This is a genomic window from Haladaptatus rarus (genome assembly GCF_054177585.1).
The window spans coordinates 1-56,449 of sequence record NZ_JBPEHG010000023.1; the positions used below are offsets into that span (position 1 = coordinate 1).

The 56,449-nt window shown below is 57.3% G+C and carries 56 protein-coding genes and 2 pseudogenes (1 of these 58 cut by a window edge); 24 read left to right on the forward strand and 34 right to left on the reverse strand.

Annotated features, from left to right (window positions below):
* Positions 1-226 precede the first annotated feature (226 nt).
* Both ACR3FE_RS25230 and ACR3FE_RS25235 read right to left on the reverse strand, forming a co-directional pair.
* A complete protein-coding gene (locus ACR3FE_RS25230; protein ID WP_458210606.1) occupies positions 227-538 on the reverse strand; it encodes a YdhR family protein in 312 nt (103 codons plus the stop codon).
* 188 nt (positions 539-726) lie between these two features.
* Positions 727-1,545 carry a helix-turn-helix transcriptional regulator gene (locus ACR3FE_RS25235; RefSeq protein WP_458210607.1) on the reverse strand — a complete coding sequence of 273 codons (819 nt, stop codon included), beginning with the start codon at positions 1,543-1,545 and terminating at the stop codon, positions 727-729.
* A gap of 204 nt (positions 1,546-1,749) precedes the next feature.
* On the opposite strand from ACR3FE_RS25235, the gene ACR3FE_RS25240 reads away from it, so the two are divergent.
* From ACR3FE_RS25240 to ACR3FE_RS25265, 6 genes are all read left to right on the forward strand, one after another.
* Complete coding sequence (locus tag ACR3FE_RS25240) at positions 1,750-1,971, forward strand: hypothetical protein (protein WP_458210608.1); 222 nt, start codon at positions 1,750-1,752, stop codon at positions 1,969-1,971.
* 67 nt (positions 1,972-2,038) lie between these two features.
* Positions 2,039-3,445, forward strand: a complete 1,407-nt coding sequence (locus tag ACR3FE_RS25245) for an FAD-binding oxidoreductase (protein WP_458210609.1) — start codon at positions 2,039-2,041, stop codon at positions 3,443-3,445.
* 177 nt (positions 3,446-3,622) lie between these two features.
* The gene (locus ACR3FE_RS25250) at positions 3,623-3,820 is read left to right on the forward strand and encodes a VOC family protein (RefSeq protein ID WP_458210610.1); all 198 of its coding nucleotides are present in this window, start codon (positions 3,623-3,625) and stop codon (positions 3,818-3,820) included.
* A 245-nt stretch (positions 3,821-4,065) separates the two neighbouring features.
* Positions 4,066-4,473, forward strand: a complete 408-nt coding sequence (locus ACR3FE_RS25255; RefSeq protein ID WP_458208535.1) for a nuclear transport factor 2 family protein — start codon at positions 4,066-4,068, stop codon at positions 4,471-4,473.
* Between the two features lie 544 nt (positions 4,474-5,017).
* Positions 5,018-5,677 carry a TMEM175 family protein gene (locus ACR3FE_RS25260; protein WP_458210611.1) on the forward strand — a complete coding sequence of 220 codons (660 nt, stop codon included), beginning with the start codon at positions 5,018-5,020 and terminating at the stop codon, positions 5,675-5,677.
* A gap of 575 nt (positions 5,678-6,252) precedes the next feature.
* Positions 6,253-7,593, forward strand: a complete 1,341-nt coding sequence (locus ACR3FE_RS25265; RefSeq protein ID WP_458210612.1) for an RNA-guided endonuclease InsQ/TnpB family protein — start codon at positions 6,253-6,255, stop codon at positions 7,591-7,593.
* Positions 7,594-7,643: 50 nt separating this feature from the next.
* On the opposite strand, the gene ACR3FE_RS25270 is transcribed toward ACR3FE_RS25265, so the two are convergent.
* Entirely contained in the window at positions 7,644-8,228 is a 585-nt protein-coding gene (locus ACR3FE_RS25270; RefSeq protein WP_458210613.1) for an HdeD family acid-resistance protein, read from the reverse strand.
* Positions 8,229-8,593: 365 nt separating this feature from the next.
* Positions 8,594-9,877: a M48 family metallopeptidase gene (locus tag ACR3FE_RS25275; protein WP_458210614.1), complete on the reverse strand. Its 1,284-nt coding sequence runs from the start codon at positions 9,875-9,877 to the stop codon at positions 8,594-8,596.
* 122 nt (positions 9,878-9,999) lie between these two features.
* Between ACR3FE_RS25275 and ACR3FE_RS25280 the strand changes: the two genes are divergently transcribed.
* Positions 10,000-10,989: a hypothetical protein gene (locus ACR3FE_RS25280; protein WP_458210615.1), complete on the forward strand. Its 990-nt coding sequence runs from the start codon at positions 10,000-10,002 to the stop codon at positions 10,987-10,989.
* 28 nt (positions 10,990-11,017) lie between these two features.
* On the opposite strand, the gene ACR3FE_RS25285 is transcribed toward ACR3FE_RS25280, so the two are convergent.
* Entirely contained in the window at positions 11,018-12,337 is a 1,320-nt protein-coding gene (locus ACR3FE_RS25285; RefSeq protein WP_458210616.1) for an RNA-guided endonuclease InsQ/TnpB family protein, read from the reverse strand.
* Between the two features lie 283 nt (positions 12,338-12,620).
* Here ACR3FE_RS25285 and ACR3FE_RS25290 point away from each other — a divergent pair.
* From ACR3FE_RS25290 to ACR3FE_RS25300, 3 genes and pseudogenes are all read left to right on the forward strand, one after another.
* Positions 12,621-12,891 (forward strand): annotated as a pseudogene (locus ACR3FE_RS25290) (helix-turn-helix domain-containing protein); the annotation flags it as partial.
* Between the two features lie 159 nt (positions 12,892-13,050).
* The gene (locus tag ACR3FE_RS25295) at positions 13,051-14,802 is read left to right on the forward strand and encodes an alkaline phosphatase D family protein (RefSeq protein WP_458210617.1); all 1,752 of its coding nucleotides are present in this window, start codon (positions 13,051-13,053) and stop codon (positions 14,800-14,802) included.
* 171 nt (positions 14,803-14,973) lie between these two features.
* Positions 14,974-15,624 (forward strand): HAD family hydrolase, encoded by a 651-nt coding sequence (locus tag ACR3FE_RS25300; protein ID WP_458210618.1) that lies wholly within the window; start codon positions 14,974-14,976, stop codon positions 15,622-15,624.
* 188 nt (positions 15,625-15,812) lie between these two features.
* On the opposite strand, the gene ACR3FE_RS25305 is transcribed toward ACR3FE_RS25300, so the two are convergent.
* The 5 genes and pseudogenes from ACR3FE_RS25305 to ACR3FE_RS25320 form a co-directional block, all read right to left on the reverse strand.
* Entirely contained in the window at positions 15,813-16,106 is a 294-nt protein-coding gene (locus tag ACR3FE_RS25305) for a hypothetical protein (RefSeq protein ID WP_458210619.1), read from the reverse strand.
* A gap of 234 nt (positions 16,107-16,340) precedes the next feature.
* A complete protein-coding gene (locus tag ACR3FE_RS25310) occupies positions 16,341-16,583 on the reverse strand; it encodes a hypothetical protein (protein ID WP_458210620.1) in 243 nt (80 codons plus the stop codon).
* 128 nt (positions 16,584-16,711) lie between these two features.
* Positions 16,712-17,233 (reverse strand): annotated as a pseudogene (locus ACR3FE_RS27835) (PIN domain-containing protein); the annotation flags it as partial.
* The gene (locus ACR3FE_RS25315; protein ID WP_458210621.1) at positions 17,226-17,849 is read right to left on the reverse strand and encodes a DUF7437 domain-containing protein; all 624 of its coding nucleotides are present in this window, start codon (positions 17,847-17,849) and stop codon (positions 17,226-17,228) included. The pseudogene ACR3FE_RS27835 and the gene ACR3FE_RS25315, both read right to left, overlap by 8 nt.
* A gap of 616 nt (positions 17,850-18,465) precedes the next feature.
* Complete coding sequence (locus ACR3FE_RS25320) at positions 18,466-18,813, reverse strand: helix-turn-helix domain-containing protein (protein WP_458210622.1); 348 nt, start codon at positions 18,811-18,813, stop codon at positions 18,466-18,468.
* A gap of 209 nt (positions 18,814-19,022) precedes the next feature.
* On the opposite strand from ACR3FE_RS25320, the gene ACR3FE_RS25325 reads away from it, so the two are divergent.
* Positions 19,023-19,667 carry a DUF7509 family protein gene (locus ACR3FE_RS25325; protein WP_458210623.1) on the forward strand — a complete coding sequence of 215 codons (645 nt, stop codon included), beginning with the start codon at positions 19,023-19,025 and terminating at the stop codon, positions 19,665-19,667.
* A 174-nt stretch (positions 19,668-19,841) separates the two neighbouring features.
* Here the strand turns inward: ACR3FE_RS25325 and ACR3FE_RS25330 are convergent, their stop codons facing one another.
* The 8 genes from ACR3FE_RS25330 to ACR3FE_RS25365 form a co-directional block, all read right to left on the reverse strand.
* Positions 19,842-20,360 carry a CPBP family glutamic-type intramembrane protease gene (locus ACR3FE_RS25330; RefSeq protein WP_458210624.1) on the reverse strand — a complete coding sequence of 173 codons (519 nt, stop codon included), beginning with the start codon at positions 20,358-20,360 and terminating at the stop codon, positions 19,842-19,844.
* 435 nt (positions 20,361-20,795) lie between these two features.
* Positions 20,796-21,326: a PIN domain-containing protein gene (locus ACR3FE_RS25335; RefSeq protein ID WP_458210625.1), complete on the reverse strand. Its 531-nt coding sequence runs from the start codon at positions 21,324-21,326 to the stop codon at positions 20,796-20,798.
* Positions 21,327-21,337: 11 nt separating this feature from the next.
* Positions 21,338-21,922, reverse strand: a complete 585-nt coding sequence (locus ACR3FE_RS25340) for a DUF7437 domain-containing protein (protein WP_458210626.1) — start codon at positions 21,920-21,922, stop codon at positions 21,338-21,340.
* Positions 21,923-22,770: 848 nt separating this feature from the next.
* Complete coding sequence (locus ACR3FE_RS25345) at positions 22,771-23,223, reverse strand: TRAM domain-containing protein (RefSeq protein ID WP_458210627.1); 453 nt, start codon at positions 23,221-23,223, stop codon at positions 22,771-22,773.
* A gap of 72 nt (positions 23,224-23,295) precedes the next feature.
* Entirely contained in the window at positions 23,296-24,591 is a 1,296-nt protein-coding gene (locus ACR3FE_RS25350; protein WP_458210628.1) for an RNA-guided endonuclease InsQ/TnpB family protein, read from the reverse strand.
* 189 nt (positions 24,592-24,780) lie between these two features.
* Complete coding sequence (locus ACR3FE_RS25355) at positions 24,781-24,960, reverse strand: hypothetical protein (protein WP_458210629.1); 180 nt, start codon at positions 24,958-24,960, stop codon at positions 24,781-24,783.
* Positions 24,961-25,127: 167 nt separating this feature from the next.
* Positions 25,128-26,270 carry an NAD(P)/FAD-dependent oxidoreductase gene (locus ACR3FE_RS25360; RefSeq protein WP_458210630.1) on the reverse strand — a complete coding sequence of 381 codons (1,143 nt, stop codon included), beginning with the start codon at positions 26,268-26,270 and terminating at the stop codon, positions 25,128-25,130.
* Positions 26,271-26,419: 149 nt separating this feature from the next.
* Entirely contained in the window at positions 26,420-27,409 is a 990-nt protein-coding gene (locus tag ACR3FE_RS25365) for an amidohydrolase family protein (protein WP_458210631.1), read from the reverse strand.
* A gap of 86 nt (positions 27,410-27,495) precedes the next feature.
* Here ACR3FE_RS25365 and ACR3FE_RS25370 point away from each other — a divergent pair, with 86 nt between their 5' ends.
* Positions 27,496-27,909 carry an acyl-CoA thioesterase gene (locus tag ACR3FE_RS25370; RefSeq protein ID WP_458210632.1) on the forward strand — a complete coding sequence of 138 codons (414 nt, stop codon included), beginning with the start codon at positions 27,496-27,498 and terminating at the stop codon, positions 27,907-27,909.
* Between the two features lie 555 nt (positions 27,910-28,464).
* Here the strand turns inward: ACR3FE_RS25370 and ACR3FE_RS25375 are convergent.
* The 8 genes from ACR3FE_RS25375 to ACR3FE_RS25410 all read right to left on the reverse strand — a co-directional run bounded on the left by ACR3FE_RS25375 (position 28,465) and on the right by ACR3FE_RS25410 (position 35,594).
* Entirely contained in the window at positions 28,465-29,640 is a 1,176-nt protein-coding gene (locus ACR3FE_RS25375) for an acyl-CoA dehydrogenase family protein (RefSeq protein WP_458210633.1), read from the reverse strand.
* A gap of 141 nt (positions 29,641-29,781) precedes the next feature.
* Complete coding sequence (locus tag ACR3FE_RS25380) at positions 29,782-30,948, reverse strand: acyl-CoA dehydrogenase family protein (protein WP_458210634.1); 1,167 nt, start codon at positions 30,946-30,948, stop codon at positions 29,782-29,784.
* 144 nt (positions 30,949-31,092) lie between these two features.
* A complete protein-coding gene (locus tag ACR3FE_RS25385) occupies positions 31,093-32,259 on the reverse strand; it encodes a thiolase family protein (protein WP_458210635.1) in 1,167 nt (388 codons plus the stop codon).
* Entirely contained in the window at positions 32,256-33,395 is a 1,140-nt protein-coding gene (locus ACR3FE_RS25390) for a thiolase family protein (RefSeq protein ID WP_458210636.1), read from the reverse strand. The genes ACR3FE_RS25385 and ACR3FE_RS25390 overlap by 4 nt, the downstream gene beginning before the upstream one ends.
* A gap of 111 nt (positions 33,396-33,506) precedes the next feature.
* Entirely contained in the window at positions 33,507-34,010 is a 504-nt protein-coding gene (locus ACR3FE_RS25395) for a Zn-ribbon domain-containing OB-fold protein (protein WP_458210637.1), read from the reverse strand.
* Positions 34,011-34,213: 203 nt separating this feature from the next.
* Entirely contained in the window at positions 34,214-34,624 is a 411-nt protein-coding gene (locus ACR3FE_RS25400; RefSeq protein WP_458210638.1) for a MaoC family dehydratase, read from the reverse strand.
* 1 nt (position 34,625) lies between these two features.
* A complete protein-coding gene (locus ACR3FE_RS25405) occupies positions 34,626-35,084 on the reverse strand; it encodes an FAS1-like dehydratase domain-containing protein (protein WP_458210639.1) in 459 nt (152 codons plus the stop codon).
* Between the two features lie 78 nt (positions 35,085-35,162).
* Complete coding sequence (locus ACR3FE_RS25410; protein WP_458210640.1) at positions 35,163-35,594, reverse strand: cupin domain-containing protein; 432 nt, start codon at positions 35,592-35,594, stop codon at positions 35,163-35,165.
* 207 nt (positions 35,595-35,801) lie between these two features.
* Between ACR3FE_RS25410 and ACR3FE_RS25415 the strand changes: the two genes are divergently transcribed.
* Positions 35,802-36,737, forward strand: coding sequence for a TIGR03619 family F420-dependent LLM class oxidoreductase (locus tag ACR3FE_RS25415; RefSeq protein ID WP_458210641.1), 936 nt, complete (start codon positions 35,802-35,804; stop codon positions 36,735-36,737).
* 3 nt (positions 36,738-36,740) lie between these two features.
* Here the strand turns inward: ACR3FE_RS25415 and ACR3FE_RS25420 are convergent, their stop codons facing one another.
* Positions 36,741-37,136: a cupin domain-containing protein gene (locus ACR3FE_RS25420; RefSeq protein WP_458210642.1), complete on the reverse strand. Its 396-nt coding sequence runs from the start codon at positions 37,134-37,136 to the stop codon at positions 36,741-36,743.
* A 119-nt stretch (positions 37,137-37,255) separates the two neighbouring features.
* Here ACR3FE_RS25420 and ACR3FE_RS25425 point away from each other — a divergent pair, with 119 nt between their 5' ends.
* Positions 37,256-38,116 carry an amidohydrolase family protein gene (locus ACR3FE_RS25425; RefSeq protein ID WP_458210643.1) on the forward strand — a complete coding sequence of 287 codons (861 nt, stop codon included), beginning with the start codon at positions 37,256-37,258 and terminating at the stop codon, positions 38,114-38,116.
* A gap of 28 nt (positions 38,117-38,144) precedes the next feature.
* Here ACR3FE_RS25425 and ACR3FE_RS25430 read toward each other — a convergent pair whose 3' ends face one another.
* Positions 38,145-38,900: an IclR family transcriptional regulator gene (locus ACR3FE_RS25430; RefSeq protein ID WP_458210644.1), complete on the reverse strand. Its 756-nt coding sequence runs from the start codon at positions 38,898-38,900 to the stop codon at positions 38,145-38,147.
* A gap of 996 nt (positions 38,901-39,896) precedes the next feature.
* Between ACR3FE_RS25430 and ACR3FE_RS25435 the strand changes: the two genes are divergently transcribed.
* Entirely contained in the window at positions 39,897-40,682 is a 786-nt protein-coding gene (locus ACR3FE_RS25435; protein WP_458210645.1) for an SDR family NAD(P)-dependent oxidoreductase, read from the forward strand.
* Positions 40,683-40,689: 7 nt separating this feature from the next.
* On the opposite strand, the gene ACR3FE_RS25440 is transcribed toward ACR3FE_RS25435, so the two are convergent.
* Together ACR3FE_RS25440 and ACR3FE_RS25445 are read right to left on the reverse strand one after the other, a co-directional pair.
* Positions 40,690-42,117, reverse strand: a complete 1,428-nt coding sequence (locus tag ACR3FE_RS25440; RefSeq protein WP_458210646.1) for a zinc ribbon domain-containing protein — start codon at positions 42,115-42,117, stop codon at positions 40,690-40,692.
* The gene (locus ACR3FE_RS25445; RefSeq protein WP_458210647.1) at positions 42,114-43,286 is read right to left on the reverse strand and encodes a thiolase domain-containing protein; all 1,173 of its coding nucleotides are present in this window, start codon (positions 43,284-43,286) and stop codon (positions 42,114-42,116) included. The genes ACR3FE_RS25440 and ACR3FE_RS25445 overlap by 4 nt, the downstream gene beginning before the upstream one ends.
* Before the next feature lie 85 nt (positions 43,287-43,371).
* Here ACR3FE_RS25445 and ACR3FE_RS25450 point away from each other — a divergent pair, with 85 nt between their 5' ends.
* Positions 43,372-44,499 carry an acyl-CoA dehydrogenase family protein gene (locus tag ACR3FE_RS25450; RefSeq protein ID WP_458210648.1) on the forward strand — a complete coding sequence of 376 codons (1,128 nt, stop codon included), beginning with the start codon at positions 43,372-43,374 and terminating at the stop codon, positions 44,497-44,499.
* 115 nt (positions 44,500-44,614) lie between these two features.
* On the opposite strand, the gene ACR3FE_RS25455 is transcribed toward ACR3FE_RS25450, so the two are convergent.
* Complete coding sequence (locus ACR3FE_RS25455; RefSeq protein ID WP_458210649.1) at positions 44,615-45,424, reverse strand: enoyl-CoA hydratase/isomerase family protein; 810 nt, start codon at positions 45,422-45,424, stop codon at positions 44,615-44,617.
* 244 nt (positions 45,425-45,668) lie between these two features.
* Between ACR3FE_RS25455 and ACR3FE_RS25460 the strand changes: the two genes are divergently transcribed.
* The 6 genes from ACR3FE_RS25460 to ACR3FE_RS25485 all read left to right on the forward strand — a co-directional run bounded on the left by ACR3FE_RS25460 (position 45,669) and on the right by ACR3FE_RS25485 (position 51,918).
* Positions 45,669-46,121, forward strand: a complete 453-nt coding sequence (locus ACR3FE_RS25460; protein ID WP_458210650.1) for a nuclear transport factor 2 family protein — start codon at positions 45,669-45,671, stop codon at positions 46,119-46,121.
* Between the two features lie 201 nt (positions 46,122-46,322).
* Positions 46,323-47,954 carry a class I adenylate-forming enzyme family protein gene (locus ACR3FE_RS25465; protein WP_458210651.1) on the forward strand — a complete coding sequence of 544 codons (1,632 nt, stop codon included), beginning with the start codon at positions 46,323-46,325 and terminating at the stop codon, positions 47,952-47,954.
* A 251-nt stretch (positions 47,955-48,205) separates the two neighbouring features.
* Positions 48,206-48,967 (forward strand): SDR family NAD(P)-dependent oxidoreductase, encoded by a 762-nt coding sequence (locus ACR3FE_RS25470; RefSeq protein WP_458210652.1) that lies wholly within the window; start codon positions 48,206-48,208, stop codon positions 48,965-48,967.
* Between the two features lie 230 nt (positions 48,968-49,197).
* Positions 49,198-50,856 carry an AMP-binding protein gene (locus tag ACR3FE_RS25475; protein WP_458210653.1) on the forward strand — a complete coding sequence of 553 codons (1,659 nt, stop codon included), beginning with the start codon at positions 49,198-49,200 and terminating at the stop codon, positions 50,854-50,856.
* 40 nt (positions 50,857-50,896) lie between these two features.
* Complete coding sequence (locus ACR3FE_RS25480; protein ID WP_458210654.1) at positions 50,897-51,163, forward strand: hypothetical protein; 267 nt, start codon at positions 50,897-50,899, stop codon at positions 51,161-51,163.
* A 293-nt stretch (positions 51,164-51,456) separates the two neighbouring features.
* Positions 51,457-51,918: a nuclear transport factor 2 family protein gene (locus tag ACR3FE_RS25485; RefSeq protein WP_458210655.1), complete on the forward strand. Its 462-nt coding sequence runs from the start codon at positions 51,457-51,459 to the stop codon at positions 51,916-51,918.
* A 51-nt stretch (positions 51,919-51,969) separates the two neighbouring features.
* On the opposite strand, the gene ACR3FE_RS25490 is transcribed toward ACR3FE_RS25485, so the two are convergent.
* The gene (locus tag ACR3FE_RS25490; protein ID WP_458210656.1) at positions 51,970-52,824 is read right to left on the reverse strand and encodes a 3-hydroxyacyl-CoA dehydrogenase family protein; all 855 of its coding nucleotides are present in this window, start codon (positions 52,822-52,824) and stop codon (positions 51,970-51,972) included.
* Between the two features lie 207 nt (positions 52,825-53,031).
* Positions 53,032-53,808 carry an enoyl-CoA hydratase/isomerase family protein gene (locus ACR3FE_RS25495; RefSeq protein ID WP_458210657.1) on the reverse strand — a complete coding sequence of 259 codons (777 nt, stop codon included), beginning with the start codon at positions 53,806-53,808 and terminating at the stop codon, positions 53,032-53,034.
* Positions 53,809-53,956: 148 nt separating this feature from the next.
* Here ACR3FE_RS25495 and ACR3FE_RS25500 point away from each other — a divergent pair, with 148 nt between their 5' ends.
* Together ACR3FE_RS25500 and ACR3FE_RS25505 are read left to right on the forward strand one after the other, a co-directional pair.
* On the forward strand, positions 53,957-54,205 hold the full coding sequence (locus ACR3FE_RS25500) for an SWIM zinc finger family protein (RefSeq protein ID WP_458210658.1): 249 nt from the start codon (positions 53,957-53,959) through the stop codon (positions 54,203-54,205).
* 63 nt (positions 54,206-54,268) lie between these two features.
* A complete protein-coding gene (locus tag ACR3FE_RS25505) occupies positions 54,269-54,715 on the forward strand; it encodes a SprT-like domain-containing protein (protein WP_458210659.1) in 447 nt (148 codons plus the stop codon).
* A gap of 826 nt (positions 54,716-55,541) precedes the next feature.
* On the opposite strand, the gene ACR3FE_RS25510 is transcribed toward ACR3FE_RS25505, so the two are convergent.
* A protein-coding gene (locus ACR3FE_RS25510) for an RNA-guided endonuclease InsQ/TnpB family protein (RefSeq protein WP_458210660.1) crosses the window boundary here: on the reverse strand, positions 55,542-56,449 show its 3' portion. Its footprint extends 265 nt past the window's final position; 908 of the gene's 1,173 nt are visible here — the last part of the coding sequence; the start codon falls outside the window, past its right edge — the gene reads right to left on this strand; it ends in the stop codon at positions 55,542-55,544.

The window sequence follows — 56,449 nt, forward strand, 5'->3', positions numbered from 1 at the left end:
CATAATTGGACGGGAACCGTTGAGGGAGGACGCGAAAGCGTACTTCGCTCCCGAGGAAACGTGCAACCTTGAACTCCCCTTCGGGGAATCCCCGCCCTTTAGGGCAGGGAGGATGTCAAGCGTGCATACAGCTCGACTTGCTGCAGCTTCCGCTGCAACCGATCACACTGATTGAATCACAAATTTTCACCGCTCAGGATTCCTCCGGCTTTAGCTGAGGAGGATGTCAAGCGGGTGCCGGCAGCCCCTCTGCCTCGCGCAAGGGAAAGAGTAGTCGGGCCATTGTGACATCGGCTTCGCCCACCACAGCGTAGGCGTCACCGACACTCGCACTAAGCTCCGACTCGAAGTATGCATCGCGTGCCTCCTCGGAATCGAAGATGAAACACGCACCATACCGATCGTTCGCGTGGTCGTGGACGAAGTACTTCTGTACAAGTCCGTCTACCGCCCGGAATTTTTCGGCGCGCTGGCGCATCGTCTGCTCGACCTCCTCGGAACTGAGTGCTGATTCGAACATGGCGAAGACGACTTCCATTCACTCTCACCGATAACAGATTCGCCGCCGGTCGTCGTCATGATTCCTAGTGAGCAATGCTCACAGCGTGAAATCGCTCCGTTCGAACTCCACCGTCCGGCTCGGGATACCCAACGATATTGCCGAACTCATCGATGTCATGCGTATTTCCCAGCATAATCCTCTCATTCTTTCATCTGGACGCTTCCTCAGACCTCCGCAAGGATGTCCTCCAGTGACTCTGTGAGATCGCCAGATGTGAGCAGTGTTGCTTCGCGCCGGTAGGCGTCGAATACGTCCGTTACCCAGTCGACCACTGTCTCGTCGTCAGTTTCGATCATCCCAATCGAGACGTTCGCTTCGTCGCGCACAACGAGGCAGGCTACCCCGTCGTGGAACATCACAGGATGCGAAATCTCCCCGTCGTAGACGTGAATCTCCGTGCGGTCGGCTGCGACGATGGCCTCGAACTTGCTGGCAGAGTCCGACGCCATCGCGGCCTCGATGACGATTGGTGCGAACACCGCTTCGAACGTCTGCGTGCCGTTCACGATCGCTTCGTACCGCCCGTCAATACATGGCTCGGGAAAGAAGTCAGTGAGACTTCGCGCTGCCGCAGAGTCGAGTTCAAGTTCCCTGACACGCGAGACGACTGCGAATGGGTTGGTTTGCGTCCGTCGAGTGACGAACGCGTCGCTTATGTGGGCAACGTCGATGCCGATCTCATCCATCGGCACATGGGGAAGCAGGTCGTCCAACTCACGTGCCAGTGCCATGTCGTGGCGGAACTCCGCGAACGACGTCGCAACGAACTCACCCAGCGCTGTCAGCGAGTAGTGAGTCCCGTCCCGTTCGAGCCATCCATGTTCTTCGAACGCCTGTACGATTCGGCCAACAGTGGCCGAGGAGGCGCCGGTCACGTCTCGGAGCTCGGCTCTGGAGCATGGCCCGCTGGCGAGCGAATCCATCACCACCGCCCGATGCTGCGAGTCGGCGAGAAACCGAATATCGTCGAGTACCCCAGCCATGGCATACGTTAGCATTCAAACAGCATATCTGTTCGTGTTGCCACGGAAGAAGCAGCGACGTCCGGGACATCATTCATGATGGGGAATTCGAACCACGGTTCGGAGACGCAGGAATTCCGTGCTCACCAGGTGAAATCTCTGCACCTGGTGCGGTAATTGCACGAAAAATCATCATGTGGGTACGCATCCTCCTGTAGAATGCACATGGGATACAGAAATCATCTGCACGTTTGCCAGCACTGTGGACTCGTTCATGCAACCGCGTCCTCGACGGGGCCGAAGCAGTGCGTCGGCTGTGACGCGTTCACGTTCAGCGAGTACGAACTGAACGAACTCCTCCACGAGGAACGAGACTCCAATCCCCAATCGAGCAGTGGAGACGTTGGGCGGTCGAAGCGGGTCTCGTCGCCAGTCGGGCAGCCCTGACACCGGTCAAGAACCATCCAAGAAACGTATATTTCGTCCGACACCGTTATTCACAGCAGTTCATGGTATGAGCGACCACCCACATCGACTCACCGATACCGCCATCAGCGAATTGGAATCGAGCTTCAACGGCGAGGTGCTCCGCCCAGATGACAATGGCTACTGCGCGGCCCGCACGGTCTGGAACGCGATGATCGACCGTCAACCCGCACTCATCGTCCAGCCTGAAGACGCAGACGACGTAATCCACGCGGTCGATTTCGCTCGGGAGCACGGCCTCCCGATCGCCGTTCAGGGTGGGGGCCACAATGTCGCCGGAAATGGCGTTTGTGACGACGGCCTGCTGATTGACTGCTCGTCGATGACGTCAGTGCGGGTTGATCCCGAGACGAACACCGCCTGGGCCGAACCGGGCGTCACCATCGGAGAGTTCGATCGGGCAACCCAGGCCTACGGACTCGCCACGCCCGGTGGGATCGTCTCGACGACCGGACTCGCCGGGTTGACGGTAGGCGGTGGCTGGGGATGGCTCAGTCGCTCCTACGGGCTCACCATCGACAACCTCCGCTCGGTTGACGTTGTTACAGCAGCTGGTGAGATCGTCCACGCGAACGAACAGGAGAATGAGGAGCTTTTCTGGGGGATTCGCGGAGGCGGTGGGAACTTCGGAGTGGTGACCGTCTTCGAGTTCGACCTCCACGCGGTCGGGCCGACGGTGCTTGCTGGGGTGCTCGTCTACCCGTTCGAAATCGCCGGTGACCTCCTTCGGTTTCATCGAGAGTTCACGGCCACGGCACCCGAGGAACTCTGTTGTTACGCCTCGGTTCGAACCGCTCCCTCAGCGCCGTTCATCCCTGAAGACATATGGGGGGAGGAGATCGTCACGGTCTACCTGTGCTATCTCGGCAACGTAGAAGATGGTGAGCGAACGATTCAGCCACTTCGGAACGTTCACACGCCGCTCATCGATCTCGTCGAAGCACGCTCATACACGGAGTTTCAGCAGTTCTTCGACGACGTGTACCCACCCGGCTTTCGGAACTACTGGAAATCCCAGTTCGTGGATGAATCGGGATTATCTGACGACGCACTCAACACGCTTGTGAACTACGCAGCCACTCTCCCCTCACCGCACACGTCTATCGTGGTAGAGCATCTGGGTGGGGCGATCTCGAAACCCAACTCGAATTCGACTGCATTTACCCACCGTGACGCCGGGTACGCGTTCAATATCTTCTCCCGATGGGAGGATGCGGCGGAGGACGACCAGCAGATCGCGTGGACACAAGAGTTCTTCTCCGCGATGGTTCCCTTCTTGAGCGACGGTGTTTACGTGAACTTTCTTAGTCGTGAGGGGGACGAGCGAGTCCGGGCCGCCTTCGGTGACAATTACGACCGACTAGTTGAAGTGAAAACCCGGTACGATCCCGAGAACGTATTCCGTCTGAATCAAAATATTGAACCAGCTGTCTGAGGGGGCCCGTTCGGCGATCCCGAAGGGCAATCGATGGAGCGGCGGCTCGATGTGCATCCAGACGCGACCGCCTCACTTGCGATGTTGCGCTGCGGCCCGACGATGAATCTTTAACTGTTCGAGTGGGATGCGCCCGACCAAGCCGAAACGCCACCGAACCACTCCGACATCGGAGCGATGCATCTCGCACTCCAGGTCGACGATATTGATGCGGCGATGGATGGGTTGGCTGACCGGGACGACGTCACGATGCTTGAGGGCCCGCAGACGAACGTGGACGGCCCGACGGCGGGCTTGACCTATGTGTATTGTCGCGTGGCGTGGGGCCTGTATCTCGAACTCCTCGAAGCGCCCGAGACAACTGCCGTACGCTGATGACACCGACGAGCGGCTGTACGGGCCCGCACCGTCGTGGACACATCGCCCCGATCGCGCAGACTGAGCGCCACCGTCCTCGTCCCACACACCGAGAGTCTCGACGGCTGGCCCGTCGCAACGCCGACAGCGGAATACAACAGCGTTTGAGGGGATAAGAGCAGTGTCAAATTGTGGTGGTGATGTGCTAGCACATATCTAACTTTATATTTTTGGGTGACGTACACACTACTTGGTGACAAACCATGGCGAGAGCCGCTGCTAAGAGCAATGTCGAACTGGTACAGGACGTCTACAACGCATTCAATGAGGGCGACCTGGACACCCCGATGGCCACGATGGCCGAGGATATCGAGTGGATCGAACCGAAGGGTGACATCTACGGTGGAACGTACCACGGCCCTGAGGGTGTCCTAGAGAACGTTTTCGTCCCCTGTCTTGAGGACTTCGAGGATTTCACAGTCGACGCCGACGAGTTCATCGACGGTGGTGACACGATTGTTGTCCTCGGTACCTTCCATGGGATGCACAGAACGACAGGCAAGCATCTCGATGTTCCCTTTGCGCACGTCTGCGAACTGGAGGATGGTCGTATGACTCGATTCATCGATCACTTAGACACGGTTCTCTGGAATGAGACGTACGAGACGTAATCAGCCATAGAAGTTGGCTCCCCTCCGTCTTCGCTTTGAGTTCTAGCCCGGTCAGAATCCGAATCCCCACCATTATACTAAACAGTACTCCCGCTGTGAGTATCGGCAGTCCGAGCGCGGTGAGTGCCGATGCTTCAATTGCCTCTGTGGACGTGATGATAAGCGACCATCCGAACAGGCCGATAGCGAACCAGACAACACTCCTCCAGAGTTCTTCGTTGACGACTTGCCGGGTTTTGGTACTCATGTAGATGGTACTACTATTCTTAACAGCATAACCATTTTCTGTGTACTTACTGCCGTTCGAGCGCCTCGCTGACTGATACGCCCTGTGTTCAGCACTAATTGATCATATTGCTGAATGGCTGTCAAGAGTCACGTGCTGCATAGAGAGCGTGGATTCAGCACCGTAGCCCCTTTTGAGTTCTTTATTTGTTGAGTGCGGGAGAGAACGGGATGTCGGACTCGTACACACGTGCGCAGACAGGACGAACAGGAACAACCCGAACAACTGTTTTGAGGATTGGTGACGTTTTATCAATCTATGACGTTTTCATTTCGTCGAGAGTCGGACGAAACGGACCGACTGCTCGCGTTGAGCGACGGCGTCATCGCCATCGTCATCACGTTGTTAGTGCTCGAAATCACCGTACCAGAGATTCCGGTGGGAACCCCGATTTCGGTTCTCCCGGACCTCATCTTCGAACAATGGCACGAGTTCTTCGGCTTCGTCCTGAGCTTCCTCGTCATTGGTTCGTACTGGGTCAACCACCGTCGTATCTTCGTTCATATCGAGAAACATGACAGGGGAGTCGTGTGGGTCAATCTCCTGTTTCTCCTCATGGTCGCGTTCGTCCCGTTCGCGTCCAGCGTCTTCGCGACGTATCCGAACCAATTCGGAATCATGTTTCTGTCGGGAACGCTCGCACTTACTGGTCTCACTCTCGCACTCCTCTGGTCGTATGCGTCGCGGAAACAACTCGTTGAGGAAGGACTCGCGTCTCGGGCCGTGGAGATTCAAGCAGCCAGATACCTCGCATCCCCGTTCGTGTTCGTCCTCTCGATAATCGTTGCGGCGTTCGATCCCGGTTTCGGGATTTTGACGTGGCTGCTCTTGATTCCGATAAACGCCGCGCTCCAGTCGCGACTGGTGGCGAGTCTCGAAGAAGATGACCTCAAATCCGAGTATAAAACAACCAGATGAGTTCCCGGAACTACGTAGGGCCGGACCCCGTTCCGCTGCATTCGCGCCTTCTAATCAGCACCAACTGAACGTACTGCCGAACTGCTGTCAAGAGCGCCGAGCTGAATAGAGAGGCTGTATCTCGCAATACTCTCAGGGGCTCCCGAGCAGTTGTTCGTGGGAGTGTGAGCTCTTGTAAAGAACCACCCATCGGAACGATTCGCGTTCGGCGGAGAGGCGTAACGTCGAGATACTCGGTGAGAATACCGTCATCACTCACCGTTCGGCGGAGGTCACGCAGGAACGAGTCCATGTCTAGATCGGCGCGTTCGAACATCACAGCGCCACCCCACACTATGTCCCCCTGATACGCTCCGAGCGTGCCGCCGATGGCATACATTGGCTCCAGCAAGGTAGCCAGCGGGTCGCGTCCGGCGAAAAACGGTAGCTCAGTTACAGAGAGTCAAGGAGAAAGCCCACGACTTGAGTCGTGGGATGAATCCGACACTCGGCTACACTAACCACGCTCGATAGCAAGCCTGAGTCTCCCACGCTACTCCATACCTTTACAAACCAACAATTTGTAGCACGTAGTGATGAAGCGAGCCAACCAGTTCAACGTTCGCCCTCGCTCCAACAAGGAGCGTGAGGTGTTCGTTCGCTGGTTGGACGCTTCTGCGAGTCTCTGGAACGAGACGAACTACGCTCGCCGCCAAGCCTTCCTCGAAGATGACGAAAGCGTTTGGGACGCCGATACTGGCAGTCTCGAAGGCAAGTACAAGGGCGTTCTCAGCAGTTCGGTCGCCCAGCAACTCATCCGTAAGAACTCGGAGTCGTGGCGGTCGTTCTTCAAACTCAACGAGAAGTACCACGCTGGAAAACTCGATGAGCGGCCGTCGCCACCGGGGTACTGGAGCAACGAAGAGGACGGACGGGTGCTACGCACATACGTCCGCAACGACCAGTACACCATCGAGTACGGGAAGCGTTCCCGCCTCGAAGTTCCGATTGGCTCCGACCTCAAAGACGAACTCGGATTGAGCCGAAACCAACGACTCCGCGTTGAAGTTGCGGGCGACCCGAAATGGAACGGCGAGCAGAACCGACTCGAACTCGTGTACGACGAAACTGCCGAATCGTTTAGGGCTTTCCAACCAGTCACCATCGACGATTCTCGACTGAATTCACCACTGGCTTCGCATGAAGCCGCTCTGGACGTTGGCGCGAACAACCTCGTCGCCTGCACGACAACGACCGGCACGCAACTCCTGTACGAAGGACGCAACCTCTTCGACAAATTCCGTGAAACCACGGAGCGAATCGCGTACTACCAATCACGCCTCGACGATCAGCGTGAGTCCAGCACACGCATCGACCGCTTGTACCGGAACCGCACGAACCGGCGCAACCACGCCCAAGACAGTCTCATCCGCAACCTCGTGGAACGTCTGTACGAAGAGGGCGTTTCAACACTATACGTTGGCGACATCAAGGGCGTTCTCTCAACGCACTGGTCGCCGCGTGTGAACGAGAAGACGCACATCTTCTGGGCGTACCGCCGATTTATCGACCGCATCGAAGACGTGTGCGAAGAGTACGGTATCACGGTCGAAGAAGAATCTGAGGCGTGGACAAGTCAGGAGTGTCCCGAGTGCGGTAAGCGTGGAGGAACTATTCGCCACGAGGATTCGCTGGCGTGCCCGTGCGGATTCGAGGGACACGCTGACCTCGTCGCATCGGAATCGTTCCTGAGAAAGCAAAACAACGCAGTTGGGTCGATGGCACGACCCGTGTACCTCAAGTGGAACAAACACGACTGGCGGGAACACCATAACCCGCCTTCCATCGCAGTGGAGACAATGGCCAACGAGGAATACACAAACCAGAGTACCACTAACAATGGGAATATCGCTCTTGGGGAAACTCAGGACGGCTGAGACTCCCACGAGAGGAATCCCACGACTTCAGTCGTGGGTGGATGTCAATTTCAGGCTTCCGGGCCTCCTTCCACCGGCGTCGCTTCTCGTGCGGCTCGCCGAGTTGCCATTCCGAGCATGAGCATCGAGAGACCTGTGGCGAGCAAGTTCACGCCGAACAAGACACCCACCGCCCACAGTGCGGTGGCCGGAAACCCGATCCAGAGTAGGCCAGCAACGAGCAGCGACAGAGTTCCACTGCCGAGAAGCCACACCCATCCCTTGTTCCCATGGCCGGTAATCGCCCACCCAATCTCGACGATCCCGTCTACAATGAAAAACGCGATTACGAGGATTGTCAGCGTCGTCAACCCGAATACGGGATTTGCCATGAAAAAGATCCCCGCGAATCCATAGAGGATGCCGAGTACGACCTGCCAAAATGCCCCCCAAAAACTGCCTGCCGAGAACGCATGTGCGATGTGGACAATTGCACCGACAACTAAAAGCGCACCAAGAAGAAGCGAGAGCGAAATCCCAGTAACAAACGGGAATATTATCGCGAGGATTCCGAGCATCGCGATGATAGCTCCTGCAAACACGCCACCCTGTTCCGACTCCATTTCGCTGGCCGGAATTGCTGCAATGTGATTCATGGTTCTTTCCCAACCTATATCTCAGTGTGTGTGTAGAAAAAAGAGCCCAATCGTTCACGTCATGCTCTGATAACCCGAATACTACAACCACTCACCAACGCCCGTGCAACACTCGTATACTACTCGTTGAAATTTACGCCCCCGTCTCTAACATCCATTACCGACCAATCCAACTGGTATCAGAGTCCCACGCTCCGCCATGCTCAAAGACCAGATGCGACCGTGGCGTGAACTCTCCCGAGGTGAGCGCTTTGCCGACTTCTTCAATCGTACCGCCCTTGGGCTGGCGAGTTTCAGGAGCCCCCTTGTCGGGGTCAAGCTGTTAGTTCACGCTCGCGTCGTGACTGGTCGACGACGCGTCGCGGTCAGGCAGACCCCGGAGCACCGCCGGTGACGTCGGCCGATCCCTCCTCACTGGGTTGATCACGAATCGCTCGAATCCGTGCGGGCATCGGCGGGTGGTCATAATAGAACGCTGCATACAGCGGGTGGGGAAATGGATTCGAGAGATTCTCACCCGTGAGCCGCTCCAGCGCGCTCGCCATCGGTTCGACACCGACGACATTGGCAGCATACGCGTCGGCGGCGTACTCGTGGTGGAGAAACACCCGGTTCGTCAGCGGAGAAACCCACTTGAGGAGCGTATTGGCCAACAGCACGCCGACGAACAGCGCGAGATACGTCGTGTCGGGGATTGCGAACGCGTCGGTCAGCCACGGTTGTTGGAGGAGCCACCAGAGGCCCCCGGTGACGACACCGAACTGGATCGCTCCCAACGCGAGGTGCTTCCAGATGTGGTGTTCTCGCCAGTGGCAGAGTTCGTGTGCGAGGACGCTCTGGAGTTCGGGGATGGACATTTGCTCAACCAGCGTGTCGAACAGGACGACACGCTTCGTCCGACCGAACCCGCTAAAGAACGCGTTCGACTTCCCTGAGCGACTGCTCGCGTTCATCGTGTAGATGTTCGACGTCTCGAAGCCGACGCGCTCGAACACATCGTCGATGGCCGTTCGCAACTCGCCCGCTTCAACCGGCTCGAAGTCGTAAAATAGCGGCATGATGATCCGTGGAAAAATAACCTGCATAAGCAGCTGGAAGACGACATAGCCAGCGACGACGATGAGCCACCACGTCTCCGGAAACGCATCGATGACAGCGAGACCGAAGCCAGCGACGACGGCGAGGATGACGCTGATAACGACCATCTCAACTGCCTTGTCGCGCAGCCATAGTCCGACTGACTGATTGTTGAACCCGAAGCGTTCCTCGACGACGAACGTCGAGTATGCGTTGAAGGGGAGGAAAAAGACCGTCTGCACGACGTTGAGGCCAATGAAGAAGACGATACCCTCGGCAACCGAGCTAAATCCGAGCGTCCCCAATGCATTGACGACTGACGTGAGGATTCCCGAAAACAGGACCACGAGCACTGCGATGAGCGCCACCCACGACCGAACGAACGACAGTTGGGTTTGTGCCCGTTGATAGGTGAGCAATTCCGTCGTATTTACGTCGAGCGTTTCTTCGACCCACTCTCGTTCGGCGCGAACCTGCTTTTCACCGTATCTGAGGTTGAGCCACGAGAGAAAGCTGAAGAACGCGCGAGTTCCGACGAGCAAGGCGAGGAACCACACGACAACATTGTCCATGGTGAGACAAGACAATATAGAACGTAATATTTGCGTTCATTCTTCGACGCGGCCAAAAAGCGGTGGGAACGCAATCTCGTCAGCTCCGATATTCGAATAACCTAGTTGCTCAAAATCGATAGATGGAAACCGATTATGAAAATTTAGACGAGATGATTCACCATTCGGTATCGTCCGAGAGCCACCCGCATTCTTCTTTCATCCACCGCCTGACGGCGTTTCCAGCCGTTTTGACCGATTTCCGGATTCTTCTCTCCACTTTCCTAGTTCCCATTCCAGTCATGTTTCACAGTCTAGTACCGGCCGATTCGGCCGATTATGAACCCCGTTTGGCGTCTCGAGATGCAATGGACACCTCTTTAATCGGTTCTCGCACTCCGGTTTCGATTATGATTTTGCGCACCTGCCATTTGGTGGTGGTCGGCGGACGTGTCTCGGACGAGACGTCACTTGCCTCGAAGCGACACTCGAAGACCAGAGTAATATTTACGATTTTTCGGCATAGACAGGAGTATATGAGTGAGGTTGGCGGCGAACAAGAGTCCTCGCACTGTTCACAGTGTGCTTTTGAGCAGTTAAAGGCGTTGTACCAACTCAACGTCGAAGCGAAGCGATACGCCGATGCTGCAAAAGACGCATACACCAACGGACTCGGGGCAAATGCGCGCCTACACAGTCTGCGGAAAAAAGCACTGTACGGTCTGAAACGAGCGATTCTTGGGGCTCTCGTTGCAGAAGACTGTGTTGATACAGTTCGTTGTCACGATATTGACGGGGAAGTGTATTACTGTCTCTACGTTGGCGAATTTTCGTTTCATACACCCGCTGAGGAGTGGGATGAACCACCAGTAGATGCTCCGACAGCTTCCTCAAAAACCCTTGATTCGTTCGATGCAAATCCAGACAATCGTACTGACCATCTTGTAGAAATAGAAGCACTGCAACGACTCACAGAGCAATTTGAAACGCCAAACAACTACCTCCCAGCACCATTCGTTGACCATGGATACAGGTCAGAGTTTGCTGGCTGGTCACAGTTCCCCGGTGCGATTGACGAAGGTGATCGAGTTGATGGGCGATTTGGCCGAGAATTGACATCCTCCCGCGCCTGAAAACGCGGGAATCCCGAGCGTTGGGATATTAGGGTTTGCAGTCCACCACTTGTTCCCTCGGTGAGAACCCGTGAGACAAGTCATGCAGGTAGACTCCGGGCTGTGCCAACCAGCCGGTACTCCTATCCTCGTCCAAACTGGCCGAAGACTCGGAGTTACTTTTGTCGTTAATGTCGAGACGGATGTTCTCCGCCCCATTCACATCAGCGTTGAACGCCGCATCACACGGCTTGCAAACGTATAGGCCGCGTTCAACCCGCTGACTATCGTCTTCTGTACCGCACACACAACACGTCTTGCTCGTATCACGTTCAGACATTTCTACGACTTCGATGCCCTCGACCTTCGCCTTGTACATGAGAATCTTGGTGAACCTATCAAAAGCCCATCCGTGCAAGTCAAGGTTCCCGTGTTTTCCCCAGTTCTTCGAGTCGCCAGTCTCGTCCTCACGGACACCAGCGAGTTTCCCGATATTGATGCGACCCACTCCTCGCTCAATACACTTCTCAACGATGTGCTTCGCTAAGGAGTGGAAGAAGTGGGTGCGGCGCTCGCTCCATTTGTGATGGAGTCTGGTGGCTTCAGACCCGCCTGAGTCATCGCACTTGGCGATTTCTTTCGGGATGTAGTAGCCGTCCTGTTTCAGGCGGTTGCCGGGGTACAAGTCGGCTTCCTCGGTGCTGTAGGCGACGGCGGCGAAGTTACAGATACCGAGGTCGATGCCAGCCGTCTCAGTACCGGGGGCGTCGGGGGTCTCGACTTCGTGTTTGCAGACGAGATGAAGTTCCCAACACTCCTTCGACTTACTGTAGACGGCCCGAACCTGTTGCAGATTTTCAACCGTAACTTCGGGACGAGTCTCGTATTCAACGAGGATGTAATCCCGATCGCGGGGGTGGTCTTTGTGATTCGCACCCTTCGAGAGCCTGACGCGGTTGTGCTTGGTGTCGTGCCGGATACCTTTCTGCTTCCACGTCACGGTCGAATGCGGGTGTTCTTCGTGAACGCGGTTTCCAGCGTTGTCGTAGTAGTTGCGTTTGCGGTAGCCGGGCGGATTCGCACGAGAGTCGGTCTTGCGGTTGCCGTACCACGAGTTGAAGGCTTCAGCGAGTTCCTCCAGAACCCGCTGACTGGACTGCGAATGCAGTCCTTTATATGTTGTATGACCTTTCAGCTCGCGTTTCAAGTCCGAGTCGTCGGGAATCTCGCCCGTGTCATCCCACACGTGGCGGGAGTGATAGTTTGCGACGTTCCACAGTTTCGATGCACTCCATCCGTGTCGGTCGAGCATCCGCTCCACTTGACTGTGGTTGCGGATTTTCGCTCGGTAAGTACGGTGGATATGCATTCGTGAAACATCTCTATAACAGGTTATGAATGGCTGTATTGTAATAGTTTGGGTTAGAGCGTGGAATATCCCGCCGGGCCATCGAACGGTGGTTGGTGAAAGGTAGTGTCGGATTCATCCTGACCCTAAAGGGTCAGGTATTCTCCTTGATTTTGTATAACTTGGTTATGGTTGAGTTTGAGCCGGTTGAACCGACCGAAGAAGCTCCGTTGGGTTTATCAGTCGAGGAGTTTGCTGATGATGTTGTTGCAGTCCACGATGCACCTCCGAATACAGAGTGAACATCTCACTACTACGCTCAGACTCTGTTGGCGAGTTTGCCGACGAACTTGGTGTTCATGTTCAGACGGTCAACCGCTGGTGTCGTGAAGGTGAAATTAATCACACCTAGACTCCGACGGCTACCGTCGCATTCCACACTGTGCACTCCGCAGTCTCGCTGGCGATGCTCGCCCCACAGGTTGTGTTGCACTATATGCTCGCGTCTCCAGTCATGGACGAAAAACAACGGCGACCTTGACCGCCAACTCGACCGTCTCACAGAATCCGCTCACACAGAGTCGAGGCGGAAATCCACGACGTCAGTCGTAGGTAGCTGACGACCACGGTTGAACAGGCCCAACACTACGTCCTTGAGGGCGTGGATACGGAGATGTTCTCCTCGTATCTCTACAGCCATAAGGGCGAAATCACTCGATTACAAACCGGCAGTCATGCCTGACGGATTCGGTTTGGATGGACGGGATGAGCCGTCCCGTGGGGACGATGATCATTCAGAACTGCTCTCCGAACTTGACTCGCACGATCTGGCAGTGGCGACCAACCCTATGGACGCGGGTGACGGGGCCGAATTCGAGTTCGACTCCCAAGCCGATCCGACTGGAACGTTTCCACAGTCCGTGGCGAGCGGCGGCCCGACATCGACCGGTGTGATCCTCTGGACACGCATCGCCCCCGATGTGTTCACCGTCGAGGAACCACTCGCCGTGCAGGTTGCGCACGACGAGGGGATGGAGGACGTCGTCTACAGCGGCCTGATCACAGATACAGTGGGGATTCGAGCCCACGATCACACGGTGAAGGTAGATCTCGACGGGCACCTCGATCCGGATCGTGAGTATCATTATCGATTCATCTACCGCAACGTCGCCTCCCGAATCGGTCGATGTCGGACGCTGCCACGTCCCAACGACTCGCCGGAATCAATACGGTTTGCAGTACTCGCCTGTCAGAACTTCCTCAACGGCTACTTCCCCGCATACCACCATGTTGCCGCAGAGGACGTTGACTTCCTCATTCACGTCGGCGACTTCGTCTACGAGTCTGATGCGGGCCATTTCAAAGGCCTTGGCTCCTCCGACTATCCCAATCGCGAGAAGTCGCTGCCGAGTGGCAACGACCGTGTCTGGAATCTTGAGGATTATCGATATCTGTATCGAACATATCGCAGCGACCAGTTCCTACAAGAGGCGTTGGAGTCACACACACTGATCGCCGGGTGGGACGACCATGAGATGATCAACGATCTCTACTGGGACAAGGAGACTGACGCACCTGCCGGTGACCACCCACGTGGCGACGATCCGGAGTTCATGACCACGCTCATCGCCGACGCGATGCACGCGTGGTGGGAGTTCATGCCTGCGCGCGTTGAGTACGACCCAAACGGTGAGCAACTTCAAGACCGGTTTCAGCTCTGGCGGTCATTCGAGTTTGGTGATCTCATGACGCTGATCTTGACTGACGAGCGACTCTTCCGGGATCCACCGCGCGAGGCCATTCCCACAGTCGACAATGTCGGCCCGCACCGCGAACCCCCCGGACGAACCATGCTTGGCACCGAACAGCGCGAGTGGCTTACCGACACGATTACCGAATCTGAGACAACGTGGACAGTGTGGGCTGACGAGGTGCTGACCGTCCCATTTCGGTTAGGGTCTGGCCCGCTCTCGATCTACCCAGTGCAAGGCGGGTGGGACGGCTATACCCGCGAACGGATGCGTATCATGGAGACGGTTGCCGCTGCGGACGTGGACAACTTCGTCACGCTCACCGGCGACCTCCATTGTTACGTCGCCGCGTATCAGCAGACCTCCTATCCTGGTCGCGTCACGGGCGGCGAGGGCGTCGCCCAAGGCGAGCGTTGTGGCGTCGAGTTCATGACGCCCGCCGTCACCTCGCTCAACGTCGCCGAGGCGCTTCACTTGACCCGTGGGTGGCGAAACAAGCTCACCGAACCGTTGTTATCGTGGCTTATTCCGGCCATGAACCCACATATCGAGTTCTTTGACAGCCACAACTGGGGCTACTCGATCGTCGAATTCACCCGCGATGACTGCACGTACGTCGGCTATGCTGTCGACAAGACCGTGAATTCGCCGGACGCCGAACGAACCGTCGTCGCGGCCTACCGCGTTCCGGACGGGGACGTACACCTCGAAGACGTGACCGATGAGTACATGTGACTGATGAATACTGCCGATAGGCGAGTTCGCAATCCAGTGAACGGGATCTCGGTGCCACACTTTGCCCGCTCTCATGGGGAGTGGACGTGGTGGTTGCGTTCGTCCTGGGTAGTCGTGGCTGTTGTTTCTGCAGCCGCAATTGGCATACGCGCAGAATCGAAGGGCTAGTCTATGGCTCAATTTCAGGCGGTTCTGTTTGATATGGATGGCGTGCTTGTCGACTCGGAACCATTTTGGCAGCAGTTCTGGCGTGACCACGTATTCGCTCATGCAGAAACCGGTGAGCCAAGTTTGGAGGACGTGACTGGCCGCAATTTCCGTGAAAGTCTCGACGAGCTTGCATCGACATGTGGTCTTCCGGGAGGAACTGAACGCTATGCACGCCAGTTCGAACTGGCTGCTGAGACAGTCTATGGCGGGCACGTGTCGATGACACCAGGAATGCCGGATTTCTTTGAAACACTTCGTGAGCGAGGGATCGATGTTGGAATCGTGTCATCAGCGCCAGCGGAGTGGATCGAAATGGTCATCGAGCGGTTTGCGCTAGCACCAGTCGATATCATGGTGAGCGCTGAAGATATCGACCTGCCAGGCAAGCCAGAACCCTTTATCTATGAGCATGCAGCTGCTGAACTCAACGTTTCTCCCTCTTCCTGCCTTGTTGTTGAAGACTCTCTCAACGGTGTTCAAGCTGCAGCACGAGCAGGGAGTACTGTGATCCGGTTTTGTCAGGGAACGACTGTGCAGGCGACTGACCACACTGATCATATTACCAACTCTTCGGACGAGCTTCAGCGAACGATCCTCGACCTCCTCTCGTAGTTTTCGTTTCTCACTCATAATTCAGGGCGAGGAAACCCACGACTTTAGTTGTAGGAGGGATCCGCAGCGTGTGGTCGTCGTACTAGCTGAATTGCTCGCCAGCCGCCCAAAAGAGGTCGTCTGACACGCTCAAGATATGGAATGCCTCCGATTGACCTCCCCCCAACCCCTGAAGGGGTGGGTTTCCACTAGCACCGCCTGTCATTCCCATATGGGCGCTCGTAGAGTGCATCGTCAAGCTCGTCCGGGGCGGGCGGCTCACCGCGCCGGCCTTCATTGAGTGCTGCCATCTCATCGGCGACTGTGAAGAGGGGGTCGCTCGGGTCTGGCACGTCATAGGCGTCGATGTATTCGGCAGCGGCTTCGCGCAGTGCCTCTTTTAGTGATTTCCCTTCTTCCTGTGCGAGACGGCGAAAGCAGGCGTATTCGGCGGGACTGAGTTCGGTTTGAACGACTTTCGTGTCGCCATCAGTGTTCGACATGTCCAGAGACACCTCCATGTCCATGTGATAATACACAGTCACGATACAATAACGTCCCTCTCCTCACCGCTCTTCCAGCCACCACAAGGAGCGGTTCAGCGCAATCGGGGTGACGGACTCCATTTTGACCGGCTGCCCTCCCAACCTACGTGTATTGTCGAGTGGTGTGGTGGCTGTCTCTCGATCTCGAACTCCTCGAGATGTCTCAGGAAGTGTCGTTCGCTGACGTCAGATTCACGAGTGATTTCCTGAGAGTGTGTCTGCACTAGAATTTGGTTGGCTGGACTGCAGCCGCTGGAAGAACCGAACCATATCTGCAATCTTTACCGTCTCAGTGTGTGCACTTGGCGTGCCGTGCCCAAGTGCCTCGACAAGCGCATCAACTTCTTCACACGCTGCGTTCCACTGTCGAAGATTGTCCATCGTCTCATCAAGCCCCTCGTAGCCATGCTCCTGCGGGACAACATCACCAGGCATTTCGGCCTCATAGGTCTCCTGGAACGACGAGATGGTGTCACTGAGTTCTGATAGTCGATTATTGAGCTCCTCAATGGTGGGGCTTCCCGTCCCCCTGAGGTAACTCTCGTATCATTCTTCAATAAATTCGATAATATCCAAATATTGAATACCCGAATATAGTCTTCATAGTACGTATCCGACAGAACGGTTTGAATCGTTTGTTCGGCGTTTTTGTCATCCATCACGATACCGATGTCGTCGTGCTCAGTTGAGGCTAGAATCATGATCGCTGTGCCAGCTAGACCAGCGTCTGTCTTCCGGAGTTCATCCGGTGGGATTTGCTCAATCTTTGAGAGCCGCTGCTGAATTCGATCCATGATCACTGCTGCAGATTGCCCATCAAAGACACTCACTCCCTCTTGGACTGGTTGGGCAGCGGTGATCCACGGCTCTGTCTGTGACTTGTGAAGCCAAGCTGGACTGATCCATCCTTTTTGTTCTTCGATCTCTTGTCGGACACGCTCACTCAGATACAATTCAATGCCGTTGGCTTTCACGTAATCAGTGAAGAGTTGGTGCCGGTGGTGTCCCGGTCCACCCAGCGTCCGGAGAAAACTCGTGTCGAGGAGCAGTGCTGTCGGAACGGGGGGAAGAGAAGCCCTAGTCACGGCTGATTGTGTATGGTGCGTCGACGATCGTACGCTGATGGATTTCTTCGGAAAAATCAGTTAGTTCCGGATCGTATCGACTCACGACCCCAATAACAGCTTCAATGGCTTGCGAAATTGCAATCCCGGCCGCCGATGAGACCTGAAGAGAACTGGCGACGCCGCGTCGGGTATGGTTCCCGTTGAGGTATTTGAGTGTTTCATCGATGGCACGGAGAAGACGCTCGTTCCCGTAGCGCTCACTGAAGTACTTGATATCGTCGTCGACTTTCGCAGCGCCATAAACGGCGATGACCGTCGGTGAGACGATAAGTTCAGTGTCGCCTGTTTCCCACGTTCCTGCGATTGAATCGGCCTGCCAGAGTGCCGCCCCGTCTTCAAGTTGATCAAGTTCTTCTGCAATGCCGAGTTCGGCCAGCTCGTTTGCATATTTATATGCAGTACTTTTCACGATGTTCTGGCGTGCCATCGCTTGTTTGATCGTCGTTGGTGAATTGATGAGCAAGTCTGTGTAGAAGTATGCGAGATTTGGATCCGACAAAAGCTTTTGAGCGACAAAGAAGGTTGCTGCCCCCTGATTTCCGTCGGGGCTACCGTTCTTGATTGTCCCAGACATTGTAGACCACAGTACGCGAACTATAGACTAAACTGTTCCGGTGAGGACGTGAACGCTTCTTACACAGGTTCGAGGAGAGACGAATTAGCTACCCACGACAGACATCGTGGGCTTGTCAGTGTCTGTTCGGAGTGAAAATGAACGCGACGAGTGGTTGTCGGATGGCTATCGTTTGGAAAGGAGTCCACAGCATGTCGGCTTCCTCTCACGACTAAAGTCGTGGGCTTCCACTCGACTCTGTGTAATCCGGTTTTGTCAGGGTACGACTGTGCAGGCGACCGACCACACTGATCATATTACCAACTCTTCGGACGAGCTTCAGCGAACGATCATCGACCTCCTCTCGTAGTTTTCGTTTCTCACTCATTGATTCGTTCCCTCTTTGACAAGCCCCGCCCGTTGTGACCGACACTGCGAATGACAAAGTTCCCTCTCTGGATTGCCGAGTCGAACGAGTGCGAATGAGCGTCTCGACGGCTTCCCGTGCTGGAAGTGCGGGTTGGAACCGTCACGGCCACACGTGGCCGATATCCCATGGGAGGATGCCACGAGCGTTAGCCCATGGATGAATCACGGTATGCTACGAACTGCCCCAATACCGCGTTTCGCTTTGGCCTCAGTATTGATCAAGAGCGTTCTTTTCCTGTGTGATAAACTCCGCAGCCATATCGACAAGATCCGCGCCAAGCCCAGTTAATTCATAATACGAGTACAAGCCGTCTGTATTGGGCTTCGATTGTTTTCTGTTCTCGACCAACCCCGCATCGACTAACCGATCCAAATGGTAATGCAGTCCATTTTCGTCCCGACCGAGTGCCTCGCCGAGTTCCTTCGCGCTTAGTTTCCCATCAGTACGAAGCGCGTAGAGGATCGCGAATCGGTTGCGTTCAGCAATTTCCTCGAAGAGCTCGAGATATTCGTCGAGGCTGAGCAGCGGTTTTTCATCGAAGAGGTTCGCTGTCAATGCCGCGATTGCATCCTCCGACGTATCGTCCTTCGTTGGTGGTCGTGACGCAGAGGGACTGTCTGCCATATGTGTCGATACGGGGTTGTCCCATTTGAGGTTAACGGTTCTTAACCTGATTGGTGGATGGATTGCTCATCGGCGAGTGGGTGCATTTATACAGATTGTCCAAGCAGTACTAAATAATGCGAACGTACGACGAAAGACCAATGCGAGACGTTCTCCTCGAACGACTCGACCCAATAAAACACACTGAGTTTCTTGTGTACGTGATGGGACCCTACACGACTTTTCGACTTGACTACTATCTTCAGGACGATAGCGAAGTCAATTTTGATGACCGTGATTTCGACTGGGGTGCGTTTGGTGATGCAGAAAAGGAGCTCCAAGATGAGCTTCGAGAGATCGTTTCATGGATGCGCACAGAACTCGGTGTAAATGCCTTTCTTGCCGTCGATCCTAACATTCCAACGACGGAATTTCCCGAGGAAACGACCGCCGAGCGGATGAACGTGATCAGTCAGTCGAAAGCGTATGCGGATGCCAGCAACGCTGTTGTGTTTCTTCTCCCAAAAGCAGGTGTTCGAGACGGGGTCGATATCGAAATTGGTGCGGTTCTCTCTGGCTTTGATCTCGGTCACGGCGAAGGTTCGCCACGGAAACCTCCAGAGCGATTCCGCGTTTTCCGTGAGCACGGCGTCCGGAGCGCAACACTCGAAGCCGTTCCCTATGAGTACGAGGTTGCACTCACCGAGTATGGAACTCGCTCTGAGCTGCAAGACCAACTTGCTCGGTTTCTTGTTGGTGTTCTCCGAGCTGAGCATCGCGGCGATCTCCCATCAGTCGGCGATTAGAACCCGACCGACGATTATTGTGATTAGTACAGTTGTTAATTCGAATCAAAAGCCGAGGAACACAGCATCTTCATTGACAGGCGGTGCTAGTGGAAGGCCACCCCTGAAGGGGTGGGTGTAAGCGGTAGGCACAGGGAACTAGTCTACCCACTACACTTGGGCCGTGATCAGCGGCTACGACAGCGAATCCAATGTGGGTCCAGGCACCATCGAGCGCCCGTACAGCCCCACGAGAACGACGGCGATTAGCCACCACGCACCCGAACCGACGACGAGCGAAACGGGCAGTGGACTCTCCAATATGCCACCAGAACCCTCGAGAATGCTTCCGAGGTTGATCGCGGCGTGCAGTAACACTGCGGGAATCACCGTTCCGTCTGTGACATTGACGAGCGCACCGAGGACAGTCGATACGCCGAGGACAAACGTCGTATAATACACGAAGAACAGCGGGTCGGGGGTGAAATTCGGATGACCGAGAAACAGGGGGAGGTGCCACGCCCACCACAGCACCCCAACCGCGAGACTCGCCGGCAGAACCGACAGTCGCTCCTGGAACTGGGGTTGCGTAACAGCTACAAAATTCGGCAGCAAACAGCAGTCTTCAGTAGTGAACCAGAACATCGAGCCAGCGAACTGAGGATCAGACAACACAAACGCACCCTCGATCGCATTCAGGAATGATTGCTGCATACGCGCCCTGGGCCTTGTTTAGACGAGCGAGAACGGCTCTGTTCATGGATTGTAGCCGTTCCCACTGAATCTCGAGATAGAATGGGAGCGGGGGATCGTGCCCACGGGGTAGCTCAACCGTCCACAGACTGACTGCGGAGACGGATTTCTTCGAGCAGCCGACTCACCGAGTATCTCGCTCCTGTCCTATCCCGAACCTGGCGAGCTCGCTGTTCACACACCTGAATTCGAGCGCCTAAACAAGGCCCAGAGCGCGGGTGCAGCACATGTCGGATGCCGGTTGGCTCTGGTACGGGGTCGGTAATGTGCCTCGGGAAGGGTGAGAGGCGGCGAAGACAAACGTCGCTGCAGGATTCTCGATTGATTGAACAGCGAAGAGTCTGATAACTGTCCTTAGAAGTTGATCTGATGAGGTTTATTTCTGTATATGATACATCATATTATCTCTTCGATCAAATCGAATCCATTTTTGAACGCGATTTGGCCTTCGAATCCCCGAGCTTCGATCGCTCTCACTACACCTTTGCCCGCATCGGTATCTGTCGTTACGACAGTAACGGACGATGCATTGCCGCTATCGAGGAGCTGCATTGCAACGCCAGCAAGTGCTGTATCTGCTTTCTCAATCTGATCCTCGCTTCGATTCGATGCCTGGTGCAATGAACCGTCGAACGGTGTCCATCCTGCTGCAACTCCGCCATTTGTGTAGTCCAGTTCGTCAGCGATCGTTACCCACTCGGCGTCGATCGCACTGTTAATCGGCGTTTGACTTGGCGTACTTCGATCTGGCGCTCCGCCGAGTTCGGTATACACTCGTTGGGGGATCACAAACGAAATTCCATTGCGTTGTGCAAACCGCCTGAGTGCTGTGTATTTGTTGTTTTGTTGCCGTCCATAGGCGATGAACAATCCCGAATCTGCAACCCACGCATGTCTCTCGGCATCCGAACCAACAGCATCACTCATTCCTATTTCTCCTACGCCTCTGTGTTCGGTGGGTGGTCACGTGCGGTCTGAATCCGATCAAAGTAGGGGTCGTGTGGTTGCATCTCGAGAATAACCTCCCTCAGTGCATGCAGCACAGCAATCGCGAACGCGACTTGGAGATCGAGTTCGCGAGCGGCGATTCGCTCGGTCATCTCCCCATCAACGTACGGGACTGCGTACGTGAGTGCAGCAGCAAGCTTGCCAAGTCCATACCGCTCGAGTAAGAGGTCGAGATCTTGATCCCGAGGAGTCCGACCGACTGCTTCGATGAGAGTGGGTGTGATCGTATATTCAGCCCCATCAAGATCTGCGGTCAGTGTAATTGGTGTCGCCGTGTAGGTGTGTGTTTTCTGTGCTTCGTCACGAGATAAGACACCCAAATCCACGAGTGTGGCTGTATCCGAATAGGCGGTCGTTCGGGGCGTTTCTAACCCATCGACGATTTCGTCGATCGTTACTGCTTCATTTCGCAGGATGAAGGTATAGAGACGGGCCAGCCGTGGTTCAGAGAGCAGCTGGGCAACCGAGAGGAAACCATCAATGACGTGTTCGGGATTGCCTTCGGCTTTTGCCATACAATACATGATTTATGTGTTGTGTAATAAGACTTGCGTCGGCAATTGACCTATTCTCGTCTATCCTCTGGAGGGCTAGATTACAACGTTGTAATAGAGGGGGATCGCGAGAGCGACCCCTCCGTTTCGCAGAAACTGACGCACTCCACCGTAGCCGCTCCAACGAGTACCACCATGGATCACCGGCAGAGACGAGTGATATCACAAACAGTCGTATTGTCGTCGTTCGAGTTTCTCCCACATCCGTCTGGGTGTCGAGACGAAACCACTGAATAGCGACGCCGAGTCATCAAGAACACGGAAGAAACACCACGCAAACTAGCAACTAAACAAAATTAACTCGCATACAGTTAGAGAAAATTTTAAATGGCTATGGATTCTAGAAGTCCGCAAGAGACCTTGTGTGGTGACGGACGACTCGTGGTCGTCCGGAACGCCGTGGTTCTCCGATGGTTCGTGTCCCTTCGTGGTTTGGGTGTCTTCGTGTTGCTGACCACCGTGAGACGCGTCTTCGATTTCATCGACCGGACGGAGTTGCTGGAATCGTGTGGACGAGAAGAAGACCGACAATTGTGATATCACTCCGTTCGAGGGGTGGTTCGTGGCATTGAGCACGAGGTATTCTGAAGAAATGGGTTTCGCGACTGGACAACGATTCGACGAGTGATATCACTTCTATCGAGTTGTCGGCAGATGGATCGGGCGCAGGCAGGAGTCCTCGGTACACAGGGACGGCCGGTTTGGGTTCGTCTCTCGTATGCGACTGCTGATCGCTGTTTCTTCGAGCTAGGCACCACGAGAACCGTGGTTGAACAATCGTGGAAATGCTTCGAGAATAAGCGGAGAGACTACTCGTAGTAGGCTTTTCGCTCGACGACCTCAGCAAAGGCCACGGTGGGTGTGACGTTGTTGATCTCGACAGTGACACGGTCGCGTTGCTCCGTGTCCGGCACGATAATCACATAGCCCCGGTCAACGCGGGCAATACCATCACCTTGCTCGCCGACGCCTTCGATTTCGACCGTTCGGCGGTCACCCACTTCGACTGGGGCTGTTGAGTGACTCGACTGCCGATTGTGAGTCTGCTTGTCGCGCGTGGTTGTCGATACTGTCTCTTGTGTTGTTTCTCGTTCTGTGCTATCCGCTGATGACGGTTGTTTCAGTATTGCCACGCGGTATGCGTCATTTGGTTGGATATCGCCATCCACAATCTCTTGGCTCGGCACGGTGAGCGTGTACGATCCATTCTGTGCTTCGATTTCACTGCTAAACAGACAGTGTAGTTCGTCCGGGATCTCCATCTATCTGCATCATTGTAACGAGTATACAAGAATCTGTGTTTGTCTCCACCACTGGTGACGGCAATACTGGTGTCAGCTACCCACGACTGACGTCGTGGGCTTGTCAGTGGACTCCCCTTCTGCCGTCGAATCGACGGATGCGTGGAAATCGCCATTCAGGTTCAGCGTCCCTGACGGTAGCGCACACTGACAGGGTGCGCCTCCACCCGAAGACGTCTGCCCCGAGTGGAGTTTCTTGAGAAGTTTACGAGCGATGTTCTTACTCGCGTTGTAATCGGCATTCAGTTCGTACTCACACTTCTGGCACACAAACTGGTGCTTCGACCGCCGATTCGATTCATGTGTAAACCCGCACGATGAACACCGCTGAGACGTATACGCAGGATTCACCTGCGTAACCACAATACCGCACATCTCGGCTTTGTATTCCACGTACTGGTACAGGCGTCGGAACGCCCACGCGTGGAATCGCTTCGCACCAGCCATCCGCTTGCGAATGTCGGTCAGGTTTTCGAACGCAATATGTGTACACCCGTGGTCACGAGCTTCGTCGAGAATCTGATTGGATGCTCGGTGCAACTCGTCTTGCATCCAGCGGTGTTCACGGTCTTTCAGCGACTGAATCGACAGGTGTGCCGACCGCGTGCCTGTCTGTTGCATCGACCCGCGAGTCTTCTCAAATTCTCGGCGTCGATGATTCATCTCGTCGGCGTTCCCGACGAACGCGCCTGTGGAAGTCACAGCGAGCGAGCCGTCCACATTCAGGTCAACACCAAGGACTGTTCTGTGCTTGGTGTCAGAAGAAGCAGTCGTGGACTGCTCGTTGGTTTCAGTTCGGCGCATCCGCGCGTGGAGGTAGAACGACTCCGTTTGGCGGTCGTACTGTAGCGTGGACATACGGAACTCGTAGTCCTCGTTCAGCAGGTACTCCCCAATCGGCGTTCCCTCGGCGACGTCGGGTAGTACGTAGTCGCACTCGACGCGACCGTCTACTGTGGACAGCGAAACGTGGTCGCGGTGGAACGTCGCGGAGCGTTTGTCGTAGACGACGCTCCACGCATCGAAGTGCGGTTGGCTCGTATTGTCACCTTTCTTGAGCCGTGCGACACCGCTTTTCGTGGCCTCGATAGCGCGTCGGATCCCTTTCTGCACGAGGTTTGCCGTCAACTCCGTCTCGTTTCGGAGCCGCTCGTACAGGGCGTTCTCGGCGTTCTGTTTCGAGGTCACACAGTACTCGTTCGGATGTCTCCATGCCCACTCTGCGGTGGTGTTCGCACAGTGGAGGAACTGGTCTTTCGTCTGATGGAGGTCGTCGCACCGCTCTGTGGGGATGTCGAGTTTGACTTTGACGGTGCGAATCACCTCCATCGGTATTTCACATATTGAACTATCTCTTTATAATTATCCGGGGTGGCGTGGGGAGTCAACCTGTGATTGTTGATGGCTGGATTGTCTATTGTCGGATTCCTCCCACGGCTGAAGCCGTGGACTTCCTCCTTGAATCGGAGTGAGAGAGCTCTCGCTATCGACCGCAGGCGATCACTGCTGGAGCACTCGTTAGTTGGTGTCGGCGGCGGCGAGCAACGCATCGTCGAGGTCGTCGAGAACCTCGGCCTTTACGTCCGCGGGGAGGGTGCTGAACGCCGTCCGCGCTGGGCACAGAAACGGGCACAGGCCGAACAATTCGCCTTCGACGTCGATGCCCCCGGGCTCGTTGAAGTCACCAACGAGAGCCACGAGAGCCCTGCAGACCACCAGTACACCGTCTCCATCGACGACGTGACCGAAGACCTGATGGCCTGTACGTGCCCGCGTCACGTACTTCAGGGTTGGCTATCCGCATCTCCAGTTGCCAATCTGGGAGGTGCAAATAAATCTGGGGTGTTAGCAATAAGTATGGCGTTTCACCATTCAATCGCACTTCTGATTTCGAAATCTTCTTCTGGAGTCACAAACCGATCTGGGGCAAAGACGTCGGGATCGAACGTTGGCGTGGTTTCAGTGAGCAACTCTGCGATCAGGTGGCCAGCAACTGTGCTATACATGATTCCTTCGCCGTTGAATCCACAGCATACATAAACTCCGTTCGGATGGATTTCCCCCACCAGCGGATGGCGATCAGGCGTTGCCGAACAAAGCCCGCCCCACTTTCCAGTTATCTGGCTATCCTGAAGTTGAGCAGAGATCTGGGGTGCTTTCTCTGCTACTTCTTGGATGAACTCTTCACGTGCTGTCGAGCTGAAAGTTTCGGGGTCGAGTTCAGTTTTCCCAGTTCCACCCCCAATCAGGATTTCTCCATTCATTTCCGATCGGTAGTACAGCTCGAGATCGGGGTCATTGATAAGCGGTAGTTCGACCGTTTGTCCGGGATCTATCATCGCAATCTGACTGACCCGCGGCTTTAACGGAAGTGAGACATCGATATTGCGCGCCAGTGACTTGCTCCATGCTCCCGCCGCCACAATCACTGCCGAAGCGGTATACGACCCTTCACTTGTTGTAACACGAGTGCTACCCGTAGCGAGGGTGTCGATCGATTCGACCGCCTCGGTCAGCACGTCAGCACCCCTGGACGTTGCGTTCTCCATAACGGAGACTGTTGCCGTGTATGGGTCCAGCGAGAACCCATTTTCGAACATAAATCCGGCTTCGATATCATCCGTGATGAGTACTGGGACTCGATTGTCGATTTCATCACCGGTCAGCAGTTGGGACTCGATCGCAGTTTCTTCGTGCAGTTGTTCGAGGTGCGCTACTGAGGCTGGGTCTCGTGCAAACGTGTATGCATCCCCATAGTGCAGTTCGATTTTTGAATTCTGAGCCATCTCTTCCCAGAATTGGATGATATACTGGTGCTCTGCCGGATGCGTTCCCGTACTCAAGAACTGATCGGGGGTGATGAATCCAGCAGCACGCCCGCTTGCTTTGCTTGCGGGTTGGTCTTTTTCGAATACAGCGACATCTTTGACCCCCGCAGCAGTGAGATGATAGGCACAGCTGGCACCGGCCACCCCGCCACCGATGACGATGACTTCAAAATCATTCATAGATGGGCTTAGAACTGCTCAGCGAGGCGTTAGAGACGACGAGTTTTGAATAGTGGAACGTGAGTGGACAGTGACACTCGTCAGGGCGTTCGCCTCGAATACCAGACGGATTTACTACCGGTCTCAGCAGATACGGGAAATTGCACAAATTAGAGATCGAGAAGCCGTTTTGCGTTCTCACCGAGTAGGTTATCGATCTCTTCGTCAGTGAATGTTGGTTCTTTTCCTCTTTCTGACAGTTTTCTGACGTTTTCGATCCATTCTTCTTTCGGATGAACTGGATCGAACGCGGGATCATCAGTCCCGTAGAGCATTCGATCACTTCCGACGGCATCCATGAGTTTCCGCACTGCCGTCGCAAACTCATCAGGGTCGTCTTTACATCGTTCTTGCCAGCCGGAGATGTCGACGTGGAGCCTAGAATTGACCTTCGAACGTGCGACGGCGTGAAGGTCTCTCCACCACTCGAAAGACATATGAGCGGCAATGATTTCGAGATCCGGAAAGTCGCTCAGTACCTCATCCAGATTGGTCGGATGAGAGTACTTGCTGTACAGTGGCGCAAATACTGGACCAGTGTCAGTTAGCACGGGGACATCGTGACGCCGTGCTATCTCGAGTAGTCTGTAGGTCTCTTGATCGTGGAGATAGAATCCTGCCGTCGGATGGAGCTTTAGACCGTCCATGTCCCAGTCAGCTAACGTCTGTTCGATATGTTTGGCCGCGTCTGGCCGTCTCGGGTCGATCGTTGCGAAAGCACTGATGCGATCAGAATTGTCGTCCCGAAATTCCGCGATCGTTCTGTTCACTTCTTCGATCGGCGTCTCTGGTTCACCTAGAGCTATTCCGAAGTCAACGCCGAAGACGTTCTGGTGGTCGATACCTACTTCGTCCATCCGTTCAAGAAGTTTCTCCCCGCGGGGATCCCAGTAACTAGGAAGGTACGATTTCCGTATCCGCTCTGGATCGACCGTCTTTCCTTTCTTTTCGTTTTCACGAACAGCGATGTCGACGAAGGCGTCCCAGAACCGCTCTGGAAGCCAGTCTTCGGCCCATAGATGTGAATGAATATCTATGATCTCTGTCATCCAATAATTAGCTAGCGGCACTCTACAATTGAAAACGTTCCGGTCAGCCATCTCATCACTGTATAGACTCAACCGGTAGTAGTGCAAAACACGACCGAGCAAAACTGGTTTGAGCCATGGGCATCTTTTTGATGGTAATGCCTTACGAGAGCAAGTGGACAATTTATGCCGGCGATACTGATTACTCTGGACGAATCTACACACCTGTCGTTATCGATTATGTCATTCGGACATTGGGGGAGTACCGCTCTAGCGTCGGCTTTCCGAACAGTCGATTCGAACACGGTCCAGTCATACCACCGGCCCGGAACATCGAGATCGACTATCTGGGTGCGATCACCGTCGATGACGAACTCAAAATTACGCTGACGCCAACTGTCGGAACCTCCTCGGTCACACATGAATTCACCGGAAGTGTCGACACTGATATCGTATTTGAGGGCACTCTTACAGTAGTTTATGTTGATTCCGAAACCGAAGAGCCAGTTCCAGTCCCCGATGAATTGGTAGCAGAACACAATAAGATAGCCGCAGAAGACAAAAAAGATTAACGTGAATCGGTATGGATGTGGCCGAATCAGTAGCCACTGTGGAGAAGACGTTGTCTTTGAGGACTGAGGACCCATTGCAAGCCGCACACTGACATTTTACGTAGGAACAGGCGCAAAGCCTCGCCCTTCAGGGCGGGGATACGCGCCGTACAGTTTAAGCGTCCTCCCGCCGTATATTGCTTACCGGAGTTCCCTCGTTGGCGAATACGGTCTTTGACCGTACCGATGCTTTGCATCGACTCGTCGCGTGGTAACAAATCCGACGCCCACTCCACCACGTCCGGGCCGACGGGTCGTCTGACGCTGATGGTGGTACCCAGCAGGCTGAATACCCTGTCGCGGAGGGACGGACGGTATTCCGTCCCGGTGAAACGCCCATTGAACATGGATGGGAAGGCCGCTTTGACACGGCTACGCGCACTGCAAACCACGTCCTTGGTCATAATTGGACGGGAACCGTTGAGGGAGGACGCGAAAGCGTACTTCGCTCCCGAGGAAACGTGCAACCTTGAACTCCCCTTCGGGGAATCCCCGCCCTTTAGGGCAGGGAGGATGTCAATCCTCGTACGACCGAGGCAGATCGAGGACATGCTGTCCGATATAGTTGAGAATCATTTCCTCTGAGACGGGGCCGGTCCGCTGGTGACGAGCGACACCCCAGGAAGCCGAGATGCCCATCTCAGAGCTTGCAGACATACCACCGTGAGTTGTCATCGATGCTTCACAAGCTTCCCAAGCCGCCTTACAAGCCAGATAGTTGGCAATATTGGAAGCTTCACCTACATCGCCAACTTGGTTGTCGTACTGCCACGCAGCCTTTCGAAGCTGTGTGCGGGCACTCTCCATCTTGGCGTGGGACTCGGCAAGCGGATGCTGAATCGCCTGGTGAGCGCCGATGGGTTCGGACCAGACCTTGCGGTCCTTCGCGTACTGGACCGCTTTATCTAGCGCCTCCCTGCCAGCTCCCCACGCCGACAACCCTGCGGTAATGCGCTCAACGTTGAGCATTCCAAATATTTGGCACATTCCATTTCCAACTTCCCCGAGCACCTGCTCTTGGTCAACACGGAGATCCTCGATGAAGAGGTCGTAGGTCGGCTCCGTATAATATATGTCGAGAGGGATTTCGCTATACTCGATACCCTCTGCCTCGGGATCGACGATGAACATGGTGATGCCGTCGAACTTTGAGTCGGCTTCCACGAGGGGAGTGGTTCGGGCGACCAACAGTAGTTGGTCCGCAAAGTCCATGCCCGAAATCCACTGCTTGCGGCCGTCAATAACGTACTCGTCGCTGTCTTTCTTAGCACTCGTCGAGATTCGCGAGGAGTTCAGTCCCGCGTCGGGTTCGGTCATACCCAACGCCCACACGTCCTCACCGCGAGCGATGCGCGGGATGTACTCCTCTTTCTGCTCCTCTGTGCCGTTCTCGACGAGGCTGATACCACCGAAGACTGTACTCATCGTGAAGCGGAACGTGGTCTCCCAGCAGTGACCTTCACAGAGTGCCTCCATGATGATACACGTATCTAATAGGTTCAACCCCTGACCGCCGTACTCTTCCGGAAGCGGTGCACCGAACCACCCACCTGCCGCGAGTTCGTCGAAAACTTCCGTCGGCGGCCGTCTCGCCTCGTGAACGTCCTGCCAGTAGGCGTTGTCGAAGTTCTCGGTGATATCCCTGACCGCACTTTTCATCAGTTCGTGTTCCTCGGAGAGCATGAAATCCATCGTAATCACCGACCGTTGGTTCCGGAGCGATAAGGGTTTACGGTAGCGAGCGACGATCGTCGCCGTTCCTAGCGTTTCTCGCCTCCGACTATTCAGTAGCTTCCACCTGACCCCCTCACGTCCGAAAGGCACCCGTCGGAACTATTCGTAGAGGTGTTTGGCGATGACCGAGCGATTGACCTCGTTCGTTCCCTCGTATATCTGTGCCCCTTTGGCTTCGCGCATGTACCGTTCGACCGGGTAGTCGGTCGAGTACCCACGCGAACCGTGGATCTGGACGGCCTCCGTGGCGGCGTCCATGGCGGCATCCGAGGCGAACGTCTTGGCGATGGCAGCGTCCTGCGTGACGCGTTCGCCGGCGTCCCGTCGGGTTGCGGCCTGATAGGTGAGCAGGCGGGCGGCTTCGAGGTCCATCTTCATGTCCGCGAGTTTGAACGACACGCCCTGGAACTCTCGGATCGGCTGGTCAAACTGCTCGCGCTGGTCGGCGAACTCCGCGCTCGCATCGAGCGAGCCCTGCGTGATGCCGACGCACTGGGCGGCGACGCCGATGCGACCCAAGTCGAGTGCTTCCATAATGTACCGGAATCCCCGCCCCTCTTCGCCGATGAGATGGTCGGTCGGAACGCGGAGGTCGTCGTACTCTATTTCGCTCTCGACGACTGCATCGCCCTCCATACACGGGATGTCTCGAACGACGTTGAAGCCGTCTCGATCCTGTGGGTTCGGAACGCCGATGATGCTCACGTCGTCGTGGCTCCCGGTGGTGTCGGTTCGAGCGACGACGAACACGAGGTCTGCGACTTCGCCGTGGGACGTCCACACTTTGTGGCCATTCAGCACGTACTCGTCGCCGTCGCGCTCGGCACGGGTCTCCAGGTTGTTCGCATCGCTCCCCGCCTGCGGTTCGGTCAGAGAGACGGCGGTGATCTGGTTCTCGGTGAAGATATCGGTGAGCCACTCCTCTTTCTGCCAGTCGTCGGCGAACGATTCGAGCGTATTCGCGATGAGTCCACAGGAGAGGGAGACGACGCCCGCCGGTATCTTCCAGACGCGGGCCAGTTCCTCGATAGTGATGGCGAGCGAGCGGTGATCGAGTCCGGTACCGCCGTACTGTTCTGGAACGGTAATGCCGTAGAGTCCGGCCTCCCCCAGTTTCTCGATGACGTCGACCGGAAACTCTCCACGTTCTTCGTAGTCGTCGACGACCGGAGCCACCTCCTCGTCGACGAACTCGCGAACTCGCTCACGGTGTTCGTGATGTCGTTCGTCCAGGCCGATCATGTGTCGCGTCGTGGAATCTGTCATAGTAGTCGTTGAATTGTTGTCTGTGATTGCGTCAGGATGCGCATATAGCTTGCGTCGAGACCGTTGAGCTGCGTCGGGCCGAATGGTTTTGGGCATCTCCCATCGGCGCGACCCGCTGAAACGACGAGCACTGGGGCGGTACCATCAATCCCGTGAGAAGACGGCGAGTTGGTGGAACTGCCCCAGGTTCGCGCCCCACGAGTGTGCGAGGCCCCGTTCCGTGTCCGCAATCTGACGGTCACCAGCCTCGTCCATCAGCTGGAGAACGATCTCCGTATGTCGCGAGAGCGATGCACAGATGCCGGAGTTCGTCGAAAGGACACCGCCGGAGGGGTTGAACGGGATATCCCCGTCTCGGGCGGTCGCACCCTCGCGGACGAGGTGCTTGGCATCGCCGTCGGCACAGATATCCAGCGCCTCGTACTCCATCATCTCGAACGGGATGTAGGGGTTGAACGTCTCCGCAACGTCGAGTTCCGCACGGGGGTCGTCGATGTTTGCGCTATCGTACACCCGCTCCGCGAGCGTGTTCAGTTTCGGGAACGACTCGTACGTCCGATACCCCGACGAGAAGGTGTTGCTGATGCTGTCGATGGCGTCGATCCAGACCGGGTCGTCCCGAAGGTCGTGAGCGACGTTCTCGCCGACCATCACCATCGCTGCCGATCCCGAGGAGACAGGGCAGGTCATCGCCCGGCGGAGGGGCCAGGAGACTATCGGCGAGTCGAGTATCTCCTCTTTCGTCCGTGCTCGGTTCCGATGCGCGTAGGGGTTCAACGCCGCTGACTCGTAGTTCTGTGCGGCGACCGTCGCGAAGTCGTCCTCCGTGGGGCCGTAGGCGTCCATGTACGCGGAACTGGGGAGTGCTCCCATCTGGATGGCGGTCACGAAATGCCGCTCGAACAGCGGTTCAGCCGCCGTGTTCATCACCTGCTGTCCCTCAAGCACCGAGTCGAAGGTCGGCGACCCGTAGACGACGGCGACGTCGTACTTGCCGGACGCGATATACTCGTACGCCACCTTCACGCCACTCCCTCCGGCAGTACCGCCGGTGTTGATGCTGAAGACGGGCACGTCGCGGCCCATGCCAAGCACTTCGAGCGTCCGCTCGACCCGGAAGGTCCCCTCGAACCCGTCGACCGTTGTGAACATGGTCGCATCCACGTCCTCGGGGGCGACGTTCCCGTGTTTGAGCGCTTCGTCGATGGCCTCGTAGGCCTGTTCTTCCTTGGACATGGTCGATTCCCGGTAGTCGGTAAACGAGTCGGGATCGGAGTAGCCCACGCCGACGACGGCAACGTCCCGGGTCATGCCGCCCCTCCTTCGAGAACGAGCACGGCGTCCGTTCGCCCTGGCTCGCCGAGGTGCATGTCGTTGTCGGCGACGAGCGCCGTCTCGGCATCGATTGATCCGAGGTCACCATTCAGAACCTGCGCGGCCGCAATCGTACGATAGATCCCGCCAGTATTCGGCGGGTTCGTCGCCAGCGGCCCGCCCGAGATGTTTACGGGTCGGTCCCCGTCCGGGGCGGTAACGCCATCGGAGACGAGGGCCGCCGCGTCGTTCGTCTCGCAGAAGTCGAGCGTCTCGTAACTCAGTAGTTCGAACGTGGGTGTGTGTGCCGCGATTTCGGCGGTATCTACGTCGTCCGCGTCGACCCCCGCGTCCTCATACGCTGTCTGGGCCGCCTTTCGGAGCGTCGGCTGATCGAGGCGGTCGTCCATGTCACGGTAGCTGTAGCGACTTGAGTTGAGTCCGCTTCCAGAGAGCCAGACGGGTCTGTCGACCCGGTCGGCGGCCACCTCCTCGCTGACCAGAACGCACGTCGCGGCACCGAACGACAGGGGCCCGACCATCAGTTCCGTCAGCGCCCCCACGACGGGGTCAGCCTCCAGTACGTCCTGCTTCGAGAACGCCTCCCGGCGGTGTGCCGTCGGGTTATTCGATGCAGCCGCGTAGTTCTTGGCCGCGGTAGCGGCAAGATCCTCTCGGGAAACGTCACGCCGTTCGAGCTGAGCCGTGGTCATGAAGCCGTACGACTGGTGATTGTTCTGTCCGATCGGGCGGGCGAACAGCGCCTCGTGAGCAGTGTAACTGACGAGCCGTGGGTCGGTAGTTACGGTGTCAGCTGCCGTGACCGAGACGACGTCGGCCTTGCCCGATCGAATCTTGGCCGCTGCGTGGTGGACCGCGGCGCCGCCACCGTTCTGGACCCGCATTGAGGGTTTTCCGTAGCCGCCCGCCGTCGCGACCTTCCGGCCGTCGCTTATCGCTGCACCGTCGAAGGTGTCCTGTCCTGTCAGGACGGTTGCGTCGAGGTCGTCCCGAGTGATGGCGGCCCGGTCGAACGCACGCTTCGTGGCCGAGAAGACGACGTCGTCGACGTTCATGTCCGCCTCACCCTGGAATCCCTCCGTTGCGTACCCGGCGATTGCGACTCTATTCACGACTTCCTCCAGCCGGATCCATGAAATGTGACACTGTACTGTCTGCCGATGACACGCGTTCTCGGGCGTTCGCTGTCGATGTCTGGTTCATTCTGTTGAGTCTCCGTGACGTCATGTTCCTTCGACGGGCCTGAAGTGGTCGATGTCCCGGATGTGACCCTCTCGCTGGTCGGCCCACACCGGTTCGACTTCCGTCCCCTTCTCGACGCTCCCGATGAGGTCCTGCGGGTCCTCGTACTCAATTCCCTCGATGAAGTGGAGCAGACAGGTCGCAGATTCACCGACGCGGATGACCGCGGTGATGTACGGCGGCTCCGGCATGTTCCGGAACTCGAAGAAACACACTGTGTAGCTCTCGATGACGCCTCGTTGTTCGACATTGACCCACTCTTCGGCCTCGACGAAACATTTCGGGCAGACCGATCGGGGAGGGACGAAGACGTCGTCACACTCTGGGCACTTCGTTCCGTGTATCTCCTTCTCTTTGAGCGCGTCGAAGAACTTTCTGTTGGTCTCCCCGATGTTCAGGCTAAAATCGAGGTTCCAGTGGAACGAGTACTTGTGCTCCGAGTTCTCGTCGGAGGTCTGGACGGAGCGATCGCTTCGTTCAACCATTACTCTCTCGGATTTGGCCAGTAAAGGCAAAAGCGTTTCTAATACGCTACTTATAATCCGCTCACCTCGTCGCACTCGGTGACAACGACCGTTCGCCGGGGGAATTCCGTACCCTACAACAGGGTGCAGATGTGCAGCAGCTGTCGTACGGTCGCTCAACCGTCGAAGCAGCGGGTGAAACCCCTCCTGCTTCCCAGAAAGGGCTATCGATCGGAGAACGTGGCTGTCACCGTGCCATCGACGGCGACCGTGCCGTCCTCCTTCGTCAAGTCGACTGCGAACTCGATAGTGTTCGCGTCAGGATCTTTTTCCCGGATCGTTGCCGTCGCGGTGACTGTCTCGGCTTCGAACACCATCTCGTGAAAGCGCGTGTCGAAGCGCTCTACGTTCGAGGGAACGTCGAGTTCGGCGATAATCGGCTGGAGCATGTACGAGAGGTTGGCCGGCCCTTGGTTCAGGAGACCGGGGTAGTCGAGGTCGTCCGCCCGACGACGGTCGTAGTGGGGTGGATAGGGATCCTCCAGGAGCGCAGCGATCAGTTTCATGTCCTCTCCGCGGAGGTCTGTCACGGTCCGAGTGAGTTCGTCACCCGTCGAGAGCTCCTCGAATCGCACGTCAGTCGTCCCCCAGCACCACGATATCGGCTTCGAGGTCGTACACCGGGTCTCCCGTTGGCGACGTGACGGAGTAAGCGTGAGTGACGATGGTCAACCTGCCGGACTTACCTTCCTTTTCGACGACGTCGTCAACGCGGCCCTCGACACGGAGCGTCTCCCCGCTCTGGAGCGGTGCGTGGAAGTCCACCCGGAGCCCACCGAGCGCAGCACCGGCCGTCCACTTGTCCGTGATTCGGTTCATCATCGCGTCCACGCCGTCCGTCGCCTCGACCACGATGTGGTGGCACATCGAGTATGGGACGAGTTGACCGGGCTCGCCTGCGGCTTTTGCGTCCTCTTCGTACCGGAACGCGTCCTCGTCGTTTCTAGTCGCATCGGCCCAGAGATGCGCCTTCCACCCCCCCACTTCGAACTCGCCGGACGGTAATTCGGTTCCCTCGAGTTCCGTTCCTACCATATGCGGCCTGTTGTGTGGTCACCGGCATAAGTCTATTCGACACGAGCGAACTCAGGGCCGATAGTAGTGTCCCTCCTACTACTGGTCGTGTGGGTCGATGACGTCGTCGCCGGCGTCCGCAGGTGCGCCCAGTGCGAGGAGAACTCCTTGCTCGTCGCCGACGCAACGATGTCCGTGGGGCTCCGTCGGCCCGGCAGCGAAAAATGCTCCCGGGCCGACGGTGACGTACTGTGGGTCGTCGGGAGTCCCCAGTTTCACCGAGAACTCGCCGCTGATGACGTAGTACAACTCCTCTTCTTCTGGATGGGCGTGGTAGCTTATTTCGTCACCAGGGTCGAAGTACCAGAGTTTCGCGGCCATCCGTGCAAGGCCCAACGCCTCATCGACCGGTCTGATGTTCAAAGACGGGGCGATATCGTTGACGTCGGCCAAGTCTATAAGGGGAACGTCCTCCGGGCGAACGACTTTGGGGGTCGCCTTCTCTCGTTCGTCCTCATCGAGGAACTTCATACCCGCGTATCGGGCTACCTGAATAAAAAACTCGGCCGTCGACTCTCCTCTGTACAGCGGCGAACTCACGAAAGATGCTGTTCGGGGCGGTCTGCCACTCGATTCGGTTACCTGGTCGGCCGCGGGTGACTGACCCCAAAACCTAATTAGAAGCCACCGTAGGCTTCTAACTGTGCACTCGAATTCCACGGGGAGACGGAGGGGTAGATGATGGACAGTATGGAGTTTGGCATCATGCTTTCGGCGACGAGCAACGCCTACGGTATTCCCGACGCGGACCTCCCAGAGGTTTTCCGCCGGAGCACCCGAACCGCGGAAGAGAGCGGGTTCGACGTCGTCGTCGCCGGCGACCACATCGTCTATCCTGAGCGAATTCCAAGCGATTACGAGTACTCGTCGTCGGGGGAGCCACCGTTCGACACGGATACGAGCGTTTACGACGTGTTCCAAGTGTTGGCTCAACTCGCCGTCGTCACCGACGACATCAAGTTAGGAACCAACGTCGTCCCGGCCCCCTACAGGCACCCACTGGTACTAACGAAGAACGTCCTCACTATCGACTCGCTCTCGAATGGCCGGTTCGATTTCGGCGTTGCCCCTGGCTGGATGGAAACCGAGTTTGAGGCGCTCGACGTCCCGTTCGAGGAGCGAGGTCCACGAACCGATGAGTTCCTCGAAATCTTCGAACTCGCCTGCGAAAACGGCACCGCGAGCTACGAGGGCGAGTTCTACCAGTTCGACGCGGTCGGATTTCATCCCCGGCCTGCTCACAACATCCCCGTCTGGATTGGTGGGAAGTCGGGCGCCGCTATCCGTCGCGTGGGACAGTTCGGAACCGGCTGGTCGACACTGTGGGACCACCCGGATCAGGTAGCCGATACCCGGAACCGCATCATGAACGCATGGACCGACTTCGACCGGGAGGGAGATCCGGAGATAGCCGTATTACGGCCAGTCAACCTCGACGCCGACGCAAATTCGGATCGACTGCTCTCAGGGAGTCCGGAATCGATTATCGAGGACATCAAGTCCTACCGTGCGGCCGGCGTTACCCGCCTCATCGTCGACTTCTTCACGACCGATATCGACAAGCAGGTCGCGCTCATGACCCAGTTCGGCGACGAGGTCATCGACGCGCTGTGACGGTTACTCCTCCTCGCTGTCGACGTCCTCTTCGAACACTGCATCGTCCCGGAGGTTCGGTGCGCCCACGGCGAAGATTTCCGTGTCTTCGAGGGCGTGAATCTGTCGCATCGGGCCGGGGTCAACGACGACGAAATCGTCCTCCTCTATCTCGAACGTCTTCCCGTCTACCTCCATCTCCGCTCGTCCGGAGACGACGTAGAACAGCTCTTCCTGTTTTTTCTGGTAGTGACGACGGACCGTGTCGCCCTCGTCGTAGTAAAAGTAGTTGAACCGCATCTCGTTCGGGCGGTCGTCCCCTCGCATCTTGAGGTCGTAGCCGATCATCCTGACTGCTGGTTCCTCGGATGTCCTGGTACTCTCGTCGACGTCCTCCAGATTGATCTTCGAGTACGACATACGTCCGTGTGTCTGGGTGTGACGGTATAAAGTACGGGGTCGGACTCCCGAATCCGATTACCGGTAGCATTAAGCGAATTCTCCGCGATACGTGTCGACATGCAATTTCGAGTGATTCCATGGTAGAAAGCCACGGCAAGGTTATCGACATCTGGTGTAATCTCTTCACCGAGCGCGGTCGGGAACTCTACTTCGACTCACAGGCCCAGACCGTCGCCGCGGACATATTCAACAACGAAGAGATGTACGCTCCCGAGAAGGGAATGACTCCCGACGAGTTCGTCGAGATGATGGACGAGGAGGGTATCGACAAGGTGCTGATACCCGCGCTGAAGTTCGGCGACCCCGACGGCGGCATGCAGATCGACGTCCCGCACGATCTCGTCGCCGAGGTGGCCGACGAGTACCCCGACCGTATCAAGGGGATGGCAGGTATCAACCCACGCGAGGGCATGGAGGGAGTCGCACGCCTCGAGGAGTACGTCGAGGAGCACGGGTTCGTCGCCGCCTTGCTTGAGCCCTACGGCTGGGAGCGGCCGATCAACCATCGCAAGTACTACCCGTTCTACACGAAGTGTGCCGAACTAGGCGTCCCTGTCGTGATGCAGGTCGGTCATTCCGCAATGAAGATGCCGAGCAAGATGGGGCGACCGCTACTGCTCGACGACGTCGCGCTTGACTTCCCCGAACTGGACCTCGTGGGGGGACACACTGGCTGGCCGTGGTCTTCGGAACTCGAAGCGCTGGCCTGGAAACACTCGAACGTCTATCTCGGTGCGACGGCACACGCTCCTAAGTACTGGGAGCAAAACGTCCTCCAGTTCATCAAAACGCGGGGGCAGGACAAGGTCGTTTTCGGAACGGATTATCCGGTGCTCGAGTACGGCGAGACGCTCGCACAGATCGAGGATCTCGACCTCGGGTTGACGGTAGAGCAGAAATTACTGTACGAAAACGCGAGAGAGCTGTTCGACCTCTGAACGCGAGCAATCCGGTGACCTCGGTGAACTAGCCGTACGTGAGGTCGAGTTCGATGATGTTCGAGGCGCTGAGAAGACTATCTGGAATCGTCTCCTCGAACCGTTCTCCCCGCATACGGTTCGCGGGACCGCCGACGCTAATCGTTCCGATAACCTGCTGCTGCTGGATGATCGGTGCAGAGATCGCTCTCACGCCATCGACGAGTTCGCTCGTGTCCGTCGCGTATCCACGCTCCCGGATCTGCTCGAGTTCGTTCTTGAGCGTGGCGCGGTCGGTTATCGTCTTCGATGCGTAGGCGGAGAGTCCGTGTCGGTCGATGATCTCGTCGACGCGCTCTTCCGGAAAGTGGGCGAGCATGACCTTGCCGGCAGCGTTCGTATGCAGGGGGGTTCGACGTCCGGGATACGCCTGGAGGTTGACTGCGTTTTCCCCCTTTGCAACGTACAGCAGAATACCGCGGCCGCGCTCTTCAATCGAGAGACTCGCGTGTTCCCCCGTCTGGATCGCGAGTTTCTCGACCTGTGAGTGGCCAGCCTCGAACAAGGGGTGCTGATGGCGGGCACGAGCACCGATTTCGAGGAACCGGGTCCCGACCCGGTACTCTTTGTCGTTCTTGACGACCGCTCCGATCGATTCCAGGCTCCGGAGGTGGTCGTGAAGCGTACTTTGTGGCATCTCCATGTAGTCAACCAGATCCGTGAACCGCGCCCCGTTCATCTCGAGCAGTGCCTCAACTATTTTAAAAACCGTGATCGGGGTCTTCACCGGCATTCGGTCGGTCATGCTAACCATATACACGGCCCACCGGTATAAAAATATCCGATATAGTCGGAATAATTGCGTCTTCTCTCGCGAAGTCGGTTCTCCGCGCGAGTGGGGCCGAATAGCGTCTCTGAGACGGATATTCTCCTGGAGGTGTCAGGTTCGATTCCTCTCAACTAGCTATCGGAAATCAGTTTCCGGTTATCACAGCGATTGTTATATGTTAACAGTGCTCTCTAAAGTCCGGAATAACCGGATGAGCTGTAACCGTCGAAAATGCCAGGATACCTTTTCAAACCGCTTTAGGGATGGCAGAACGGTTTGCGGTCTCGGTATACTTTCCGAAATAACCGAATAATCGTCGAGCACCTGTAAATTACTAACATGCATAAAGGCAACCGCAGATGCGGCACTGTAGCAGTATAGCCATCCCACTCACGCTGTGAGGTCTGTGAACTATACCCACCTCCTATTACATTGCTATGCTTGTAATGAACAGGTAATACCGTCGGCCCTTTTTTCTCCGTCTGCAGCGTGAAAAGTAGTGGGCACCGCCCGGATTGCAGGGGAAAAGTCCTGACTGCTGAAGCATTCGAGATAGTCGGAAATACCGATTCTTATACCTGCATCGAAGAATGCGCTGCATACGCCCCCTTCGGTAGTCCTTCTTCCATTCGCCAATCAGGTTCCTCCTTGCACTCTGTCGACGAGGTTTCCGATTCAGGGGACCGAGAGACAACGCACACCCTGTTCTCCCCCGAAACACCAATCGATTGCAACAATTACGCCGGGGACTGGGACTGGCAAAACAGAGCGATTTGAAGGCCGGCTCTAAGGTTGGACAGAAGAATATTGACACGTCGACCAACCCCGAACCCTCACCGAAGTCAAATCTACAATCAACAATTATCGATTTCCGGAATGCTCGAACGGCGGGTGTCGACAGGTCACAGCGAGGTGCGCCACACCGCGCCCCAGATAGATTTAATGGCGTGTTCACAATAGGGTCAAGGGAACATGAAGACGGACGAGTTCGATATTCGCGGTTCGACTGCGGTCGTGACCGGGTCGTCCTCCGGAATCGGTCGGGCAATTGCCGAGCGATTCGCCCAGGAGGGACTCGAAGTGGTTGTCTGTTCCCGGTCACAGGAGCGGGTCCAAGACGTCGCCGACGTCATCAACGAACGCGACTACGACGGGGAGGCACTCCCCGTGGAGTGCGACGTGACGGACTGGGAAGCAGTCGAAGAACTCGTCGAGGCGACGACGGACGCGTTCGGCCCGATCGACGTCTGGGTGAACAATGCAGGCGCCAGTTTCGTCGCCCCGTTCGAAGATATCAGTGAAAACGGGTGGAAGACCATCGTCGACATCAATCTGCACGGCGCGTTCATCTGCGCCCAGGTGGTCGGCGAAGCAATGCGGGACAGAGGCGAGGGGATCATCATCAACATCTCGAGCGTGGCGGCCCGCGACGGAGCGCCAGGCATGTCGCACTATTCGGCCGCGAAAGCTGGAATGAACAATCTCACGCGAACACTCGCCTACGAGTGGGCCGAATACGGGATTCGAGTCAACGGCATCATGCCGGGGCTCATCGCGACGGAGGGCTTGGAGAGCCAAGAGGGAATCGGGGCGGACGACATCGACAGAGACGAGGTCGACAGACAGATCGGGATGCCAGCAGAGATCGCATCGGTAACGCAGTTCCTCGCGAGTCCCGCGGCGAGCTACATCCTCGGTGAGACCATCACCGCCGAGGGCGTACCGCGAATCCCGCGAACGAGCCATCACGAGGAGTGAGCGGTCCTTACTGGATCGGCCGCATCTTGAACCCGTACCGTGTCACCCCTTCCTGCGTGTAGATTCGCCGGATGGTCGGTTCCACCTCGTCACCAATGGCGACCTCTTCTGGTTCAACCTCAACGAACATCGCTGGAAGACTCGCCGAATCCCCCTTCGGACCCTCAAAGGCAACGGTTCCGGTCGCGTACGGCCCGGTACGCCCCTGTAGTTCGGCAAATTCCGGTGGCGCGCCGCCCTGGGAGATGACCGACACCGCCTCCACCTCACCGGTTCGCGAGAGTTCGACAGGGTCGTACTCCACAAGGCTGTTACAGTAGCTACACGCGCCGCGCGGCGGCATATTGAGCCGCTCACACGACGGGCATCGACCGGCCTTGAGCCGGTATCGCTGGGCGAGTGACCGATTCCAGGCAGGAAGACTGACGTATCCGCCGCCACCCTCGGGGGTCCCGCCGGTGATTTCCCCCCGCTGACGGAGGTAGGTCGCGTACTCGATGTCCTCACTGCCGTCAAGCGCAAGCGCCGTGGGTACCGTCTCGGCCGCATCAAGGACGACCGCCTGCGCGGTCGCACCCGACCCGGCAGCGACACCGACAATCCGTGCGGCATCGTCCTCGAGTGCACGTGCGAGGCTCAGCGGGACGCTCGCCGCGCCTGTATCACCAAGCGTATGCACCGTGGCGTGTGCGTTGAGCTGCTCACTAGAGACGGGGAGCGCCTCAGTGACCCGGTACGGTTGTCGTCCGTCCGTCGCCTGAACCGCTGCGGCGTCGATGGAGTCGAGGGGCACGTTCAACGCTTCCAGTGCCCCCGTAATCGTGTCGAGAAAAATCTGTCTGTCGAAGGAAGCGATGCCGACACCTTCGGTCCGTTCGCTTCCGCGTTTGCGGAACCGTGACCCGGCCGCTGATTCGGAGAACGAGGCAAACGACTCGACCGTAACGGGAGCGTCCGCAGTGAGCACGAACGCCGCAGCACCAGCACCAGCCCCCTGTTCGAGGGCCTGGTGGAGTTCACCGCGTGGTGCGTCGCTCGCAACGACGAGTACCGAACCGCTCTCGGCCCGCGCGCGACAGCCAGCCCGAAGCGCCCGAACGCCGGCAGTGAGCGAGCCGGTGAACAGGTCGGTCTCCGCTGTCTTCGGAACGGCCAGCATCTCCCCGAACCGGGGGAGGATGGCTTCTTCCTCGACGGGTGGGTTTGTCGTTCCGAACAGCACGTGACCGACGTCACTCCCAGAGATGGATGACGCATCGAGCGCACGCCGAGCCGCCTCGTACCCCATCGTGAGTACGTCTTCGTCCGCCCCCGGAACCGCCGTCGACTTGATACCACGCGCCTTGAACTGCCCCCACGTCTCCGCAATCGCTTCGCCAGTAAGTCGGCTGGTGGGTGCGTACGCGCCGACGCTGGCGATGCCCGGAGCACTCACGACGACCCCTCCCGTTCGAAGACGTGGACGGTCGCAGCGCCGCCACTGCCGCCGATGTTGTGCGCCAGTCCGACTGATGCGTCATCGACCTGTCTCCCGGCGGCCTTACCGGACAACTGCTCGAATACCTCGACGACCTGGCTAGCGCCCGTTGCGCCGATAGGATGTCCCTTCGACTTGAGGCCGCCGGACGTGTTCACCGGGAGTTCCCCCCCGAGTTCGGTCGCCCCACGTTCGGCGAAATCACCGCCGTCGCCGGGGTCACAGAAGCTCAGGTCCTCGTAGGCGATGATCTCGGCGATAGAAAAGCAATCGTGGACCTCAGCGAAGTCGAGGTCGTCCGGAGCGACGGCTGCTTCGCCGTACGCCCGCTCTGCCGCCATCCTGGTGGCGGGAATCGACGTGTACTGTTTCCGCTCGAAGAGTCCGAGACCGCCGCTCGAAGCGCCGACACCAGCGACTCTGATGGGGTCGTCGGTGAACTCATCGACGACATCTTCGGCCGCGACCAGGACGGTCGCGGCGCCATCCGACATCGGACAGCAGTGGTATAGACCGAGCGGCGCGGCGATGGTCGGTGCCGATTCGGCGTCGTCAAGCGTGCACTCGTGGTCCAGATGTGCGTGAGGGTTCTTCGCCCCGTTCGCGTGACTCTTGACGGCGACCTTGGAGAGTTGTTCCCTGGTCGTGCCGTACTCCTCCATGTGGACGCTCGCCATCTGCGCGAACACCCCGGCGAAGGTCGTCCCTGCCATCCGCTCCCACTCCATCTCGCCGCTGACGCCCAGCCAGTAGCGTGCTCGGTCTCTGCCGAGGTCATTCATCACCTCTGTCCCGCCCGCCAGCGCCACGTCCGCCATCCCGCTTCTGACCGCCTGAACCGCCTGTCGGACACTGTAGCCACTCGCTGCGCACGCGTTCTCGAGACGGACACTCGGAATCCCGTCGAGTCCCACGTGTTCGGTCACTGCCGGCCCGGGGAGACCGATCTGGCGACCACCGATGCCCACCATGCCGATGTACGCTTCGTCGATGGCGTCCTTCTCGATTCCCTTTGGCACGCTCTCGAGGGCCTCCTCGAACGCTGCTCTGAACAGCGATCGGTAGCCTTCGTCGGGAAACGCGCCGAAATCGCTCTGTCCGGCGCCAATCACATATGCATCGCGCATGGTTAGGAAGGTATCACCCGATACGTAAAAGTGACTCCCCCTCCCGATGGGTTTTTCATGCCGTCACCCGAAGCAAGCGCAACCCATGTTCGACCTCACTGCCGAACAGGAGATGGTCCTATCAGCTCTCGAAGACATTGCGACGGAGGAGTTCGCCGACAAGGCGTTCGACTGGCACGGCGAACCGCCTTGGGAGAACATCGAACTGCTCGCCGATCAGGGCTTTCTTGGTATCAACTTCGACGAAGCGTACGGCGGCGGTGGCATGTCGGAGTTCGAGGCCATGCTCAGCATCGAAGCGGTCGGCAGCGTCTGTCCCGATACGGCCGAAGTCCTCTACAACCAGCAGATGGTCGCTCCCCGCGCTATCGAGATGTTCGGCAGCGAGGAGGCGAAGGACAGGTACCTCCCGCCAGTCATCGAGGGCAAGGAGTTCATCGCTATCGCCATCTCCGAACCCGAGTCCGGGTCCGACGTCGGTTCGATGCAGACGAGAGTGAGCGACGACCTCGTTCTCGACGGCGAGAAGGTGTGGGTCAGCAACGTTCCGCACGCCGACGCAGCCGTCGTCTGGGTGAAGTTTTCGGAGGGCCTCGGGTCGGTCGTCATCGAGTTCGACTGGGACGGCGTCGAGGTTCAGGAACACTTTACCAATATGCACGGCGGTACCCAGAGTCAACTCCGGTTCGAGGGTGTGGACATCCCCGAAGAGAACGTCCTCACTCGTGGGAAGGACGCCTTCGTCGACCAGTTGAAAGCGCTCAACTGGGAACGACTCGGCTGTGCGACGCTGGCGAACTCCTTCGCACGGAATGGTCTCGAAAAGGCGCTCGACTACGCCCAGCAGCGAGAGCAGTTCGGGCAACCCATCGCGGACTTCCAGGGAATCGAGTGGAAACTAGCGGATATGCTCACCCAACTCGAAGCAGCACGACTGCTCACCTACCGCGCCGCGATCAACGCACACAGCCAGGGGCGGGTTCCCGACCGCCTCGACACCTCATTGGCGAAACTCTACTCGACAGAACGGGCGGAACGGATCGTCAGCGAAGCACTCCAGATTCATGGTGCGAACGGCTATCAGCAGGGCCACCCGCTCGAATACCTCTACCGACTGACCCGGGGCCGTCGCCTCGCTGCCGGCACCGACGAGATCCAAAAGAACCAGATCGCTGCTGTGATGAAAGAACACGGACTTCCGGATCTCGTCTGATTTCCTCCTTCAAGGGGACGACGGGGGCTCGAACGGAAATCCGAAGCAGACGACGGAGAGGCCGGGGATGGTCGAACCAATCGATTCTGTGGCAGTGACTGGGACGACGTTCGAGCTATTGCCCGGACCACTCGGGCTCTCGGTCGTCGAGGAAGGCGACGATGCCCTCGTCCTTGTCGTCAGTCGCAAAGAGCTGAACGAACAGTTCGGTTTCGTACTCGATGCCAGACGAGAGGTCCATCCGGGAACTCGCTTTCACCGCATCTTTGGCGTAGGACAACGTGAGCGGGCTGTTTTCTGCGATACTCTCGGTCAGGTCGCTGACCACATCGTCGAGCGGTTCGTCATCAGCCACCAGCTCGACGAGCCCCAATTCACGTGCTTCTCCGGCGGAAATCACGTCACCGGTCAGTATCAGGCGCATCGCCTGTCCCTCGCCGACGAGCCGGGGGAGTCGCTGGGTGCCGCCACCGCCAGGAATCAGGCCGAGTCCGACCTCGGGAAAGCCCAGACGGGCGCCCTCGTCGGCGACGCGGATGTCACACGCGAGGGCGAGTTCGAGTCCGCCACCGAGAGCGTGACCGTTGATTCGTGCCACGACCGGCTTCGAGAGCTCCGAAACCGCTTCGTAGACCTTCCGTCGCCGACTCCACTGGCGCTGTTCCACGACAGAGCGATCCCGCAAGTCGTCCAGGTCCGCACCAGAGACGAACGTTCCCGCCGTGTCCGACCCGGTGAGTACGACCGCACGGGCATCCGAGTCGTCGATGGCATCGAGAACCTCCTTTAACTCCGTTCGAACCTGCTCATTCATAGCGTTGCGCGCCGACGGTCTGTCGACGACGACGGTTAGGACGTGCTCGGCGGGGTCGTCAGTTCGGAGTTGAATCGTCTCACAGTCTACTGCGGTTTCGTTCGGCGTCATCGTCGGTACTGTCTCGATGGACGGTCAAAGAACCTTCCACGCGACGGCCATTCGAATACTCCATCGATGGGTCAGCTCACTCGAGATGAGAACCCTAACCCAGAGTGAGTGGCTGGGGGTTCTCAGGTGAACTGGCGTCGGAGCCGACTGACGGGAATCACAGGGGTGAACCCACACTCGTTCGAAATCGAGCGAATCGTACCTAACTTATTTATCGGTTGCCCGAATGAGACTAGTTGGCATCATGCAAGAAGTAGACGATCCTGGGGCGGTGCTCACAGTATCGAACCTTGTGCACTGTTACATGCGGCGGATGGACAAACACGACCTAGACGGCGTCCTCGAACTACTCTCCGAGGACTGTGCCATCGACTACGGCGACTTCGGCTTCTACGATGGTAAAGACGAGGTATCGGACTTCCTCGAGGGGTACATCGAGGGCGAAACCGGCATCCTCGACTCGTTCCACCTCGGCATCAACCCGTGGGTCGAGGTGGACGGGGACACCGCGACAGGCTACTGGCACTTCCTCGACCTCGGCCACGTCGAGGACATGGGCGCCGTCTGGCTCGCAGGGTTCTACGAGATCGAGTTCGAGAAGGACGGCAACGAGTGGTTCATCGACAAGCTCACCTACGATGCCAAGTACTTCTCGCCCTACGACGAGGGGTGGGTCGAGGAACCGATGGCGATCTGACTCCGGAACATCGGTTTTACCCGTTCCACATCCAGGAGATCACGGGGCTTGACTGCGCTGACCTATCCCTACGGGAACACACCTGCGGAACGCAGCAGCCCGCACGAGTACCGGTAACAGCACGTTCGAGGCTTCTCACCCGGACAAACGTGGAGCAGGTGGGCAAAAGTTTATACTGCCAGATTGCAACGAAAGATACGTATGGATTTCAATTTCGACCTCGGGATAGAGGATCAACAGTCCTTCATCGAACAATCCCGACACTTCAACGTGGGCGACCTGATGCGAAAAGCGGCGCGGATGTATGCTGACGACGTTGCCGTAAGCGAACCGGGACGTGAACTCACGTACGCCGAATTCAACGAGCGAGTCAACGCGCTGGCGAACTCACTCCTCAATCGGGGCTACGAGAAGGGCCAGGCCCGCGTCGCCGTCCTCGCCGAGAATCGAGGGGAGTACATCGAACCCTATTTCGCTGCCGCGAAGGTCGGCTTCCTCGTTCCTGCGCTGAACTGGCGGCTCGAGGAGGAGGAACTCGTCCACTGTGCGAGCCTCGTCGAACCCGACGTGCTCATCGTTTCCGAGCAGTATCGCGAGAAAGGAGGCTGGATCGAGGATGGACTCGACGACCCACCCGACATCATTCGCCTCGACGGGGACGGCGGCGACGACGATTACGAGACGCTGATTCAAGAGGGATCTACGGACGAACCGGCCCCTGAATACGAGGTCGACCCGGAACAGGGTCTCGTCGTGTTGTATACGTCAGGGACAACCGGTCGGCCCAAGGGCGTCGTCATCAGCCACCGGGCGTGGCTCGCCCGTGGCTACACGTACACCATCGACTGGAACCTCCAGAAAGGCGACGGCTGGATCGCATGGGCACCGCTGTTCCACATCATCTCGGCCGACGCGCTCCCGGCAGTGTTCTCTCTCGGCGGAACCTACTACGCGCCGAACGGGTTCGACACGGAGCGCATCGTCGACATCCTCTTGGAAAAAGACCAGGGTGGCATCGGGTGGTTGTTCCTGCTTCCCGGCGTCATCAACCAGTTCCTCGACTACCTCGACGAGAACGACATCGATGTCGAGGACATGCGTGAAATCCGTGAGATCGGTGCGCTCGTCGACCTCGTCGACCCAAAGAAGGTCAAGCGCGTGACCGAGAAGTTTGACATGCCGTTCACCAACTCGTACGGTGCGACCGAGGACGCGAACGTGCTCAGCGCGGGCAACAACATCCCCGTCGGCATCATGCCCGACGACGAGGATCTCGCGAAAGTCGAGTCCTCGTACGTAGATCTGAAACTGATAGACGAGAACTGGAACGAGGTTGAAGGGCGAGGGGAACTCGCGGCCCGCGGTCCCACCCTCTGTAGCGGATACATCAACAATCCCGAGGCCAACGAAGAAGACTTCAAGGACGGCTGGTTCCGAACCGGCGACATCTTCGTCTACAACGACGACGGGAGCTACAGTTTTATCAACCGGCGAAAATACCTCATCAAGAGCGGCGGGGAGAACATCTACCCCGCAGAACTCGAGAAGATACTCCTCCAGCACGAGGAAATCGAGGAGGCGACCGTCGTTCGCGTGTCCGACGAAAAATGGGGAGAGGTGCCTCGCGCCATCGTCAGCACGTACAACCCAGACGAAGTCGACACCGACGAACTCATGAATATGCTGAAAGACGGGCTGGCGAACTACAAGCTCCCGCACTACCTCGAAATCGTCGAGCCCGAAGACTTCCCCCGATCCGCGACCGGCAAGGTGGTTCGGGAGGAAGTCGAGGAGTGGGAAGTCGACAGCTCGAATCGAGTCCGTGAAGTCTGAGGAACCCGTCGGTTCGCTCTCTCGATCCGAACAATTTTGATCGATGGCACATCTCTCGCTCTCAAGCTCGAACATCTCTTCCGTTCGAGACATCTGTAACTAGAGTTGGGGGGCGCAACACGTGTCTTCCTGTCTATGTGGCCACCGCGTAGGTGCCTTAGAGCCTCTCTTCGTCCCATTAATGCACCGTCTCGACTTCGTCCACCCAAACTATTTTACTGCGTGATAACAATGAACAAACTGGATCTCACATGAGTAACTTGGTAGACGGTAAAGCAGCCGTCATTACAGGTGGCGCACAGGGTATCGGGGCAGCGACGGCGCGCAGATACGCCGAGGAGGGCGCCGACGTCGTGGTGGCCGACGTCAACGACGAGGGCGGTCAGGGAACCGTCGACGACATCGAGGACATCGGCGGTAACGCGGTGTTCGTCGAAACGGACGTCTCGGAGGCGAAAGACGTCCAGAACATGATTTCGACCTGCGTCGAGGAGTTCGGCGGCATCGACGTCCTATTCAACAACGCCGGCATCGACGGACCGCTAGATAACATCGTCGAGTACGACGAGGAGGGCTTCGACAGAGTAATTGACGTGAACCTCAAGGGAGTGTGGCTCGGTCTCAAGTATGGTATCGAGGCAATGTTGGCGGACAACGGAGGCAGCATCATCAGCACGTCGTCAATCGGCGGACAGGTGGCAGTTCCCCAGTACAGCGGCTACGGTGCGTCCAAGGCCGGGGTGAGCCTGATTACCAAAAGCGCTGCACTCGAGTTCGCAACCGAGGGCATCCGGGCGAACGCCATCGCGCCTGGACTCGTGGAGACGCCGATGGTCAACAACATCATGGAGGAGAACCCCGAGATGGAAGAGCAGTTCCGAAACATGGAGCCGATGGGCGGGCTCGCCCAACCGGAGGAGATCGCGAACTCCGTCCTGTTCCTCGGTTCGGACCTGGCGTCTCGCGTCACGGGCCACACGCTCGCCGTCGAGGGCGGATACTTGTCCCAGTAGCGTCCCGCCCACTCGGAGCGGCCGAACTGCGAGACTGTGGCGATGGCACAGCAAGTTGCAGGAGACGGCGAGTCGCGGTCAACTCGACCCTCCTCGGTTTTTTCGCGACATCTAGAATTCTCCGTTGAAACAGCCGCAACGAGACGCATCGTGGCGATAGCCGTGGCCCCCCGCCACACCGGATCGATCGTCGCTGATTATAAATGCTCACCCGCAGATATCTATCCACGATGCACACCTACGGTGATGTAGCCGATTTTACCCTCGAGTGGGAGGACCAGGAAGACTGGCTCTTGCCAACGGTGCTGGAGACACAGGCGGAAGAGCGCGCGGAGGAGACGTTCCTGCAGTGGGAGACGACCGAGGAGACGGTCAGTTTCGGTGAAACGAACCGTATCGTCAACCGACTCGCACACGGCCTTCGGGAAGCCGGGGTTGAGAAGGGGGATCATGTCCTGTTGATGCTCCCGAACTCGGTCGAGTACATTTATCTCTGGTTCGCTCTCAGCAAAATCGGGGCCGTGGAAGTCCCCGTCAACACGAGTTACAAGGAGGGGACGCTCACTCATGTCGCGAACCTCACTGAAGCCGAGTTCGGCGTCTTCCACGAGTCGTTCGTCTCACGGCTGCTGGACGTCCAAGACGAACTCGACTCGCTGGAGAGGATAGCCGTACTCGGCGGTGTCGAGGAGAGGGATATGGCAGATTCGGATCTTGACACCGTCGCGATGGACGACCTGCGTTCAGACGAGGAGTCGAATCCCGATGCAGCCCTGCACTTCGACGACGTCGCAGCGATCATCATGACCTCCGGGACGACTGGCCCCTCGAAGGCCATCCAGAAGACGTACTCTCACCAGTACTTCTTCTCGGAACAGTGCCGGAACCTCGTCGAGCTCACCGCGGACGACGTGTACATGACCGGGAATCCGCTCTTTCACAGCAATGCGCAGGTTCTCGTCGTGTTCCCGGCGCTCATCGCTGGCGCCAAGGTCTGCCTGTTCGAGAGCTTCAGCGCCTCGCGCTGGGTCGATCGACTCAACGAGACGGGCGCAACCGTCTGTAACTTCCTGGGGTCGATGATGGACTTCGTCTATCAGCAACCGGAACGCGACATCGACGACCAGAACGACCTCCGCTGCCTGTTTGCCGCGCCGACGGCCTATGGCATTCAGGACGAGTTTGAGGAGCGTTACGGAATCGAGTACACCTCGGAGGTCATCGGGACCACGGAGACCTGCATGCCAGTACTGGCACCATACGGGGTCGACCGGCCGGAGGGGGCGGCCGGGCTTCTCCTGGACGAGTACTTCGACGTTCGTCTGGTGGATCCTGAGACCGACCAACCCGTCGAAGCTGGGAGGATGGGCGAGTACGCCATCCGACCGTCGATTCCATCGATACTGACGCCCGGGTACTACGGCATGCCCGAGAAGACCGTCAAGGCGACGCGGAACTGCTGGTTCCACACTGGAGATGGCCTCCGTCGGGACGAGGACGGCTGGTTCTACTTCGTCGACCGGATGGGCGATACTCTCCGTCGCCGTGGCGAGAACATCTCAACCTACGACGTCGAACAGCCGATTCTCGAACACCCGGCGGTACGAGAGGTCGCCGTCGTCGGCGAGACGGCAGAGGAAGCGGGCGGCGAGGACGAGGTCAAAGCCTGGATTGTCTTCGAAGATGGCGAGTCGTGTACCCCCGAAGAGATCATCGAGTGGAGCAACGAACGGATGCCGTACTTCATGATACCGCGCTATCTCGAGTTCGTTGACGAACTGCCGAAGACGGAAAACGAGAAGATACAGAAGGCGAAGCTTCGGGATCGGGGCAATTCGGCGGACACCTGGGACTGTCTCGAGTCCGACATGACCATTTCGAAAGAATGACCCACTTCACTCCACCCGTGGTGAGGAACGAGAGCAACGCGTGTCGCCGCCCGCTTTCCAATCGATGATCGACGACAATCCAACCGAGGCCACTGACGACCTCTGGGACAGTGCGAACATGGGATTCAGGATGAACGGGTCGAACCCTCACGACCAACTCGGAAACCCGGCGGACTCTCATCTGTTCATCAAAGACCTCAACATCACATTCGAAACGCCCGATGGCGACATGCTCGAGGCGCATATCCGCACAGCGACCACTGGGCGAACCCCGGGACGAACGGCGCGATCCACAGCGGAATGGTGATGTTTTAGCTCGATACTGTGATGGGCATCACCCTACTGGCAGCGTCCGCGGATCGGTCGTTCGACTGCGGCCTGACGGTCAACCTCAACACTAACTTCTTACACCGGCGACGAGCCATATGACCCCTTGTTGAAATCGTCCGCCTCGGGTTCGCGAACGCTGTCGTCGCCGGGCGACTCGAAGACGCGGTTTCGAGAGACCCGATTGCTACCGCACAAGGCGTTTTGCGCCTCTATCCACCCGAAGAGTAGTTGCTGGCAAACTGTTAACAACCAGTGCTCCAAGAGCACAACATGGACGAGACGCAGCGACTCCGTCGGCTCGAAGCCCGAGAGGCAATCAAAGAACTGCGGGCGAGATACTGCTACTCCATCGACGAACAAGACTGGGATGCCTTCTACGACCTCTTCGTCGCGGACCCGACGCTTGATTTCGGCGGGATGGGCGTTTACGAGGGATCCGAGGGCCTCGCCCGATTCGCTCACCAGTTCGTCGAGGGGCAGCTAGAGAGGTCGGCTCACATGCTCTCGAACCCGATTCTCGACGTCGATGTCGACGGGAACCGGGCGACCGGTCGGTGGTACGTGGAATCCCCGATCACATTTTCCGACGGGAGCGGCGCGTGGCGACAGGGGTGGTACGAGGACGAGTATCGGTATATCGACGGCGAGTGGAAGATAGCGACCATCGAGATGCGGTTCGTGTACACCGCCGACTACGACGAGGGGGGGTGGAGCGATTTACGTCTTCGGTAAAGGGTAGTGGTGTAGCCGGTGTTCCGACGTTACTTTCGACTATCGCCGCGTTTACTCCTCGTCCCAGTCGTAGAACCCTTGGCCGCTTTTGACGCCGTAGTCGCCGGCCCGGACCATCTTCTTGACGTTCTGTGGCGGGCGATATACGTCGCTTCCGAGTTCCTCTGCAAGGTACTCGCCGACCTCCACGCGGACGTCCCAGCCGTTGTAATCGCCGAGTTTCAGCGGTCCCATCGGATGATTGTACCCTAGTTCCATCGCGGTGTCGATGTCTTCGGGCGACGCAACGCCCTGTTGAACCATCCGGGCGGCTTCCATCCCGAGAACCAATCCGAGTCGAGACGTGGCGAAGCCGGGGAAATCGTCCACGACGATGCTCTCCCGACCGAGATCATCCGCTAACTCTTCCGCTCGTCGGAGCGTTTCGTCGCTCGTGTGGTGGCCGGTCACGAGCTCGACGAGTTTCATCTTCACGGGTGGGTTGAAAAAGTGCGTTCCGATGACCCGGGACGGATGCTCGGTGGCGCTTGCGATGTCGGTGATCGACAACGACGAGGTATTCGACCCGAGAACCACGTCCGGTTCTGTTTGCTCGTCCAGCTCCTCGAAGACCGACCGTTTGATCTCCATCTCTTCAGGAGCAGCCTCGACGATGAATGACGCTGCAGACGTCACGTCCAACATGTCGGTCGTCCCAGTCACGTGGTCGAAGACGGTATCGGCGTCGTCGATGATGTCTCGCTCCTCGGCCTCTGTGAGGTTCTTGCGAATCGTCTCAAGCCCCCGATCGACGAGGTCGGAGTCTATGTCACGCAGGACGACGTCGTAGCCGTTCTGGGCTGCTAGCTGTGCGATACCGCTCCCCATAGTGCCGGCTCCGATGACACCGACAGTTCGTACTACCATAATATATCGTTCCAAGCCGAACTTATAACGTTTGTTGACATCGTGGCGGTGGCTTCTCGCCTTTTGGCCTTCCCACCCGTATAATTCGATCGACGCTCGCGAGTAGCGTCGTCTCCGTCCTTGGCGAACCGGTCGAGTAGACGGTCTCAACGTTCTGTACTGTGTTCTGACAGGGAGTGTGACGATTATCAAACGTCTCCGAGTGGGTCACGTCTCCCTATCGTAGTCCGGGTCGCGGTCCTCGCGTGCCGCCGAGACCGCTTCTTTGTGTTCCGGGTCGTTCACGCACTCCCACTGGTAGTCGGTCGCACGCTCGCAATGCTCCGCGAGGGAAGCGCCGTATCCCACGAGTCGATTCGTGTGACGGACGGCGGTCGCCGGGAGATCAGTAACCGTCCGTGCGAACTCCAGTGCTGTTTCGACGGCATCGTCGGCTGAACCACTAACGAGACCGACGCTCTCCGCCTCCTCCGCAGAGATTCTCTTACCGGTGAGGAGGTATTCGCGCGCTTTTGACTCGCCGACGAGTTTCGGGAGTAGCCACGCACCCCCGTCGCCGGGAACGAGACCGACGTTGACGAACCCCTCGCTCAGGTACGCGTCCGAAGCCATGTATCGAACGTCACACGCGAGCGCAAAATCGCAGCCAGCACCGATTGCTGGTCCGTTGACCGCAGCGACGCTCGGTTTCGCGAGGTCACGCAACTGTTGAATGACGTTCTGAACTTCGTGGAGAAAGTTAGCGTACTCCTCTTTTGACTGCTCTGTCCAGTCTGGCATGGCCGTCATGTCGGCACCAGTACAGAAACCGTCACCTGCACCTGTGAGTACGAGTGAATAGACTGTCTCATCGTCCCCTATTTTCCTGAGCGCGTCATTCAGCTCATCGATCATCGTCTCGTTGAACGCGTTGTATACGTCCGGACGGTTAAATGTCAGAGTAGCGATTCCGTCCTCAACTTTGTAGCAAATATGATCGTACACATAATATTCTTCTCATTGATGCGTCTTTGCAATTTCGGAAGGGAACCTATTCTAGCGCGCTAAACAATCCGCAGCCCTTGAAGCTGACGAGACGGTACAGAAACAGGCACAGGCCGAACAATTTTCCTTCGACGTCGATGCCCCCGGAATGGTCGAAGTCACCAACGAGAGCCACGAGAACCCTGCAGCCCACCAGTACACCGTCTCCATCGACGACGTGACTGACGAACTGATGGCCTGTACGTGCCCGCACCACGTCCATCGCAGCGCCTTCTGCAAGCATATGGCCGCCGTCGAAACCGCAACCGACGACGGGACGCTCGAGGAGTTCCCATCGGAGGACGATAACGAGACCGAACCCGAAGACTGCGACGGTCTCAACGGGTTCCCGTGCTAGCCGTGCGTGCGAACGGGACGAAAAGAACTGCCGAACTAACCACCGCTTCAGCCCTTTTTATCCATGACACGTCAAGTGACGTTCTCGGAGATCACCGACCAGCGAACGCTCACTGAAAGCTCGAACGCTACGACCGACGATACCCCTGAGACACCGACAGCCCTGTTCGACCGAGCACGACAGCACGCAACAAACGTAGCCGCCGAGCATTTCCCTGACCTGCCGGTCGAAACGATTGAGTGGGAGGTCTCACATCGAGCCCAACGACAGGCGGGCGTCACCAAGTACGACCCTGCAACAGAGGCAATCACAATTGCACTGACCTGGAAGGCTTACGAGAAGCATGGATGGGAACAATTCAGTTCCACCGTCCGGCACGAACTGATTCACGCATGGCAGTATCACGAGTTCGGTGACGCAGATCACGGGCGAACGTTCACCCGCTGGACGGACGCCCTCGACACCTCGCAGCACTGCGAGCGATTCATTGCACCGGCACTGTCTAGTTAAGTGATTCTGGGGTAGAGTGGCGTTTCAACGTCTCTACCGTGTGGAGCTAACGAATTACTTCATCTCATCACGACTAGAGTTTCGGTGAAGCAGTCGATTCCCGTCGTCTCACGATGCAGCCGATCTTATTATCAAAAATCAATTACTTACGATCAGTGCGAAAATCTTTTCAATCGTACCACTGTCACTTGGTTTTCCATATCTAGACAGTGCCATTGCACCCAAATGATGGCTTGTTTGCCTGGACTGAGGTGGTCGGATTGCCCAGTATCGACGCTCGAAAACCGTGCGCAACCCCGAGCAGTACAGCTGTAGCAAGTGCGGTGGGCCGATTCGCGTTGAGGAGGGCGACGGACACTGCTTGATTCTAGTTTAAGTAATTCTCGCGATAACGAGTAGATACGAGGAATATTTTCGCGAGTTGCAGTGTTCTGCGCGAGTATATTCTAACCTCTTGCTAATTTTGAGCTTGTAGTGGGTTAGTAGGTCATACTAACCTCCGTATTTCCATTTCTCTCCGGCTGGCGATAATTTACGATACTTTGCTTGGTAGTATTGGCGGTCACTCCGTGTCATTCGTAAATCTGCTCATCCGGACCCAAACGATATGACAGAATGGAGTCAATCGCCGTACGCAGTAGGCTCCGACACCGTAATCCAGCCGTCACTGCAACTTTAACGTGATACTGATTATATCGCAAGAGGCTACTCGAGCCAAACGCGGCAAACGTGAGATCGAATAGTATGGCCAGATATAACAACAATAAATAATTATTGTAGGGACATAATATGGATATCGTTTTACAGCATGTGACTTCTCCCACGACTAAAGTCGTGGGCTTCCCTCACTGAGGGTTAGGCCCACGTCGTCTGGGGAGTTCGCAGGTTCCATCTCACCGCTGGTTCCGTTGAGTACGACCTGCGTTTCGGGCTGAGCCACAACAGCCCCCACCGTCGATAGCGGACTCTGAATGTTCTTACCAACGGCTCGTTGACCGATGTTCGACGCACCATTCTTGTCAGCGTTGTCCTCCAACCCGCAGTCGTCACACTCCACCCGGCCCTGCACCTCACGATTCGTGTTCTGCGACCCACAGCGCCAACACGTCACCGACGTGTCGTACTCGTTCACGGGGATGCACTCCCGCCCGTTGAGATGGGACTTGTACGTGAGGATGTTCGCCATCTTTGCATACGGCATTTTGTGAGTCTTGTCGTTCACGTACCGTCCGTTGTCGTTGTCGAAGCGCAACCCAGTCATATCACCGAACACGATGACAGCGTTGCGTTCGCGAGCGCGGGCAACGAGGTTGTTCGCCACCTGATGCAACTCGTGTTCGACCGTTCGCGATTCCTTGTCACCGAGGCGCTCGATAACCTGTGCCCCCGAACGAACCTTTGCTTTTCCGATGGACTTTCGGAGTTGCTTGTAGTGTTCACGGACACGACGGACTTCTGCGCCGTGGAATTGCGTGTCTCGGTCGGAGAGGAACGTACTGACGGCAATCCACTTGGCACCCATATCGACAGAGAGTACGTCATCGTATTCGTCTGCGACGGCCACAGACCGCTTGCAGACGAGGTGGACGTACCACTCGCCGTCTCGGTGGACGAGTTCCGAGTCGCGGATGTACTCGTCACGGAGCAGGTGTGTGTCCTTCTCGGGGACGTGAACGGGCACCCAGATGCTATCACCCCGTTCTCGCTCGGGGTTGTAGACGGGAAGTTTGAACC

What these genes read in the sequence shown, in the direction of transcription:
- ACR3FE_RS25230 (WP_458210606.1), bottom strand. Translation starts at nt 538, where the DNA reads ATGGAAGTCGTCTTCGCCATGTTCGAATCAGCACTCAGTTCCGAGGAG.
- ACR3FE_RS25235 (WP_458210607.1), bottom strand. Translation starts at nt 1,545, where the DNA reads ATGGCTGGGGTACTCGACGATATTCGGTTTCTCGCCGACTCGCAGCAT.
- ACR3FE_RS25240 (WP_458210608.1), top strand. Translation starts at nt 1,750, where the DNA reads ATGGGATACAGAAATCATCTGCACGTTTGCCAGCACTGTGGACTCGTT.
- ACR3FE_RS25245 (WP_458210609.1), top strand. Translation starts at nt 2,039, where the DNA reads ATGAGCGACCACCCACATCGACTCACCGATACCGCCATCAGCGAATTG.
- ACR3FE_RS25250 (WP_458210610.1), top strand. Translation starts at nt 3,623, where the DNA reads ATGCATCTCGCACTCCAGGTCGACGATATTGATGCGGCGATGGATGGG.
- ACR3FE_RS25255 (WP_458208535.1), top strand. Translation starts at nt 4,066, where the DNA reads ATGGCGAGAGCCGCTGCTAAGAGCAATGTCGAACTGGTACAGGACGTC.
- ACR3FE_RS25260 (WP_458210611.1), top strand. Translation starts at nt 5,018, where the DNA reads ATGACGTTTTCATTTCGTCGAGAGTCGGACGAAACGGACCGACTGCTC.
- ACR3FE_RS25265 (WP_458210612.1), top strand. Translation starts at nt 6,253, where the DNA reads ATGAAGCGAGCCAACCAGTTCAACGTTCGCCCTCGCTCCAACAAGGAG.
- ACR3FE_RS25270 (WP_458210613.1), bottom strand. Translation starts at nt 8,228, where the DNA reads ATGAATCACATTGCAGCAATTCCGGCCAGCGAAATGGAGTCGGAACAG.
- ACR3FE_RS25275 (WP_458210614.1), bottom strand. Translation starts at nt 9,877, where the DNA reads ATGGACAATGTTGTCGTGTGGTTCCTCGCCTTGCTCGTCGGAACTCGC.
- ACR3FE_RS25280 (WP_458210615.1), top strand. Translation starts at nt 10,000, where the DNA reads ATGGAAACCGATTATGAAAATTTAGACGAGATGATTCACCATTCGGTA.
- ACR3FE_RS25285 (WP_458210616.1), bottom strand. Translation starts at nt 12,337, where the DNA reads ATGCATATCCACCGTACTTACCGAGCGAAAATCCGCAACCACAGTCAA.
- ACR3FE_RS25295 (WP_458210617.1), top strand. Translation starts at nt 13,051, where the DNA reads ATGCCTGACGGATTCGGTTTGGATGGACGGGATGAGCCGTCCCGTGGG.
- ACR3FE_RS25300 (WP_458210618.1), top strand. Translation starts at nt 14,974, where the DNA reads ATGGCTCAATTTCAGGCGGTTCTGTTTGATATGGATGGCGTGCTTGTC.
- ACR3FE_RS25305 (WP_458210619.1), bottom strand. Translation starts at nt 16,106, where the DNA reads ATGTCGAACACTGATGGCGACACGAAAGTCGTTCAAACCGAACTCAGT.
- ACR3FE_RS25310 (WP_458210620.1), bottom strand. Translation starts at nt 16,583, where the DNA reads ATGCCTGGTGATGTTGTCCCGCAGGAGCATGGCTACGAGGGGCTTGAT.
- ACR3FE_RS25315 (WP_458210621.1), bottom strand. Translation starts at nt 17,849, where the DNA reads ATGTCTGGGACAATCAAGAACGGTAGCCCCGACGGAAATCAGGGGGCA.
- ACR3FE_RS25325 (WP_458210623.1), top strand. Translation starts at nt 19,023, where the DNA reads ATGCGAGACGTTCTCCTCGAACGACTCGACCCAATAAAACACACTGAG.
- ACR3FE_RS25330 (WP_458210624.1), bottom strand. Translation starts at nt 20,360, where the DNA reads ATGCAGCAATCATTCCTGAATGCGATCGAGGGTGCGTTTGTGTTGTCT.
- ACR3FE_RS25335 (WP_458210625.1), bottom strand. Translation starts at nt 21,326, where the DNA reads ATGAGTGATGCTGTTGGTTCGGATGCCGAGAGACATGCGTGGGTTGCA.
- ACR3FE_RS25340 (WP_458210626.1), bottom strand. Translation starts at nt 21,922, where the DNA reads ATGGCAAAAGCCGAAGGCAATCCCGAACACGTCATTGATGGTTTCCTC.
- ACR3FE_RS25345 (WP_458210627.1), bottom strand. Translation starts at nt 23,223, where the DNA reads ATGGAGATCCCGGACGAACTACACTGTCTGTTTAGCAGTGAAATCGAA.
- ACR3FE_RS25350 (WP_458210628.1), bottom strand. Translation starts at nt 24,591, where the DNA reads ATGGAGGTGATTCGCACCGTCAAAGTCAAACTCGACATCCCCACAGAG.
- ACR3FE_RS25360 (WP_458210630.1), bottom strand. Translation starts at nt 26,270, where the DNA reads ATGAATGATTTTGAAGTCATCGTCATCGGTGGCGGGGTGGCCGGTGCC.
- ACR3FE_RS25365 (WP_458210631.1), bottom strand. Translation starts at nt 27,409, where the DNA reads ATGGCTGACCGGAACGTTTTCAATTGTAGAGTGCCGCTAGCTAATTAT.
- ACR3FE_RS25370 (WP_458210632.1), top strand. Translation starts at nt 27,496, where the DNA reads ATGCCTTACGAGAGCAAGTGGACAATTTATGCCGGCGATACTGATTAC.
- ACR3FE_RS25375 (WP_458210633.1), bottom strand. Translation starts at nt 29,640, where the DNA reads ATGGATTTCATGCTCTCCGAGGAACACGAACTGATGAAAAGTGCGGTC.
- ACR3FE_RS25380 (WP_458210634.1), bottom strand. Translation starts at nt 30,948, where the DNA reads ATGACAGATTCCACGACGCGACACATGATCGGCCTGGACGAACGACAT.
- ACR3FE_RS25385 (WP_458210635.1), bottom strand. Translation starts at nt 32,259, where the DNA reads ATGACCCGGGACGTTGCCGTCGTCGGCGTGGGCTACTCCGATCCCGAC.
- ACR3FE_RS25395 (WP_458210637.1), bottom strand. Translation starts at nt 34,010, where the DNA reads ATGGTTGAACGAAGCGATCGCTCCGTCCAGACCTCCGACGAGAACTCG.
- ACR3FE_RS25405 (WP_458210639.1), bottom strand. Translation starts at nt 35,084, where the DNA reads ATGGTAGGAACGGAACTCGAGGGAACCGAATTACCGTCCGGCGAGTTC.
- ACR3FE_RS25410 (WP_458210640.1), bottom strand. Translation starts at nt 35,594, where the DNA reads ATGAAGTTCCTCGATGAGGACGAACGAGAGAAGGCGACCCCCAAAGTC.
- ACR3FE_RS25415 (WP_458210641.1), top strand. Translation starts at nt 35,802, where the DNA reads ATGATGGACAGTATGGAGTTTGGCATCATGCTTTCGGCGACGAGCAAC.
- ACR3FE_RS25420 (WP_458210642.1), bottom strand. Translation starts at nt 37,136, where the DNA reads ATGTCGTACTCGAAGATCAATCTGGAGGACGTCGACGAGAGTACCAGG.
- ACR3FE_RS25425 (WP_458210643.1), top strand. Translation starts at nt 37,256, where the DNA reads ATGGTAGAAAGCCACGGCAAGGTTATCGACATCTGGTGTAATCTCTTC.
- ACR3FE_RS25430 (WP_458210644.1), bottom strand. Translation starts at nt 38,900, where the DNA reads ATGACCGACCGAATGCCGGTGAAGACCCCGATCACGGTTTTTAAAATA.
- ACR3FE_RS25435 (WP_458210645.1), top strand. Translation starts at nt 39,897, where the DNA reads ATGAAGACGGACGAGTTCGATATTCGCGGTTCGACTGCGGTCGTGACC.
- ACR3FE_RS25445 (WP_458210647.1), bottom strand. Translation starts at nt 43,286, where the DNA reads ATGCGCGATGCATATGTGATTGGCGCCGGACAGAGCGATTTCGGCGCG.
- ACR3FE_RS25450 (WP_458210648.1), top strand. Translation starts at nt 43,372, where the DNA reads ATGTTCGACCTCACTGCCGAACAGGAGATGGTCCTATCAGCTCTCGAA.
- ACR3FE_RS25455 (WP_458210649.1), bottom strand. Translation starts at nt 45,424, where the DNA reads ATGACGCCGAACGAAACCGCAGTAGACTGTGAGACGATTCAACTCCGA.
- ACR3FE_RS25460 (WP_458210650.1), top strand. Translation starts at nt 45,669, where the DNA reads ATGCAAGAAGTAGACGATCCTGGGGCGGTGCTCACAGTATCGAACCTT.
- ACR3FE_RS25465 (WP_458210651.1), top strand. Translation starts at nt 46,323, where the DNA reads ATGGATTTCAATTTCGACCTCGGGATAGAGGATCAACAGTCCTTCATC.
- ACR3FE_RS25470 (WP_458210652.1), top strand. Translation starts at nt 48,206, where the DNA reads ATGAGTAACTTGGTAGACGGTAAAGCAGCCGTCATTACAGGTGGCGCA.
- ACR3FE_RS25475 (WP_458210653.1), top strand. Translation starts at nt 49,198, where the DNA reads ATGCACACCTACGGTGATGTAGCCGATTTTACCCTCGAGTGGGAGGAC.
- ACR3FE_RS25485 (WP_458210655.1), top strand. Translation starts at nt 51,457, where the DNA reads ATGGACGAGACGCAGCGACTCCGTCGGCTCGAAGCCCGAGAGGCAATC.
- ACR3FE_RS25490 (WP_458210656.1), bottom strand. Translation starts at nt 52,824, where the DNA reads ATGGTAGTACGAACTGTCGGTGTCATCGGAGCCGGCACTATGGGGAGC.
- ACR3FE_RS25500 (WP_458210658.1), top strand. Translation starts at nt 53,957, where the DNA reads ATGGTCGAAGTCACCAACGAGAGCCACGAGAACCCTGCAGCCCACCAG.
- ACR3FE_RS25505 (WP_458210659.1), top strand. Translation starts at nt 54,269, where the DNA reads ATGACACGTCAAGTGACGTTCTCGGAGATCACCGACCAGCGAACGCTC.